General features: G+C 76.5%; 56 protein-coding genes and 2 tRNA genes (2 of these 58 cut by a window edge). 37 read left to right on the top strand and 21 right to left on the bottom strand.

The genetic code is table 11. The annotated features are described in order from the left end of the window. The 5 genes from moeZ to RTG05_RS17150 all read left to right on the top strand — a co-directional run. Window positions 1-681 carry the 3' portion of an adenylyltransferase/sulfurtransferase MoeZ gene (gene moeZ, locus RTG05_RS17170; RefSeq protein WP_166526129.1) on the top strand. It extends 480 nt beyond the left edge of the window, so 681 of the gene's 1,161 nt are visible here — the last part of the coding sequence; its start codon lies off the left edge, out of view; its stop codon occupies window positions 679-681. 67 nt (window positions 682-748) lie between these two features. After that, window positions 749-1,333 carry a TIGR03086 family metal-binding protein gene (locus RTG05_RS17165; RefSeq protein ID WP_166526128.1) on the top strand — a complete coding sequence of 195 codons (585 nt, stop codon included), beginning with the start codon at window positions 749-751 and terminating at the stop codon, window positions 1,331-1,333. A gap of 1 nt (window position 1,334) precedes the next feature. Further along, window positions 1,335-1,622, top strand: coding sequence for an MGMT family protein (locus tag RTG05_RS17160; RefSeq protein WP_166526127.1), 288 nt, complete (start codon window positions 1,335-1,337; stop codon window positions 1,620-1,622). A gap of 49 nt (window positions 1,623-1,671) precedes the next feature. Continuing rightward, window positions 1,672-4,857 carry an ATP-dependent helicase gene (locus RTG05_RS17155; protein WP_208104627.1) on the top strand — a complete coding sequence of 1,062 codons (3,186 nt, stop codon included), beginning with the start codon at window positions 1,672-1,674 and terminating at the stop codon, window positions 4,855-4,857. A 36-nt stretch (window positions 4,858-4,893) separates the two neighbouring features. Further along, on the top strand, window positions 4,894-8,277 hold the full coding sequence (locus RTG05_RS17150; RefSeq protein WP_166526126.1) for an ATP-dependent helicase: 3,384 nt from the start codon (window positions 4,894-4,896) through the stop codon (window positions 8,275-8,277). Here the strand turns inward: RTG05_RS17150 and RTG05_RS17145 are convergent. Next, entirely contained in the window at window positions 8,274-9,110 is an 837-nt protein-coding gene (locus RTG05_RS17145; protein ID WP_208104626.1) for an alpha/beta fold hydrolase, read from the bottom strand. The two genes, RTG05_RS17150 and RTG05_RS17145, sit on opposite strands and share 4 nt — an antisense overlap. Window positions 9,111-9,135: 25 nt before the next feature. Between RTG05_RS17145 and RTG05_RS17140 the strand changes: the two genes are divergently transcribed. The 6 genes from RTG05_RS17140 (at window position 9,136) to nudC (ending at window position 16,899) form a co-directional block, all read left to right on the top strand. Next, on the top strand, window positions 9,136-10,554 hold the full coding sequence (locus tag RTG05_RS17140; RefSeq protein WP_166526125.1) for a M20/M25/M40 family metallo-hydrolase: 1,419 nt from the start codon (window positions 9,136-9,138) through the stop codon (window positions 10,552-10,554). Beyond that, window positions 10,551-12,167 carry a serine/threonine-protein kinase gene (locus tag RTG05_RS17135; RefSeq protein ID WP_315911986.1) on the top strand — a complete coding sequence of 539 codons (1,617 nt, stop codon included), beginning with the start codon at window positions 10,551-10,553 and terminating at the stop codon, window positions 12,165-12,167. The genes RTG05_RS17140 and RTG05_RS17135 overlap by 4 nt, the downstream gene beginning before the upstream one ends. 9 nt (window positions 12,168-12,176) lie before the next feature. Next, window positions 12,177-13,028, top strand: coding sequence for a DUF2510 domain-containing protein (locus RTG05_RS17130; RefSeq protein WP_166526123.1), 852 nt, complete (start codon window positions 12,177-12,179; stop codon window positions 13,026-13,028). 178 nt (window positions 13,029-13,206) lie between these two features. Then, window positions 13,207-14,517 (top strand): M16 family metallopeptidase, encoded by a 1,311-nt coding sequence (locus RTG05_RS17125; protein WP_166526122.1) that lies wholly within the window; start codon window positions 13,207-13,209, stop codon window positions 14,515-14,517. Beyond that, window positions 14,514-15,857 carry a M16 family metallopeptidase gene (locus tag RTG05_RS17120; protein WP_166526121.1) on the top strand — a complete coding sequence of 448 codons (1,344 nt, stop codon included), beginning with the start codon at window positions 14,514-14,516 and terminating at the stop codon, window positions 15,855-15,857. The genes RTG05_RS17125 and RTG05_RS17120 overlap by 4 nt, the downstream gene beginning before the upstream one ends. 73 nt (window positions 15,858-15,930) lie before the next feature. Further along, a complete protein-coding gene (gene nudC, locus RTG05_RS17115; protein WP_166526120.1) occupies window positions 15,931-16,899 on the top strand; it encodes an NAD(+) diphosphatase in 969 nt (322 codons plus the stop codon). Window positions 16,900-16,932: 33 nt separating this feature from the next. Here nudC and RTG05_RS17110 read toward each other — a convergent pair whose 3' ends face one another. From RTG05_RS17110 to RTG05_RS17100, 3 genes are all read right to left on the bottom strand, one after another. Next, entirely contained in the window at window positions 16,933-17,661 is a 729-nt protein-coding gene (locus RTG05_RS17110; protein ID WP_315911985.1) for a nucleoside/nucleotide kinase family protein, read from the bottom strand. Further along, window positions 17,580-18,116, bottom strand: coding sequence for an ANTAR domain-containing protein (locus RTG05_RS17105; RefSeq protein ID WP_315911984.1), 537 nt, complete (start codon window positions 18,114-18,116; stop codon window positions 17,580-17,582). Before RTG05_RS17105 ends, RTG05_RS17110 begins: the two co-directional genes overlap by 82 nt. 222 nt (window positions 18,117-18,338) lie before the next feature. Continuing rightward, window positions 18,339-18,602, bottom strand: coding sequence for a mycoredoxin (locus RTG05_RS17100; protein ID WP_166526118.1), 264 nt, complete (start codon window positions 18,600-18,602; stop codon window positions 18,339-18,341). A gap of 159 nt (window positions 18,603-18,761) precedes the next feature. Here RTG05_RS17100 and RTG05_RS17095 point away from each other — a divergent pair, with 159 nt between their 5' ends. The 4 genes from RTG05_RS17095 (at window position 18,762) to RTG05_RS17080 (ending at window position 22,021) form a co-directional block, all read left to right on the top strand. Continuing rightward, window positions 18,762-20,786, top strand: coding sequence for an ATP-dependent helicase (locus RTG05_RS17095; RefSeq protein WP_166526117.1), 2,025 nt, complete (start codon window positions 18,762-18,764; stop codon window positions 20,784-20,786). Window positions 20,787-20,966: 180 nt separating this feature from the next. After that, the gene (locus RTG05_RS17090; RefSeq protein WP_166526116.1) at window positions 20,967-21,275 is read left to right on the top strand and encodes a hypothetical protein; all 309 of its coding nucleotides are present in this window, start codon (window positions 20,967-20,969) and stop codon (window positions 21,273-21,275) included. Between the two features lie 225 nt (window positions 21,276-21,500). Then, complete coding sequence (locus tag RTG05_RS17085) at window positions 21,501-21,761, top strand: WhiB family transcriptional regulator (RefSeq protein WP_166526115.1); 261 nt, start codon at window positions 21,501-21,503, stop codon at window positions 21,759-21,761. A gap of 95 nt (window positions 21,762-21,856) precedes the next feature. Continuing rightward, the gene (locus RTG05_RS17080) at window positions 21,857-22,021 is read left to right on the top strand and encodes a hypothetical protein (RefSeq protein ID WP_166526114.1); all 165 of its coding nucleotides are present in this window, start codon (window positions 21,857-21,859) and stop codon (window positions 22,019-22,021) included. A gap of 163 nt (window positions 22,022-22,184) precedes the next feature. Here the strand turns inward: RTG05_RS17080 and RTG05_RS17075 are convergent, their stop codons facing one another. From RTG05_RS17075 to RTG05_RS17065, 3 genes are all read right to left on the bottom strand, one after another. Next, complete coding sequence (locus tag RTG05_RS17075) at window positions 22,185-23,501, bottom strand: ABC1 kinase family protein (RefSeq protein WP_315911983.1); 1,317 nt, start codon at window positions 23,499-23,501, stop codon at window positions 22,185-22,187. Between the two features lie 138 nt (window positions 23,502-23,639). Next, complete coding sequence (locus RTG05_RS17070; RefSeq protein ID WP_166526113.1) at window positions 23,640-24,755, bottom strand: ThiF family adenylyltransferase; 1,116 nt, start codon at window positions 24,753-24,755, stop codon at window positions 23,640-23,642. Between the two features lie 131 nt (window positions 24,756-24,886). After that, on the bottom strand, window positions 24,887-25,039 hold the full coding sequence (locus tag RTG05_RS17065; RefSeq protein ID WP_166526112.1) for a DUF5679 domain-containing protein: 153 nt from the start codon (window positions 25,037-25,039) through the stop codon (window positions 24,887-24,889). Between the two features lie 445 nt (window positions 25,040-25,484). Between RTG05_RS17065 and RTG05_RS17060 the strand changes: the two genes are divergently transcribed. Continuing rightward, entirely contained in the window at window positions 25,485-26,057 is a 573-nt protein-coding gene (locus tag RTG05_RS17060; protein WP_166526111.1) for a M48 metallopeptidase family protein, read from the top strand. Between the two features lie 10 nt (window positions 26,058-26,067). Here RTG05_RS17060 and RTG05_RS17055 read toward each other — a convergent pair whose 3' ends face one another. Continuing rightward, the gene (locus RTG05_RS17055; RefSeq protein WP_166526110.1) at window positions 26,068-27,438 is read right to left on the bottom strand and encodes a zinc-dependent metalloprotease; all 1,371 of its coding nucleotides are present in this window, start codon (window positions 27,436-27,438) and stop codon (window positions 26,068-26,070) included. Between the two features lie 92 nt (window positions 27,439-27,530). Here RTG05_RS17055 and RTG05_RS17050 point away from each other — a divergent pair, with 92 nt between their 5' ends. The 6 genes from RTG05_RS17050 to RTG05_RS17025 all read left to right on the top strand — a co-directional run bounded on the left by RTG05_RS17050 (window position 27,531) and on the right by RTG05_RS17025 (window position 33,412). After that, window positions 27,531-28,586, top strand: coding sequence for a YlbL family protein (locus RTG05_RS17050; protein WP_315911982.1), 1,056 nt, complete (start codon window positions 27,531-27,533; stop codon window positions 28,584-28,586). Window positions 28,587-28,828: 242 nt separating this feature from the next. Beyond that, a complete protein-coding gene (locus RTG05_RS17045) occupies window positions 28,829-31,804 on the top strand; it encodes a UPF0182 family membrane protein (protein WP_315912584.1) in 2,976 nt (991 codons plus the stop codon). Between the two features lie 88 nt (window positions 31,805-31,892). Next, window positions 31,893-31,969: transfer RNA gene (locus tag RTG05_RS17040), tRNA-Met, on the top strand. Window positions 31,970-32,103: 134 nt separating this feature from the next. Beyond that, a tRNA-Met gene (locus RTG05_RS17035) sits at window positions 32,104-32,180 on the top strand. A 76-nt stretch (window positions 32,181-32,256) separates the two neighbouring features. Continuing rightward, window positions 32,257-33,072 (top strand): bacteriorhodopsin, encoded by an 816-nt coding sequence (locus RTG05_RS17030; RefSeq protein ID WP_166526108.1) that lies wholly within the window; start codon window positions 32,257-32,259, stop codon window positions 33,070-33,072. Between the two features lie 67 nt (window positions 33,073-33,139). Then, window positions 33,140-33,412 (top strand): GNAT family N-acetyltransferase, encoded by a 273-nt coding sequence (locus RTG05_RS17025; protein ID WP_315911981.1) that lies wholly within the window; start codon window positions 33,140-33,142, stop codon window positions 33,410-33,412. Window positions 33,413-33,424: 12 nt separating this feature from the next. Here RTG05_RS17025 and RTG05_RS17020 read toward each other — a convergent pair whose 3' ends face one another. Continuing rightward, entirely contained in the window at window positions 33,425-33,934 is a 510-nt protein-coding gene (locus tag RTG05_RS17020) for a VOC family protein (protein ID WP_166526107.1), read from the bottom strand. A 104-nt stretch (window positions 33,935-34,038) separates the two neighbouring features. On the opposite strand from RTG05_RS17020, the gene RTG05_RS17015 reads away from it, so the two are divergent. After that, a complete protein-coding gene (locus RTG05_RS17015; RefSeq protein ID WP_166526106.1) occupies window positions 34,039-34,908 on the top strand; it encodes a polysaccharide pyruvyl transferase family protein in 870 nt (289 codons plus the stop codon). Here the strand turns inward: RTG05_RS17015 and RTG05_RS17010 are convergent. Both RTG05_RS17010 and RTG05_RS17005 read right to left on the bottom strand, forming a co-directional pair. Then, window positions 34,905-36,041, bottom strand: coding sequence for a cystathionine gamma-synthase (locus RTG05_RS17010; RefSeq protein WP_166526105.1), 1,137 nt, complete (start codon window positions 36,039-36,041; stop codon window positions 34,905-34,907). The two genes, RTG05_RS17015 and RTG05_RS17010, sit on opposite strands and share 4 nt — an antisense overlap. Further along, window positions 36,038-37,447, bottom strand: a complete 1,410-nt coding sequence (locus RTG05_RS17005; RefSeq protein WP_166526104.1) for a cystathionine beta-synthase — start codon at window positions 37,445-37,447, stop codon at window positions 36,038-36,040. Before RTG05_RS17005 ends, RTG05_RS17010 begins: the two co-directional genes overlap by 4 nt. Window positions 37,448-37,558: 111 nt before the next feature. Here RTG05_RS17005 and RTG05_RS17000 point away from each other — a divergent pair, with 111 nt between their 5' ends. The 6 genes from RTG05_RS17000 (at window position 37,559) to RTG05_RS16975 (ending at window position 42,381) form a co-directional block, all read left to right on the top strand. After that, complete coding sequence (locus RTG05_RS17000; protein ID WP_166526103.1) at window positions 37,559-38,338, top strand: aldo/keto reductase; 780 nt, start codon at window positions 37,559-37,561, stop codon at window positions 38,336-38,338. A gap of 22 nt (window positions 38,339-38,360) precedes the next feature. Continuing rightward, window positions 38,361-39,398, top strand: a complete 1,038-nt coding sequence (locus tag RTG05_RS16995; RefSeq protein ID WP_315911980.1) for an aldo/keto reductase — start codon at window positions 38,361-38,363, stop codon at window positions 39,396-39,398. Beyond that, window positions 39,395-40,183: an alpha/beta fold hydrolase gene (locus RTG05_RS16990; RefSeq protein WP_166526101.1), complete on the top strand. Its 789-nt coding sequence runs from the start codon at window positions 39,395-39,397 to the stop codon at window positions 40,181-40,183. The genes RTG05_RS16995 and RTG05_RS16990 overlap by 4 nt, the downstream gene beginning before the upstream one ends. Window positions 40,184-40,256: 73 nt before the next feature. After that, window positions 40,257-40,760 carry an XdhC family protein gene (locus RTG05_RS16985; protein WP_166526100.1) on the top strand — a complete coding sequence of 168 codons (504 nt, stop codon included), beginning with the start codon at window positions 40,257-40,259 and terminating at the stop codon, window positions 40,758-40,760. Next, a complete protein-coding gene (locus RTG05_RS16980) occupies window positions 40,757-42,196 on the top strand; it encodes an FGGY family carbohydrate kinase (RefSeq protein ID WP_166526099.1) in 1,440 nt (479 codons plus the stop codon). The genes RTG05_RS16985 and RTG05_RS16980 overlap by 4 nt, the downstream gene beginning before the upstream one ends. Before the next feature lie 11 nt (window positions 42,197-42,207). Further along, entirely contained in the window at window positions 42,208-42,381 is a 174-nt protein-coding gene (locus tag RTG05_RS16975; protein WP_166526098.1) for a hypothetical protein, read from the top strand. A 62-nt stretch (window positions 42,382-42,443) separates the two neighbouring features. Here the strand turns inward: RTG05_RS16975 and RTG05_RS16970 are convergent, their stop codons facing one another. Next, on the bottom strand, window positions 42,444-43,250 hold the full coding sequence (locus tag RTG05_RS16970) for an inositol monophosphatase family protein (RefSeq protein WP_166526097.1): 807 nt from the start codon (window positions 43,248-43,250) through the stop codon (window positions 42,444-42,446). 22 nt (window positions 43,251-43,272) lie between these two features. Then, complete coding sequence (locus tag RTG05_RS16965; protein ID WP_166526096.1) at window positions 43,273-43,449, bottom strand: DUF2795 domain-containing protein; 177 nt, start codon at window positions 43,447-43,449, stop codon at window positions 43,273-43,275. Between the two features lie 52 nt (window positions 43,450-43,501). Here RTG05_RS16965 and RTG05_RS16960 point away from each other — a divergent pair, with 52 nt between their 5' ends. After that, window positions 43,502-44,038: a DUF2087 domain-containing protein gene (locus RTG05_RS16960; RefSeq protein ID WP_166526095.1), complete on the top strand. Its 537-nt coding sequence runs from the start codon at window positions 43,502-43,504 to the stop codon at window positions 44,036-44,038. A 39-nt stretch (window positions 44,039-44,077) separates the two neighbouring features. Here the strand turns inward: RTG05_RS16960 and RTG05_RS16955 are convergent, their stop codons facing one another. From RTG05_RS16955 to RTG05_RS16940, 4 genes are read right to left on the bottom strand one after another with little or no spacing between them, the layout of a single operon-like run. Beyond that, window positions 44,078-44,977, bottom strand: coding sequence for an alpha/beta hydrolase fold domain-containing protein (locus RTG05_RS16955; protein WP_166526094.1), 900 nt, complete (start codon window positions 44,975-44,977; stop codon window positions 44,078-44,080). A 59-nt stretch (window positions 44,978-45,036) separates the two neighbouring features. Beyond that, complete coding sequence (rsgA, locus tag RTG05_RS16950) at window positions 45,037-46,083, bottom strand: ribosome small subunit-dependent GTPase A (RefSeq protein ID WP_166526093.1); 1,047 nt, start codon at window positions 46,081-46,083, stop codon at window positions 45,037-45,039. After that, window positions 46,053-47,321, bottom strand: a complete 1,269-nt coding sequence (gene aroA / locus RTG05_RS16945) for a 3-phosphoshikimate 1-carboxyvinyltransferase (RefSeq protein ID WP_166526092.1) — start codon at window positions 47,319-47,321, stop codon at window positions 46,053-46,055. Before aroA ends, rsgA begins: the two co-directional genes overlap by 31 nt. 48 nt (window positions 47,322-47,369) lie before the next feature. Continuing rightward, a complete protein-coding gene (locus RTG05_RS16940) occupies window positions 47,370-48,830 on the bottom strand; it encodes an NAD-dependent succinate-semialdehyde dehydrogenase (RefSeq protein WP_166526091.1) in 1,461 nt (486 codons plus the stop codon). Window positions 48,831-48,963: 133 nt separating this feature from the next. On the opposite strand from RTG05_RS16940, the gene RTG05_RS16935 reads away from it, so the two are divergent. Further along, entirely contained in the window at window positions 48,964-49,710 is a 747-nt protein-coding gene (locus RTG05_RS16935; RefSeq protein WP_166526090.1) for an SOS response-associated peptidase, read from the top strand. Between the two features lies 1 nt (window position 49,711). Then, entirely contained in the window at window positions 49,712-51,262 is a 1,551-nt protein-coding gene (locus RTG05_RS16930; RefSeq protein ID WP_315911979.1) for a fused MFS/spermidine synthase, read from the top strand. A 97-nt stretch (window positions 51,263-51,359) separates the two neighbouring features. On the opposite strand, the gene ybaK is transcribed toward RTG05_RS16930, so the two are convergent. Then, on the bottom strand, window positions 51,360-51,833 hold the full coding sequence (gene ybaK / locus RTG05_RS16925; RefSeq protein ID WP_166526089.1) for a Cys-tRNA(Pro) deacylase: 474 nt from the start codon (window positions 51,831-51,833) through the stop codon (window positions 51,360-51,362). A 190-nt stretch (window positions 51,834-52,023) separates the two neighbouring features. Between ybaK and RTG05_RS16920 the strand changes: the two genes are divergently transcribed. Together RTG05_RS16920 and rsrA are read left to right on the top strand one after the other, a co-directional pair. After that, window positions 52,024-52,734, top strand: coding sequence for a sigma-70 family RNA polymerase sigma factor (locus RTG05_RS16920; protein ID WP_315911978.1), 711 nt, complete (start codon window positions 52,024-52,026; stop codon window positions 52,732-52,734). Beyond that, a complete protein-coding gene (gene rsrA / locus RTG05_RS16915; RefSeq protein WP_166526088.1) occupies window positions 52,731-53,075 on the top strand; it encodes a mycothiol system anti-sigma-R factor in 345 nt (114 codons plus the stop codon). Before RTG05_RS16920 ends, rsrA begins: the two co-directional genes overlap by 4 nt. An 81-nt stretch (window positions 53,076-53,156) precedes the next feature. Here the strand turns inward: rsrA and RTG05_RS22400 are convergent, their stop codons facing one another. Next, entirely contained in the window at window positions 53,157-53,231 is a 75-nt protein-coding gene (locus RTG05_RS22400) for a 50S ribosomal protein bL37 (RefSeq protein ID WP_014377707.1), read from the bottom strand. A 222-nt stretch (window positions 53,232-53,453) separates the two neighbouring features. Between RTG05_RS22400 and RTG05_RS16910 the strand changes: the two genes are divergently transcribed. Further along, window positions 53,454-54,494, top strand: a complete 1,041-nt coding sequence (locus RTG05_RS16910; RefSeq protein ID WP_166526087.1) for a biotin carboxylase N-terminal domain-containing protein — start codon at window positions 53,454-53,456, stop codon at window positions 54,492-54,494. Window positions 54,495-54,547: 53 nt separating this feature from the next. Further along, complete coding sequence (locus RTG05_RS16905; RefSeq protein WP_166526086.1) at window positions 54,548-54,769, top strand: biotin/lipoyl-binding carrier protein; 222 nt, start codon at window positions 54,548-54,550, stop codon at window positions 54,767-54,769. A gap of 11 nt (window positions 54,770-54,780) precedes the next feature. Here the strand turns inward: RTG05_RS16905 and RTG05_RS16900 are convergent, their stop codons facing one another. Beyond that, a complete protein-coding gene (locus RTG05_RS16900) occupies window positions 54,781-55,311 on the bottom strand; it encodes a GNAT family N-acetyltransferase (RefSeq protein WP_166526085.1) in 531 nt (176 codons plus the stop codon). A 128-nt stretch (window positions 55,312-55,439) separates the two neighbouring features. Between RTG05_RS16900 and RTG05_RS16895 the strand changes: the two genes are divergently transcribed. Beyond that, window positions 55,440-56,933, top strand: a complete 1,494-nt coding sequence (locus tag RTG05_RS16895) for a sensor histidine kinase (RefSeq protein ID WP_166526084.1) — start codon at window positions 55,440-55,442, stop codon at window positions 56,931-56,933. A 105-nt stretch (window positions 56,934-57,038) separates the two neighbouring features. Here the strand turns inward: RTG05_RS16895 and RTG05_RS16890 are convergent, their stop codons facing one another. Then, window positions 57,039-57,102 carry the 3' end of a WhiB family transcriptional regulator gene (locus RTG05_RS16890; RefSeq protein WP_166526083.1) on the bottom strand. It continues 188 nt past the right edge of the window, so the window shows 64 of its 252 coding nt (coding positions 189-252); its start codon lies beyond the right edge, outside the window; the stop codon is at window positions 57,039-57,041.

The raw sequence follows: 57,102 nt of genomic DNA, 5'->3' as shown, positions 1-57,102 counted from the left end.
GGCTCGATCTACCGCTTCGACGGCCAGGTGTCGGTCTTCTGGGACGAGCACGGGCCCAACTACCGCGACCTCTACCCGGTGCCGCCGCCGCCCGGCATGGTCCCCTCGTGCGCCGAGGGCGGCGTGCTCGGCGTGCTGTGCGCCACCGTCGGCGCCATCCAGGCCACCGAGGCGGTCAAGCTGATCACCGGCATCGGCGAGACGCTGCTCGGCCGGCTGATGGTCTACGACGCCCTGGAGATGACCTTCCGCACCATCCGGGTGCGCAAGGACCCGGAGGCCGAGCCGATCACCGGGCTCATCGACTACGAGACCTTCTGCGGGGTCGTGTCCACCGAGGCCCAGGAGGCCGCCGCCGGCGCGACGATCACCGTCGACGAGCTCAAGGACATGATGGACGCCGGCAAGGACTTCGAGCTCATCGACGTCCGGGAGCCCAACGAGTACGAGATCGTCTCCATCCCCGGCGCGAGGCTGCTGCCCAAGGACGAGATCCTCTCCGGCCGGGCACTGGCGCAGCTGCCGCAGGACAAGCCGATCGTGCTGCACTGCAAGACCGGCGTCCGCTCCGCGGAGGCACTGGCCGCGGTCAAGAACGCCGGCTTCCGGGACGCCGTGCACGTACAGGGTGGCGTGACCGCCTGGGCCACCCGCATCGACAAGACCCTCCCGACGTACTGAGGGCCGCGAGGGCCCGGTCCGCTCCCGAACGGGACGGACCGGGCCCTCGCGCTGTGTACTGGGTGCCATGGCCGACGTCGCCCCCTCCGAGCTGCTCGAGCTGTTCCAGCGCGCCCAGGCCGCCTTCACCGACCGGGTGGACGCCGTCGAACCGGGCCAGTGGGAGCTCCCGGCGCTGCCCGGCTGGACCGTCGCCGACCTCGTCGCCCACCTCGTCGGCGAGGCGCACTGGGCGCCGGGCCTGCTGGCCGGTGACCCGCTGGACGTCGTCGCCGCGCAGGTGCCCGAGGGCACCGACGCGCTGCTGGCCCCCGACCCGCTGACCTCCTGGGAGGGCGCGGCCGACGAGGCGCTGGCCGCCGTGGCCGCCGCCGACCTCGCCTCCGGGACGGTGCACCTGTCCCGCGGCCCGACGCCGGCGGCTGAGTACGTCGAGGAGATGACCGCCGACCTCACGGTGCACTCCTGGGACCTCGCCCGCGCCACCGGCGGCGACGAGGTGCTCGACCCGGCGCTGGTCCGCGCCGCCGGGGGCCTGGCCGCGCGGCTGCCCGACGGGGGCGTCCCCGGCCTGTTCGGGCCGCCGGTCCCGGTGCCCGACGGCGCCTCGCCGCAGGACCGGCTGCTCGCCCGCTTCGGCCGCCGCCCCTGAGGTGACCGACCCCGCCGACGTCGACGAGGCGGTGTTCGACGCGGTCGAGCGCATCCCGGCCGGCCGGGTGAGCACCTACGGCGCGATCGGCCGGCTGGTGGGCGTCGGCCCGCGGCGGGTGGCCCGCGCCCTGTCGCAGGGCGGGGCGGCGGTGCCCTGGTACCGGGTGGTGCGCGCCGACGGCAGCTGCGCGGAGCCGGTGCGGGTCGAGCAGCTGGGCCGGCTGGCGGCCGAGGGCGTGCCGGTGCGCGGCGGGCGGGTCGACCTCGCCGCCGTCGGCTGGCCGTGACCGGCCCCGCCGTCCCGGCGGTGTCGGTACCCCGTGGTGTCATCGGGACGTGGCAGCGCGGGGGGAGGAGACGCCGGTCCACCGGCTCGTGCAGCCGGTGGTCGCGCCGGTGCGGCGGCCCACGCTGGACCCGACCCAGCAGGCCGTGGTCGACCACCCCGGCGGGCCGCTGCTGGTCCTCGCCGGGCCGGGCACGGGCAAGACCACGACGATCGTGGAGGCGGTCGCCGCGCGCATCGACCGCGGCGTGGACCCCGAGCAGGTCCTCGTCCTGACCTTCAGCCGCCGGGCCGCCGCCGAGCTGCGCGACCGGGTCACCGCCCGGGTGGCGCGCACCATCCGCGAGCCGCTGGCGCGCACCTTCCACTCCTACGCCTACGGGGTGCTGCGCCGGGCGGCGCTGCTGCGCGGCGAGGCGCCGCCGCGGCTGCTCACCGCCGCCGAGCAGGACGCCGTGGTCGCCGAGCTGCTGCGCGGCGACCTGGCCGGGGAGGGCGGGGTGCGCTGGCCGCAGTCGCTGCTGCCGGCGCTGTCCACCGCCGGGTTCCGCGGCGAGCTGCGCGAGCTGCTGCTGCGGGCCACCGAGCGCGGCGTCGACCCCGGCACGCTGGCCCGGTGGGGCCGGGAGACCGGCACCGAGGCGTGGCTGCACGCGTCGGCCTTCCAGGAGCAGTACGAGGCGGTGACCGCCTTCGCCACCGCCGGCGGCGGCGACGCGTCGGGCTACGACCCCGCCGAGCTGGTCCGCGCCGCGATCGCCGAGCTGCAGGACGACCCGGCGCTGCTGCGCGCCGAGCGCGAGCGGGCCCGCTGGCTGTTCGTCGACGAGTACCAGGACACCGACCCCGCGCAGGTCGAGCTGCTGCAACTGCTCGCCGGCGGCGGTGGCGACCTGGTCGTCGTCGGTGACCCCGACCAGGCCATCTACGCCTTCCGCGGCGCGGAACCGCGCGGCATCGTCGAGTTCCCCGACGCGTTCCGCACCGCGCAGGGCCGCCCCGCGCCGCGGCTGTCGCTGGGGGTGTGCCGCCGTTCGGGCCCGGCGCTGCTCGCCGTCAGCCGCCGCGTCGCCGAGGCGCTGCCCGGGCCGTGGGAGCACCGCCGGCTGGCCGCCGTCGAGGGCGCCGAGGCGGGCGCGGCGGAGGTGCACGTCTTCGGGTCGGCCGCCGTGGAGGCCGCCCACGTCGCCGACACCCTGCGCCGGGCGCACCTGCTCGACGGCGTCCCCTGGTCGGGGATGGCCGTCGTGGTGCGCACCGCACTGGCCATCGGGCCGCTGCGCCGGGCGCTCACCTCGGCCGGGGTGCCGGTGGAGGTCAGCGCCGACGACCTCCCCCTGGCCGCCCAGCCCGCCGTCGCGCCGTTGCTCGCCGCGCTCACCGCGCTGCTCCCGCGGCCGGGTGCCGAGCCCGGCACGCTCACCCTCGACGAGCCGGGCGCCGAGGCGCTGCTGGGTTCCCCGCTGGGCGGGGCCACCGTGCTCGACCTGCGCCGGCTGCGCCGGGCGGTGCGCGTCGCGCAGGCCCGGCGCGGCGTCGACGCCGACGAGCGGGGCGCGCCGCTGGCCACCGCGCTGGAGGACGAGGCGCTGCTCGAGGAGCTGCCGGAGGCCGTCGCCCGCTCCGCGCGGAAGGTGGCCGGGGTGCTGGCCGCCGGGCGGGTGGCGCTGGCCCGCGACGGCTCGGCCGAGGACGTGCTGTGGGCGATGTGGCAGCGCAGCGGCCTGGCCGGCCGGTGGGCCCGGGCCAGCGCCGCGGGCGGTGCGGCCGGCGCGGTCGCCGACCGCGACCTCGACGCCGTCGTCGCGCTGTTCGACGCCGCGGCCGGCTTCGTCGACCGGCTGCCCTCGGCCACCGTCGGCGCCTTCGTCGAGCACCTCTCGGTCCAGGAGCTGCCCGGTGTCACCGGCGCCGGCCGGCAGTCGACGGCCGACGCCGTCCGGCTGCTCACCGCGCACGCGGCCAAGGGCCTGGAGTGGGACGTCGTCTGCGTGGCCGGCGTCCAGGAGGGGGTCTGGCCCGACCTGCGCGACCGCGGCACCCTGCTGGGCACCGAGCTGCTCGTCGAGCGGGTCGCCGGCATCGACGGCGCGGTGGTCGACCGGCGCACGCAGGTGCTGGCCGAGGAGCGGCGGCTGTTCTACGTCGCCTGCACCCGGGCCCGCAGCCGGCTGGTGGTCACCGCCGTGCAGGGCGCCCTCGACGGCCCGGACGCCGGCGCCACCGCCTCGCGGTTCCTGGACCTGGTCGTGGCCCCACCCGACGACGGCCGCCCGCTCACCCCGCTGCCGCGCTCCCTGACCCTGCCCGCGCTGGTCGCCGACCTGCGGCGGGCGGTCAGCGACCCGCAGACCGAGCCGCGCCGCCGCTCGGCCGCCGCCGCCGTGCTGCGCCGGCTGGCCGACGAGGGCGTGCCCGGCGCCTCCCCGGCCGACTGGTGGGGGCTGGCCCCGCTGTCCGACGACGCACCGCTGGTGCCCGACGGCGAGCCGGTGCGGGTGCGCCCGTCGGCGATCGAGACCTTCCAGCGCTGCCCGCTGCGCTGGGTGCTCGGCGCGGTCGGCGCCGAGGCCTCCCCGGACGCCACCCGCACGGTCGGCTCGGCGGTGCACGCCGTCGCCCAGCAGGTCGCCGACGGGCTGCCCGCCGCCGACGCGCCGGCGGCGCTGGCCGTGGAGCTGGACTCGCTCGACCTGGGCCCCGGCTGGGCCGACCAGCGGCAGCGCGCCGCCGCCCGCGACATGCTCGACCGGTTCCTGCGCTGGCACGCCGGCAACGGCCGGGAACTCCTCGCCGCCGAGGCCGACTTCGACGTCACCGTGGGCCGGGCGCGCATCCGCGGCCAGGTCGACCGGCTCGAACGCGACGGCGAGGGCCGGCTGGTCGTCGTCGACCTCAAGACCGGGCGCACGCAGGCCCAGGGCATCGACACCCACGGGCAGCTCGCCGCCTACCAGGTGGCCGTCGCCGCCGGCGCCTTCGCCGAGCACGGCGACACGCCGGGCGGGGCGTCCCTGCTGCAGGTCGGCACCGGGGCCAGGGCCAAGGAGCAGGCGCAGGACCCGCTGCCCGCCGACGTCCCCGTCGACGGGACCTGGGCCGGCGAGCTGGTCGCGCAGGTGGGCGACGGCATGGGTGCCGGCACGTTCGAGGTGCGCACCGGCAGCCACTGCTCGCGGTGCCCGGCCCGGCGCACCTGCCCGATGCACGAGCGCGGCCGGCAGGTGACCTCGTGAACCGGCGGGGGGCACCGTGAGCCGGCGGGGGGCAGCATGAGCCGCCGGACGCCCGCGCCGGTCGAGCAGCAGCTCGCCCTCGACGACGCCCTCTTCGGGGCGGCACCCCCGCCGGTGCAGCCGCGGCGGCTGCTCACCCCGGCCGAGGTCGCCGAGCGCTGCGGGCTGGCGTACGCACCGTCGGCGGAGCAGGCGCGGGTGGTGTCGGCGCCGGCCGACCGGCCGCTGGTGGTCGTGGCCGGGGCCGGGTCGGGCAAGACCGAGACGATGGCCGCCCGCGTGTGCTGGCTGGTGGCCAACGGGCTGGTGGCGCCGGACGCCGTCCTCGGGCTGACCTTCACCCGCAAGGCGGCCAGCGAGCTCGGCGAGCGGATCCGGATCCGGCTGGGCGCGCTGTCCCGGCACCCGCAGACCGACCCGGCGCTCCGCGAGCGGCTGGCCGTCGCCCTGCCGACGGTGTCGACCTACCACGGCTACGCCGCGTCGCTGGTCGGCGAGCACGGGCTGCGCATCGGCGTCGAACCCGGTGCCGGCGTGCTCGGCCCGGCGATGTGCTGGGGGCAGGCGGCCGCGGTGGTCTCCCGCTGGACCGGCGACATGGACGACGTCCCGCTCACCCCGCTGACCACCGTCGAGGACGTGCTGGCGCTGGCCGGGGAGTTGGGCGAGCACGACGTGTCGGCCGACCGGCTGCGGGCGTGGACCGCGCAGCTGCAGCAGCGGATCGCCGGCTACCCCGACGCCCGGGGCAAGCGCGGGCCGTACGCGCCGGTGCTGGAGGTGCTCGCCCGCCAGCGGGCCCGCGTGGCGCTGCTGCCGCTGGTGGAGGCCTTCCAGGCGCGCAAGCGGGCCGCCGGTGCCATCGACCACTCCGACCAGGTGGCCCTGGCCGCGCGGGTCGCCGTGAGCGCTCCGGAGGTCGGCCGCCGGGAGCGCGCCCGCTGGCCGGTCGTGCTGCTCGACGAGTACCAGGACACCAGCGTCGGCCAGCTGCGGATGCTCGAGGCGCTGTTCGGGGGCGCCAGCGGCCACCCGGTCCTCGCCGTCGGCGACCCGCGGCAGTCCATCTACGGCTGGCGCGGTGCCTCCGCCGGCACCATCGAGCGCTTCGCCCGCACCTTCCCCGGCGTCCGCGGCCGGGCTGCGCAGCGGCTCACCCTGGCCACCAGCTGGCGCAACGACGGCGCGGTGCTCGACGTCGCCAACGCCGTCGCCGGGCTGCTGCCCGCACCCGACGTGCCGCTGCCCGACCTGGCGCCGGCACCCGCGGCCGGTCGTGGGCTGGTCAGCGCCGGGCTGTACGCGACCGTGGCCGAGGAGACCGAGGCGCTGGCCGACCGGCTGGCCGCCTGCTGGCGCGGCGCGGACCCGGCGGTGCCGCGGCGCGCCGACGGCCGCCCGCCCACCACCGCGGTGCTGGTGCGCACCCGCCGGCAGCTGCCCGGGATCGCCGCCGCGCTGCGCGCCCGCGGGCTGCCGGTCACCGTCGTCGGCCTGGGCGGGCTGCTGGAGGTGCCCGAGGTCTCCGACGTCGTCGCCACGCTCACCGTGCTGGTCGACCCGACCGCCGGCGACGCGCTGGGCCGGCTGCTCACCGGCGCCCGCTGGCGGATCGGCCCGCGCGACCTGGCCGCGCTGGAGGCCCGCGCCCGCGCGCTCGTGCACTCCCGCCGGCCGGCCCGCGCGGGTGACGGCGAGGGAGCCGACGACCCGCCCCGGCCGACCGAGCGCGGCAGCATCGTCGAGGCCCTCGACGACCTCGGTGACCCGTCGGCCTACTCGCCCGCCGCACACCGGCGGCTGCGCCGGCTGGGCGCCGAACTGGCGCACCTGCGCGGCCGGCTGGGCGAGTCGTTGCCCGACCTGGTCGACGCCGTCGCCCGCACCCTGGGCCTGGAGACGGAGCTGGCCAGCGCGCCCGGCGTGAGCCCCGGCGCCGCGCGGGCGCACCTCGACGCGCTGCACGCCGTGGCCGCGGAGTTCACCGAGCTGGCCGAGCTGCCCTCGCTGCCGGCCTTCCTCGGCTACCTCAAGGACGCCGAGGAGCGCGAGCGCGGCCTGGAGCCCGGCGAGGTCGCCGTCGACCCGGAGTCCGTCCAGCTGCTCACCGGTCACTCCGCCAAGGGCCTGGAGTGGGACGTGGTCGCGGTGCCGGGCATGACCGCCGACCAGTTCCCGGCCCGCACCGGCACCGCCGACTCCTGGATCAAGGACCCGGGCGCCGTCCCGGTCGACCTGCGCACCACCGACCGCGCGGAGCTGCCGCAGCTGCGCCTGCCGGTGCCCGGCTCCGGGGACCAGGCCGCGGTGCGCGCCGCGCTCGAGGACTACGTCGAGGAGTGGAAGGCCTTCGGCCAGGCCGAGGAGATCCGGCTGGGGTACGTGGCGGTCACCCGCGCCCGGCACCTGCTGGTCTGCTCGGGCAGCTGGTGGCGCGAGGGCGTCAGGCCCAACGGCCCCTCGGTGCTGCTCGACACCGTCCGCCGGGCCTGCACGTCCGGCGCCGGCGTCGTCGTCTCCTGGGCCGAGCGGCCCGAGGACGGCGCCCCCAACCCCGCGCTGGAGGAGTGGCCGGTCGGCGTCTGGCCGGCCGACCCGCTGTCCGCGCCGCGCCGCCGCGCGCTCACCGCCGCCGCCGAGCTGGTGGCCGGCGCCGCGCCGCACCCGCTCGACACCGGGACCGCGCTGGGCACCGGCGACCCGGAGGTGGCGCAGTGGGTGCGCGACGCGGACCTGCTGCTGCGCGAGCGGCGGCGCTCCGCCCGCCCGACGGTCGACGTGCCGCTGCCGTCGCACCTGTCGGTGTCCGAGCTGGTCACCCTGCGCCGCGACCCCGCGGAACTGGCCCGGCGGCTGCGCCGGCCGATGCCCGCCGCGCCCGCGCCGCTGGCCCGCCGCGGCACCGCCTTCCACGCCTGGCTGGAGGAGCGGTTCGGCGCGTCCCGGCTGCTCGACCTCGACGAGCTGCCCGGCTCCGGCGACGCGTCGGCCGCCCCCGACGGCGCGCTGGCCGCGCTGCAGGAGGCCTTCCTCGCCGGCCCCTGGGCCGACCGGCAGCCGGTCGAGGTGGAGGTCCCCTTCGAGACGCCGCTGGGCCCGCTGACCCTGCGCGGGCGCATCGACGCGGTGTTCGGCGACGGGGACGGCGGGTTCGAGGTCGTCGACTGGAAGACCGGCCCACCCCCGTCGGGTGCCGAGCTCGCCGCCGCCGCGGTGCAGTTGGCCGCCTACCGGCTGGGCTGGTCGCGGCTGGCCGGCGTGCCGGTGCAGCGGGTCAGCGCCGGGTTCCACCACGTCGCCGCCGGCGTCACCGTGCGCCCCGTCGACCTGCTCGACGAGGCCGGCCTGCTCGCACTGGTCGGGCAGGCGGCCGACGACGACCTGCCGCCCGAGCCGGACGACGAGGAGCTGCTCCGCTAGGTCGAGGCGACCCGGTCCAGGACCGCCACGGCGAGTGCGTCCGGCGCCTCCTCGGGCACCCAGTGCGAGACCCCGGCCAGCTCGACGAACCGGTAGTCGCCGGCCACGTACTCCGCGCACCCCTCGGCCGCGATCCGCCCGATGGCCACGTCGCCGTCGCTCCAGACGTAGGTGGTCGGCACGGTCACGTCCTCGACCGGGGTGCCCGAGCTCATCGCCCGGTACCAGTTGAGCGCCGCGGTCAGCGCGCCCGGGGCCGACAGCAGCGCCACGTACTCGTCCACGGCCTCGGCCGGGACGGCGTCGGCGAACATCCGCCGCAGCCGCCGGGCGTCGTCGGCCAGCAGCACCTCCTCGGCCTTCCCGGCCTGCCAGAACAGCCGGATGTAGGCCGAGCGCTCCTGCTGCTCGGGGTCCGAGCGCCAGGCGGTGGTGAACGCCGTCGGGTGCGGGACGGAGACGGCGGTCAGCGAGCGCACCCGGTCCTCGTGCCAGGCGGCCAGCGCCCAGGCCACGTTGGCGCCCCAGTCGTGGCCGACGACGTCGGCGACCGGCGCGTCCAGGGCCGTCATGAGGTCCGCGGTGACCTGCGCCAGGTTGGCCAGCGCGTAGGCGTCGACGTCCAGCGGCCGGGCGCCGGGGGAGTAACCCAGCTGGTCGACGGCGTAGGTGCGCAGCCCCGCCTCGGCCAGCCGCGGGGTCACCGCCGCCCAGCACGCCGACGACTGCGGGAAGCCGTGCAGCAGCACCACCGGCCGGCCGTCCTCCGGCCCGTCGGCGCGCACGTCGAAGGTGAGGTCGCCGACGTCGACCCGCAGCAGCTCTCCGGACACGCCCGCGACGCTACCGTCGGCAGCCGTGAGCAGCCCGGAACGCGCCTTCGTCACCGCCCACCTCGACGACCTGCACGCCGACCTCGACGCCTGGTTGCGCATCCCGTCGATCTCCGCCGACCCCGCGCACGCGCCCGACGTCGCCGCCAGCGCGCAGTGGTTGGCCGACGCCCTGCGCCGCACCGGCTTCCCGGTCGTGGAGGTGTGGGAGACCGCCGGGGCGCCGGCGGTCTACGCCGAGTGGCCGTCGGCGGACGACGGCGCGCCGGTGGCGCTGGTCTACGGCCACCACGACGTCCAGCCGGTCGACCCGCTGGAGCTGTGGGAGCACCCGCCGTTCGAGCCGACCCGCGTCGAGGGCCCGGACGGGCCGGAGCTGCACGCCCGCGGCGCCATCGACGACAAGGGCAACGTCGCGATGCACCTGCTCGGCATGCGCGCGCACCTGGCCGCCACCGGCCGCGACACCCCCGCCGTCACCGTGAAGCTGCTGGTCGAGGGGGAGGAGGAGTCCGGCTCACCGCACTTCGCCGCGCTGCTGCGGGAGCGGGCCGACCGGCTGGCCTGCGACGTCGTGGTGGTCAGCGACACCGGGATGGCCGCCCCCGACGTGCCCAGCGCCGTGGTCGCCATGCGCGGGCTGGCCGACGCGGAGATCACCCTGCGCGGGCCCGCCGTCGACCTGCACTCCGGCTCCTTCGGCGGCGGCGTCCCCAACCCGCTGCACGCCATGGCCACCCTGCTCGCGGGCCTGCACGACGCCGACGGTCGGGTGACCCTGCCCGGCTTCTACGACCGGGTGCGCCCGCTCAGCGACCGCGAGCGGGAGCTGATGGCCCGGGTGCCCTTCGACGAGGCCGCCTGGCTGGCCGGCCCGGCCGCCTCCCGGGTGGCCACCGGCGAGGCCGGTTTCAGCACCCTGGAGCGGATCGGCGCCCGGCCCACCGCCGAGGTCAACGGCCTGTGGGGCGGCTACACCGGCCCGGGTCACAAGACGATCGTCCCGGCCGAGGCGCACGCCAAGATCACCTTCCGGCTGGTCGCCGACCAGCGGCCGGAGGACGTCGGGCCGATGGTGCGCGCCTGGGTCGAGGCGAACACGCCCGCGGGCATCGAGGCCGACGTGCACGTCCCGGCCGGCGGCGTCGCCCCGTGCGCCAGCGACCTGGACTCCCCGGCGATGGGCGCGCTGCTGGCCGCCATCGGGCTGGCCTTCGATCGCGACCCCGGCGACGTGCTGGCCACCCGCGAGGGCGGCAGCGGGCCGGAGGCCGACCTGGTCGACGTCCTCGGCGCGCCGCTGGTGTTCCTCGGCGCCGGGCTGCCCACCGACCGCATCCACTCGCCGAACGAGCGGGTGCTGCTGGCCATGCTGCACCGCGGGGCGGAGGCCGCCGCGCACCTGTGGCGGGAGCTGGCCACCGTCCCTCCGAGCCCGCGGTGACCGGGCAGCCCGGGGAGGCGCGCTTCGGCCCGTACCTGGTCCTCGGGGTGCTGGGCTCCGGCGGCATGGGCCAGGTGCTCCGGGCGCACGACGGCGACCACGAGCGGGACGTCGCGCTCAAGGTGCTGCACCCGCACTGGGCCCAGGACGAGGACTACCGCGACCGCTTCCGGCGCGAGGCCCGCATCGCCGCCCGGCTCACCGAACCGCACGTCATCCCGATCCACCGGTACGGGGAGATCGACGGCCAGCTGTTCCTGGACATGCGGCTGGTGGAGGGGGAGGGCCTGGACTCGCTGCTGCGGCGGGCCGGCCCGCTGGACCCCGCCCGCGCCGTCGACCTGGTCGGCCAGGTGGCCCGCGCGCTGGACGCCGCGCACGCCGACGGTCTGGTGCACCGGGACGTCAAGCCGTCCAACGTGCTGCTGGTGGCCCGCGCCGACCGGCGCGACCTCGCCGGCTCGGCCGCCGGCGAGGACTTCGCCTACCTGGCCGACTTCGGCATCGCCCGCGACGCCCGGGACGGACCCGGGCCGGCGCTGACCGCCGTCGGGACCGCGGTCGGCAGCACCGAGTACATGGCCCCCGAGCGCTTCGGGGCCACGCCGCCGGACGCCCGGGCCGACGTCTACTCGCTGGCCTGCCTGCTGTTCGAGCTGCTGACCGGACGGCGCCCGTTCGTCCCGGCCGACCCGGCGCGACTGATGGCCGCCCACCTGCACGACCGGCCGCCCACCCCGTCCTCCCTGCGCCCGGGGCTGCCGCCCGCCCTGGACGACGTCGTCCTGCGCGGGCTGGCCAAGGACCCCGACCTGCGGTGGCAACGCGCCGGTGACCTGGCCGCCGCCGCCCGGTCCGCGCTGACCGGCAGCGGGGTGCCGTTGCCGGCCACGGACGGCGCCACCGCCGTCGGACCGCTCGCCGCGGCCGGCGGCCGCTCGGCCACCCGGCAGGAGCCCGTGCCCGTCGCGACGCCCACCCTCGTCGGCCCGGCTGCCGGGGCCCCCGCCCCACCGCCCGGCCGGCGCGGGTGGCTGCCCTGGCTGGTGGCCGCGGCCGCGACGCTGGTGGCGGTGGTCCTCGCCGTCGTCCTCGTGACCACCGGCCGGGACGCCGGGGCGGACGCCGCGCCCGGGGCCGTGGACACCTCCCGGGTGGCCGAGCGGCTGCTCGTCGTGGGCCTGCCCGACGGGGTGGACCCGGCCGACTGCGAGGCCGCCGCGCCCGCCGGTGGCGAGCTGCACCGCCTGGCGTGCCCCCAGCAGGACCGGGCGACCGGCGGCCCCCCGGCCGCCACGTACTCCGTGTACGCCGGGGACGGTGCCGCCACCACCCTCGCCGGGTTCATCGAGAGCGAGGACCTGTCGCGCGTGGACCGGGAGTACGACTGCGGGTACGGCGAGGACCCGGAGGGCTGGGTGCAGCTCACCGACTCCGACCAGGGCCCGGTGGGCCGGCTGGTCTGCTCGGTCGACGCCGAGGGCGACGCGCAGCTGCGCTGGACGTGGGACGACCTGGGCACCCTCGCCGTCGCCGAGGTCCGCGGCGGAGGGGCGGACGCGCTGCCCGAGCTGGTCTCGTGGTGGGACCGGACCGCCGACCGGCGGACCTAGGGTGGCGCCGTGAGTGGGCAGTCGACCGCGCCGGCGGGCTGGTACCCCGACCCGGACGGGACGCCGGGGACGGCGCGCTGGTGGGACGGCGCCGGCTGGTCGGACGTGACCACCCCCGCCGGTCCCGGGGTCGCGGTGCAGGTGCCGGCCCAGGGTCCGCCCCCCGGGACGCCGCCGCCCGCCCCGGACCCCGCGCCGTCGGGGCGCACGTCCTGGGTGGTCGGCCTGTCGGTCCTCGGGCTGGTCCTGGTCGTGCTCATCGGCCTGCTCGTCGGCCGGCCGTCCACCGGCGGCGACGGGGCCGGTGCCGCGCCACCCGCCCCCGCCGGGCCGGCCTTCCCGCCCGGCACGGTGCGGATCGTCGACGAGGCCGCCGGGATCGCCTACCCCTACCTCGGCGAGGGCTGGTCGGAGTACGACCGCGAGCCTCCGGGGGAGACCACCTCGGTGGCCGGTCAGTACCTGGTCACCCAGGAGGTCACGCCCGACGGCGGGCCGTTCATCGCCCAGTGCACCTCCGGGCCGTTGGCCCCGCTGTTCGGCTGGTCCGGTCCGGACAGCCTCCGGTCCACCCTCGCGCAGGTCCTGCCCAGCGTGCGGCTGAACTACTACCCACTGCCCAACGACCTGGAGGTCCGGCGCGAGGAGGCCCGCACCGTGGACGGCGCCCCGGCCCACCTGGTGGAGGTCGACCTGTCCTGGGCGGTCGACGGCTTCGCGGCGACGGGTGAGCGGGCCGCGCTGCTGCTGATCGACGTCGGCCGGCCGGCACCGGCCCTGCTCTACGTCTCGGTGCCCAACACCCACGCCGAGCTGTACGGCGTGATCGACCAGGTGATCGACGGCGTCGACGTGCTCTGACACTGCGGTCCTCCGGACCGCACCGCGGCCAGGTGTCGGCCCCGGTGGCATTGAGCCGTTGCCTCGCACCCGGCGGGGACCCTCCGGGCCCGCCACCGGGCACGAGCCCCGCAGGGCGGCTGACGGTCACCGAGGTCCGTGCGGCGAGGGGTCCCCGGCCGCGGTTAGGGTCGGGTCCGTGACTGCAGCTGGGGCCGACCTCGCCCTCCGGCACCCGGTGGAGCGCTTCCGACTCGACAACGGGCTGCGCGTCGTGCTGGCGCCGGACCGCAGCGTCCCGGTGGTGGCCGTGACCGTCTCCTACGACGTCGGGATGCGCAACGAGCCCGAGGGCCGCACCGGTTTCGCCCACCTCTTCGAGCACCTCATGTTCCAGGGCTCGGCGCACGTCCCGAAGATGGAGCACGCCCGACTGGTCCAGGCCGCCGGCGGCACCTTCAACGGCTCGACCCACCAGGACTACACGAACTACTACGAGGCCCTGCCCGCCGAGGCCCTCGAGCGGGCCCTGTTCCTCGAGGCCGACCGGATGGCCGCGCCGGCCATCACCGAGGAGAACCTCCGCAACCAGATCGACGTGGTGAAGGAGGAGATCCGGGTCAACGTGCTCAACCGGCCCTACGGGGCCTTCCCCTGGCTGCAGCTGCCGCAGATCGCCTTCGACAGCTTCGCCAACACCCACGACGGCTACGGCTCCTTCGTCGACCTGGAGTCCTCGACCGTCGACGACGCCGCGGACTTCTTCCACCGCTACTACGCGCCGGGCAACGCCGTCCTGTGCCTGGGCGGCGACCTGGACGTCGCCGACGCCGAGCAGCTGGTGCGCCGCTGGTTCGACCCCGTCCCCGCCCGCGAGGTGCCGCCGACGCCGCCCACTGGGGAGCCCTCGCCGAAGTCCGTGCGCTCCGGGGTGGTCGAGGACCGGCTGGCCCCCGCACCGGCCGTGGCCCTCGGCTGGCGGGTGCCCGACCCGGTCGGCGACCTGGACACCTACCTGGGCACGGTGCTGCTCGCCGAGCTGCTCAGCGAGGGCGACGCCTCCCGGCTGGAGCGCCGGCTGGTCCACGACGACCAGCTCGCCGTCGCGCAGAGCAGCTACGTCGGCCTGTTCGGCGACCCCTTCGACGTCCGCGACGCCACGCTGCTCACCACCCAGGTGCACCACCCGTCGTCGGTCCCGGTCGAGGGGGTGGTCGCCGCGGTGCACGAGGAGATCGGCCGGATCGCCGCCGACGGCGTCGGCCCCGACGAGCTGGCCCGCGTGCAGGCCCGCACCGAGGCCCAGCTGCTGCGCCAGGCCGACTCGGTGCTCGGCCGCACGCTGGCCTTCGCCACCGCCGAGCTGGTGCACGGCCGCGCCGAGCTGGCCGGCGAGCTCGCCGCCCGGCTGGCCGCCGTGGGTCCCGAGCAGGTGCAGGTCGCCGCCCGGGGCCTGGACCCCGGCACCGTCGCGGTGCTGGAGCTGCGCGCCACGGGGGGACGGCGGTGAGCGCCCCGGTGCTCGTCCCGCCGCTGAGCGAGCCCCGGCCCCAGCCGGAGCTGGCCGTCACCGAGCAGACCCTGCCCAGCGGGCTGCGCCTCGTCGTCGTCCCGCGCCCGGGCGTGCCGCTGGTGGAGCTGCGGCTGCGGGTGCCCTTCGCCGCGCCCACCGCGCGCGCCGCCGCCCAGCACACCGCCCGCGCCGCGGTGCTCTCCGGCGCCGTCCTGCTGGGCACCGGCCGGCGCGACGCCACCGGCATCGCCGAGGCCCTGCAGGCCCACGGCGGTGAGCTGTCGGTCTCCACCGACCCCGACCGGCTGCTGTTCGCCACCACGCTGCTCGCCGACGGCCTGGCCCCCGTCCTCGGTGTCCTGGCCGAGGTGCTCACCGACGCCACCTACCCGGCCGGCCAGGTGGAGGCCGAGCGGGCCCGCGTCGCCGAGCGGATCGCCATCGCCCGCTCCCAGCCCGGCATCATCGCCCGCACCGCGTTGGCCGCCCGCCGCTACGGCGCGCACCCCTACGCCGAGCAGCTGCCGGCGGTCGACACGGTCGCCGCGGTGCGCGGCAAGCCGCTGCGCACGCTGCACCGCGAGCGGGTGCTGCCCGCCGGCAGCACCCTGGTCCTGGTCGGCGACCTGGACCCGGCCGCCGCCGTGGACGCCGTCGGCACCGCGCTGGCCGGGTGGACCGGCGAGGGCGCCGCGGTCGCCGCGCCGCCGGTGCCGCCCACGGCGCCGGGCGCGCTGCAGGTCGTCGACCGGCCCGGTGCGGTGCAGTCCAACCTGCGCCTCGGCGGGCCCGCCCCCACCCGCACCGACCCCGACCTGCCCGCCGTCCGGCTGGCCAACATGGTCTACGGCGGTTACTTCTCCTCCCGGCTGGTGGAGAACATCCGCGAGCGGCGCGGCTACAGCTACAGCCCCCGCAGTGCGGTGGACCACCTGGCCGCCGCGTCGTCCTTCCTCGTGGAGGCCGACGTCGCCACCGAGGTCACCGGGCCGGCGTTCCTGGAGACCTGGTACGAGCTGGGCCGCATGGCCCTCGCCCCGGTGACCGCCGAGGAGCTGGACGGCGCCCGGCGCTACGTGCTGGGCAGCATGGCGCTGTCCACCGCCACCCACGCCGGGCTGGCCAGCACGCTGTCCGCGCTCGCCGGCTCCGGGTTGCCCCCGCAGTGGCTGGCCGAGCACCAGCAGGCGCTGGCCCGGGTCACCGTCGAGGAGGTCCAGGAGGCGGCCCGCCGGTTCCTGCAGCCGGCCGGGCTCACCGCGGTCGTGGTGGGCGACGCGGACCGGGTCGCCGACGACCTGCGCGCGTTCGGGCCGGTCGAGGTCGTCGCGACGTGAGCGAGCTCGCGAGCTCACGCACGGGTGGGGCACCGCCGGGCACGCGGTCGCCGAGCGCCAGCGAGGAGAGCGCGTGACCGTCCCGGACGGGGGCAGCACGCCGGCGGACAACCCGCCGCCGTCCGGCGACGGCGTCACCTGGCCGGTGAGCAGCCCCTCACCGACGGGGGCGGTGCCGGTGCTGTCCCGGTCCGCGCACGACCGCAGTCACCTGGCCCGCACCCGGCCCGACCCGACCGGCGGGCGCCCGGTGCGGGTGCTCACCGTCGACCCGCGGCGCACCGTGCCGGTGGAGGAGACCGGGGCCGGGCCGCGGCTGGTGTGGGAGCAGCGCGACGGCCTGCCCGAGGGCGCGGTCTACCTCGGTGAGGCCGACGGCGTGCCCTACGCCGCCGTCCGCGGCGACCGGCGCACGACCGTCGGCGGCCGCCCGGTGGACACCTGGGCCGGCCTGCGCGACCTGGGCGCCGACCTCGGGGACCTCGACGCCGGCCTGCTCGCCGAGGCGATCGCCATGGCCGAGTGGCACGAGCGCAACCGGTTCAGCCCGCTGTCCGGCGCGCGGACGACGATCGAGCGGGCGGGGTGGGTGCAGCGGGACCCGGAGACCGGGGCCGAGCTGTTCCCGCGGACCGACCCGGCCGTGATCATGCTGGTCCACGACGGCGGTGACCGGTGCGTGCTGGGCCGCCAGGCGGTGTGGCCCCCGGGGCGCTTCTCCATCCTCGCCGGCTTCGTCGAGCCGGGGGAGTCCGCGGAGGGCGCGGTGGCCCGCGAGGTCGCCGAGGAGGTCGGGCTGCGGGTCACCGACATCCGCTACGCGGGCAGCCAGCCGTGGCCGTTCCCGCAGTCGCTGATGCTCGGCTACACCGCCCGCGTCGAGGGTGACCAGACGCTGCGCCTGGACCCCACCGAGATCGAGGAGGCGCACTGGTTCAGCCGGGACGAGCTGCGCTCCGGCGCGGGCCCGACCGCGCTGCCCCCGGCGGTGTCCATCGCCCGGCACATCATCGACCGCTGGCTCGCAGGCAGCCTCGACTGAGCCCCCGGGCGGCCTTCCGCGCGCGGAAGTCCCTCAGGCGAGGCGGCCCTGCAGGACGAGGGCGGGGTGGTCGGGGGAGTCGGCCAGCACCACCGCGTCGGCCAGCGAGGCGGGGTCAACCTCGGCGTCGTAGCGGTCGAAGGCCGGCAGCTCCCACGCCTGCGCGGCCGGGGTGCGCCGGCGACGGGCGGGCGGTGCGACCCGGAGGTGCACGACCAGGTCGAACGCCAGCCCCACGCCCTGCAGCAGCGGTCCGGGGACGAGCAGCACCCCGCCGGCCGGCACCGGCCGCGGCGGGACGCGGGCGGCCCGGTCCCGGGCGACGTCCCACAGCACCGGCAGGTAGGACCCTGAGCCGCCGGGTCCCACTGGGTCGAGGACCTCCCGGGCCAGGGCGCCGGCGTCGAGCCAGTCGGTGTACCGGGCGTCGGGGTCGGTCCGGCCGTGCTCGAGCCGCAGCGACGCCGCACGCAGGAACCCGGCGGCGGGGACGACCACGCAGGGGCGCCCCAGCGGGGGCAGCCGTTCGGCGACGGCGGTGGCGAGGTCCTCGGGGCGGGCGACGTCGGGGCCGTCCACGGCCACCCGCAGTGCGTGCGCCCCGGGCTCGGGGTCGACGCCGGCCAGCAGCACGGCCAGCCGGTCGGCCAGCGCGCCTGGCGTCAGGGGCTGCGGCCGGGTCAGGACCGGCCCTCGGCCGGCCCCCGCCCGGTGCGGGACCGCGTACGGGGTGCGCGGCTGCTCTCCCGGGCCGGGGTGCACGGTGCGGTCCGCCCGCCGGGGAGCTCCGCCGCGGCCGTGGCGGCCCGGGCGGCCTGCCCGTCGAGCACCTCGCGGGCCAGCTCCGGGACCGGTCGCCCCTGCGAGCGGGCCTCGCGGCGCAGCTGGTCGAAGGCGGCCTGCGGCGTCGTGGCCTGGTGCTCGGCGAGGACGCCGATGGCCCGTTCGGTGGAGACCCGGGCGGCCAGGGCGTGCTCGAGCTGGGCGACGATGCGCTCCAGAGCGGCGACCCGGGAGTCGCGGGGGTCGGCGTCCGGGTCCGCCTCGGCGGCCGGGCCCCGGGCCGCGCGGCGGGCGTCCCGATCGGGTTCGACCAGCGCCCCGAGCTCCTCGCTGACCAGGTCGGCCAGGGTCATGCCCTCCACCAGGTCGCCGACGTCCTCGGCGCGGCCGGGGGCGAACACCGACCAGCCGCGGCCGGTGCGGGCGACCACCACGGTGGGCTGCTCGGGGCCGACCGCCCGTCCGAGCGCCGGGTCCCTGGCCGCGGACGGCGCGGACCCGTCCCGTGCGGGGACCGGTGGACGGTCCGCTGGGGTGGTGCACTCGCTCACTGGGCGGCCTCCGCGACGGCTCGGTCCGGCGGACAGCCGGGACGGGGGCCCACCGTACGACCCGTGCGCGACCGCCCGGCACCGCTCACCCGGCGGAGGGAGCCCTCAGGCGCCGGTCGCCTGGGCGAGCTGCGTCTTGACCTGGTCGATGCTCGGGTTGGTCAGGGCGCTGCCGTCGGGGAAGAGCAGCGTCGGGACGGTGCGGTTGCCCCCGTTGGCCTGCATCACCAGGTCCGCGGCGGCCGGGTCGTGCTCGATGTCGACCTCGGCGAACTCGATGCCCTCGCGCTGCATGAGCTTCTTCAGCCGCACGCAGTACCCGCACCAGACGGTGGTGTACATGGTCACGGCAGCGGGGGCAGCGGTCATCGAGGCGTTCCTCCTGGCATCGGGGGCCCGGCACGGCGTGCCAGCGGTCACCGGGCTCCAACGCCGCGCCCCTGGGGATGCTTCCCCCGCCGGTCCGCGCCGGCTGGGAGGATGGGCCGGGCCACCGACGCGGGCCATCGACAAGGGACGGGGAGGCCGATGTCGCAGACCACCGGTGCACCCGGGGGCGTCCGGGTCGCGGGCGCCGAGGCGGTGCTCGCCCAGCTGGACGACGAGCAGCGCACCGCCGCCTCGTCGGTGTCCGGGCCGGTCTGCATCCTCGCCGGTGCCGGCACCGGGAAGACCCGCACCATCACCCACCGCATCGCCTACGGCGTGCACACCGGCGCCTTCGTGCCCGAGCAGGTCCTGGCCGTCACCTTCACCGCCCGGGCCGCCGGGGAGCTGCGGTCCCGGCTGGCCGCGCTCGGCGTCGGTGGCGTCCAGGCCCGCACCTTCCACGCCGCCGCCATGCGCCAGCTGCGCTACTTCGCCCCCCGCGTGCTCGGCGGCCCGATGCCGCCACTGGTGGAGAACAAGCTCCGGCTGGTCGCCGCGGCCGCCTCCCGCGCCCGGCTGTCCACCGACCGCACCAGCCTGCGCGACCTGGCCAGCGAGATCGAGTGGGCCAAGACCACCCTCGCCACCCCCGACGACTACCCCGCGCGGGCCAGTTCCGCCGGCCGCGAGCCGCCGTTCGAGCCCGCGGCGGTGGCCCGCGTCTACGCCGGATACGAGTCGGCCAAGCAGCGGGACGGCGCGCTGGACTTCGAGGACCTGCTGCTGGTCACCGCCTTCGCCATCGAGGAGCACCCCGACGTCGCCCGGCAGGTGCGCGGGCAGTACCGGCACTTCGTCGTCGACGAGTACCAGGACGTCAACCCGCTGCAGCAGCGGCTGCTCGACGCCTGGCTCGGCGGGCGGGCCGACGTCTGCGTGGTCGGTGACCCCAACCAGACCATCTACTCCTTCACCGGCGCCGACCCCGACCACCTGCTCGGCTTCGCCGACCGCTACCCGGACGCCGAGGTGGTCAAGCTCGAGCGGGACTACCGCTCCACCCCGCAGGTCGTGGGGCTGGCCAACAGGCTCATCGGGCAGGCGCCGCCGCGCCGGGGCCTGCCCGGCCTGCGGTTGCTGGGCCAGCGCGCCGAGGGGCCGGTGCCGCGCTTCTCCGAGCACCCCGACGAGCCGGCCGAGGCCGCCGCGGTCGCCCAGGCGTGCCGGACGCTCGTGGACGCCGGGACGCCGGCCGCGGAGATCGCCGTCCTGTTCCGGATCAACGCCCAGTCCGAGGTCTACGAGAACGCGCTGGCCGCCGTCGGGGTGCCCTACGTGCTGCGCGGCGGCGAGCGGTTCTTCGAACGGCCCGAGGTGCGCGAGGCGGTCCTGCTGCTGCGCGGCGCCGCGGCCGGCGGCAGCGACCCGGGGGCACTGGTGCCCACCGTGCGCGACGTGCTGGCCTCCACCGGCTGGGTGGAGCACCGCCCGCCGCCCGGGGGTGCCGCCCGGGACCGCTGGCAGTCGCTGGCCGCGCTGGTCGACCTCGCCGTCGACCTGGTCGCCGAGGACCCGACGATGGACCTCGCCGGCTTCGTGGCCCACCTGGCCGCCCGCGCCGACGCCCAGCACGCCCCGACCGTGCAGGGCGTCACGCTGGCCTCCATGCACGCGGCCAAGGGCCTGGAGTGGGACGCCGTGTTCGTCGTCGGCCTGGTCGACGGCGTCCTGCCGATCGCCCAGTCGCTGTCCCGCCCGGAGGCGGTCGAGGAGGAGCGCCGGCTGCTGTACGTGGCCGTCACGCGGGCCCGCGAGCAGCTGGCCCTGTCCTGGTCGCTGGCGCGCAACCCCGGCGGACGGCGGGCCCGGCCGCGCAGCCGCTTCCTGGAGGGGCTGGTCCCCGGGTCCACGCCGAGTGCCGCGCCGGTGCAGCGCAAGCAGAAGCGCGCCAAGGTCGTCCTCGAGGGCGAGGCGGGGGAGCTGTTCGAGCGGCTGCGGGCCTGGCGCAGCGAGACGGCCGCCTCGGCGTCGGTGCCGGCCTACGTCGTCTTCAGCGACGCGACGCTGCAGGCCATCGCGGAGAGCCGGCCGGCGTCCCTGCGCGAGCTGGCCGGCCTGCCCGGCATCGGCGCCCGCAAGCTGGAGCTCTACGGCGAGGACGTGCTCGCCACCGTCGGGGACTGACCCCCCACTCCGCGTCACGGAGGTCCGGGGTCGGCGGACGCCGACACCCCGGTCGTTAATTGCGTTGACCGCCTCCACGGCGGCCCCCTACTGTCCTGATCGCGCCCGGGGAACCCGGGCGCGCCAGACCCCGAGACCGGCCCGACGGCCGGGATCCGACCCCCGGAGGAGGTGGGCGACGTGATCAGCAGCACCTGGACCCTCGCCCCCGCCGGGGCTCTCCGCCCGGCGGGCTCCGCCGTGCGTACGGCCGTCCACCTCGTCGGCTCGCCGGTCGGCGCGCGCCTGCGCGCCCTCCCGGTCACCGCCCCGCGGTCGGCTGCCGGCGTCCCCGGCTCCGGCGTCCCCGCGATGCCGGTGATCGACGCCTTCGGCAGCGCCGGCTGCGCGCAGCAGTCCGGCGTGCGCACCACCACCGAGTACGGCACCACCACCGAGCACAACGGCACCACCCTCGGGCTCCACTCCTCGAGGAGACCGTCGAGCTAGCACTCGACAGGACCTCCTCGAGGCCGCGGAACCCGACACCGGGATCCGCGGCCTCTGTCATCTCCTCCGCGGCACCCGACCCCGACCCTCGGTCGGCGGGCCCCCGCCGGTCGACGACGACGAGTACGAGGAGGAGCGGCAGTGCAGTCGACGGCCGACCGTCCGACGTCCCACCGCCGGGCCGGTGCACCCCGGACCGGCGGTGCTCCCCTTCCCCGACGGCCGGTGGCCCCCGCGGCGCCGGCGCCGGTGCGGCGTCCCCTGCCGTGCCGGGCCGACCCCGACCTCTGGTTCGCCGAGACCCCGGCCGGACTGGAGGAGGCCAAGGTGCGCTGCGCGGAGTGTCCCGTCCGCGACGCCTGCCTGGCCGGTGCGCTGGACCGCGGCGAGCCCTGGGGCGTCTGGGGCGGGGAGATCTTCGAGCGCGGGACGGTCATCGCGCGCAAGCGCCCCCGCGGACGCCCGCCCAAGCAGGCGGTCGCCTGAGGGACGACCCCTCGCCACCCATGACCCCGTCCCGGTCCCACCCCGAGCTGCGCGAGGGGTGGGGAGGACGGTTCCTTCCCGAGTGAGGACCTGACGTGAGCACCTTCGAGTACGACATGGCCATCGACCGGCTGCGCACCCTGCGTGCCGAGGCCGACGCCGACGGGCGCGCCCGCCGGCTGCGGGCCGCCCGGCGCTGGGCGCGCCGGGCGGAGTACGCCGCGCGGCGGGCGGCACGGGCCAGCGCCGCCGTCCGCTGAGGAAGGACCCCGCTGCCCCCCGCCGCTCGCACGCTCGCGACGGGCCCCTGCAGCGGGGCCGCCCCTTGCCCTCCGTCGCTCGCACGCTCGCGGCGGGACCCTGCACGGGGGCCGCCCGCTGCCCCCGTCGCCGTCGGACCGGCGGCGGGGGCGGCGGGGTCGCTCAGAAGCCGGGCAGCCACTCCTCGACCACGCCGCGGTAGTCGTCGGCGGCGTCGAGCTGGCAGAGCACCCCGATCGACCCCATCGTCACCCGGTGGATGAGCAGGTAGGCCGGTGGCAGGTTGAGCATCCGGCCCAGCCGGTTGGCCTCGGAGCGCGGGTCGGCGATGCGGGCGGCCTGCTCCTGCATCCACGCCCGGGTGAAGTGGAAGCGGCGCTGCCGGATCGGTTCCAGCAGCGGCAGCAGGTACTCCAGCACCGCCTGGGCGTCGACCTGCACGCCGGGCCGGATGAAGCCCTCGGCGCGCAGGTCGGCCAGCACGTCCTCGGCCCGCCCCTCCAGCGCCCACCGCACCAGCCGGCCGATCGGCTCCGGGTGCCCGTCCGGCAGCCGGGCGGTCGCGCCGAAGTCGATGACCCCGAAGCGGCCGTCGGGGGTCAGCCGGAAGTTGCCCGGGTGCGGGTCGGCGTGCAGCAGCCCGGCCCGCTGCGGACCGGAGAAGTGCAGCACCGTCAGCATGTGCCCGGCCCGGTCGCGTTCCTCCCGCGTGCCCGAGGCGATCACCTTCGACAGCGGCGTCCCCTCGAGCCACTCCGAGACGATCACCTTCGGCGCGCTGGCCACCACCCGGGGGACGACGATCTCCGGGTCGTCGGCGTAGGCGGCGGCGAAGGCCCGCTGCGAGTCGGCCTCCATGCCGTAGTCCAGCTCCTCGACCACGCGCGCCTTGAGCTCGGTGATCAGTGGCTTGACGTCCATGCCGGGGAAGAGCACGGCGAACATCCGGGCGAAGCGGGCCAGCTGGTTGAGGTCGGACATCAGGGCGGTGGCCGCGCCGGGGTACTGGATCTTCACGGCCACGTCCCGGCCGTCCCGCCAGGTCGCCCGGTGGACCTGCCCGATGCTGGCCGCGGCCGCCGGCGTGTCGTCGAAGTGCCGGAACCGCTCCCGCCACCGGCCCCCGAGCTGCTGGGCCAGGACGGCGTGCACCGTGCGCACCGGCATCGGCGGCGCCTCGGCCTGGAGCTTCACCAGGGCCTCGCGGTAGGGCGCGGCCACCTCCTCGGGCACGGCGGCCTCGAAGACCGACAGCGTCTGCCCGAGCTTCATCGCCCCGCCCTTGAGCTGGCCCAGCACGGCGAACAGCTGCTCGGCGGTGCGCTGCTGCAGCTCCGCGTTGACCGCGTCGGCGTCGCGTCCGGACAGCCGCTTGCCGATGCCCAGGGTGGCCCGCCCGGCCGCACCCAGCGGCAGCGACGCCAGCCGCGCGGTCCGGGACACCGACCCCCGCGGCATCTCCCGATCGGGATCGCTCACGCGCTCGCCCCCGCCGGCCCCGAACCCACCGCTGCCGTGCTCCTGCGTGAGCTCGCGAGCTCGCTCACCTGTCCTCCTCGCTGGTGCACGTCGGCCCCGGTCGCGGCGGCACCGGCCCCGTCCGGGCCCGGAGGCGCACTAGGCCCCCATTGTCCCCTGATCCGCCGGTCGGCCGCTGGCAGGCGGGGGACCGGCGTCCTCGACCCCGGCGACGCAGCCGCAGTCGGGGTGCGCCGGCCACCGGCGGGTGCGGGGGAGCAGGTCCGGCGGGCGGAGCTCCACCGTCGTCCCCACGGTGACCGGGGCCCCGCGGCCGTCGACCAGCGCCAGGACCTGCACGGCCGCCGTCACCGCGGTGGCCAGGCACGTCACCGTGGCGCCGCCGGGGGACAGGTCACCGGTGCCGAGCTGGGCGGCCAGCGCCGGCCACCGGGGGTCGGCGTCGCGGCGGTGCAGGTCCGCGCAGCGCAGGCAGCCCGTCGCGCCGGGCACCACCAGCGGCCCCACGACGCCGGTCTCCCCGCGGACGGTCGCGACCAGGTGCCGCACCCCGCGGCGCTGCAGGTCCGCGGCGAGGGGGTCGCAGGCGGCCCACGGCCGGGTGAGGACGACCAGGTCGGCCGGCCGGCCGGCGGCGAGCGGGCGCAGGTCGGTCAGGGGGCTGGCGCGGCGGACGGCGTCGGCGGCGGCCAGGCTGCGCGGGCGGCCCTCGTCCCCGGCGCCCAGCCCACCGACGACGGCGTCCCCGGCCGCGGTGACCCCGTCGTCGCGCACGCTCACCCGGCCCACGCCGCTCGCGGCCAGGACCGCGGCCAGCGGCACACCGACGCGGGTGGCGCCGTCGACGACGACCGTCGCCGTCCGCCGCGCCCGCCAGCGCGCGCCCGCGGCCGGGTCCGTGGCGGTGGGCAGCTCGGTGCGGGTCCGGGCCTCGGCGGCCGGCCCGGTGTCGGCCGCCAGCAGGTCGGCGGGGTCCAGGTCGACCAGCAGGCCGGTGCCGCGCAGGCCGTCGAGCAGGTCGCTCACCGCCGCGGGGTCGTGTCCGGCGCCGGCGGCCTCGGCGAGGACGGCCCGCTGCGTGCGCCGGCCGTCCAGTCCGCGCAGCAGGCCGGTCAGCCCGGCCGCGCCGGGGGAGACCACCAGCCCGTCGCGGGAGTCCGTGCCACCGACCTGGACGTCCTCGGCGCCACCGGCCCGGGGCACGCGCAGCAGCGGCACGCCGGGAGGCAGCAGGGGGTGCGCGGTGTCGGCCACCCGCGCAGGGTGCCAGCGTCCCGCACCGGCCCGCTGCCTCCGTCCACAGGCCCCGGGACGTGCTGGAACCGGCCGGCCTCGTCCAGAGGCTCACCCTGAGCACGCGAAGGGTGAGGGGGACGAGGTGTTCTTCAGGCCTTGCCGAGGATCCGGTTCACCTTGGTGCCGCAGACCGGGCAGGTGCCCTGCGCCATGCGGCGACCGGACTCGCTGACCTTGACCTCGCCGTCGAAGTCCCGCTTCTCCTTGCACTTCACGCAGTAGCCGTTGTAGCTCTCCGCCACGGTCTCTCCTCGTCTCCGGTCCGCCGGGCGTCCCCCGGGGCGCCGTCGCGGGAACGCTACCCGGGCGCCCGCCCGCCCCGGTGCAGCCGTGGCCGGTCCGCGCCCTGCCGCCCACAGCCTGTGGACGGACCTGTGGACGACGTGGGGAGCCGGCGGCGTGTCGCTGTGCGTGGCCAGGGGACGACGCTGTGGCGTGCGCGTTCCGGCGTCCCGCGATGTGCGGTCCGACCTGCGGGAACGGGCGCGGTCCGGGTTGTGGACGGCGCCCGTCCCCGGACCGGGCGGGCTCGTGTCCACCGTCCGTGCGACATCTCGTGCGGGTCACGTGGCCGCCGGAGCGCGCCGCCGGGTGGGCAACTACGGTGCCTGCGTGCCTGGAACGCCTCCCGACACCCCGCGCCGTCCTCCCGCCCCGCCCCGAGAGGACCCGCGGTGCTCCCGTGCCGTGCCCGCCGACCGGGCCGGGGCGACGCTGTCGGGGGAGGACGTCGAGGTCCGGCGGAGCAACCGGCGGCGCCGGACGGTGACCGCCTACCGGGAGTCCGGGCGCACGGTGGTGCTCATCCCGGCCGCCTTCAGCCCCGCCGAGGAGCGGCGCTGGGTGGCCCAGATGGTGGCCAAGCTGCAGACCCGCGAGGAGCGGCGCCGCCGGTCCCTGGGTGGGGACGACGAGCTGATGGCCCGGGCCCGGGCGCTGTCCGCCGCCCACCTCGACGGGGTGCCCGAGCCGGTCAGCGTGCGGTGGGTGGACAACCAGAACCGGCGCTGGGGGTCGTGCACACCGGCCGACCGCACCATCCGGCTGTCCAGCCGGCTGCGGGCGATGCCGGAGTACGTCGTCGACTACGTGCTCGTGCACGAGCTGGTGCACCTGGTCGAGCCCGACCACGACGCCCGCTTCTGGTCACTGGTGGCGCGCTACCCGCGGGCGGAGCGGGCGCGGGGCTTCCTCGAGGGCGTCGACTCCGGCGCCTCGCACGGCACCCCGCCCGCCCGGGACGACGACCTCGTCGACTGAGGCGGGGCGCTCAGCTCCTCGTGTCGCCCTCGTCGCCGGGCTGCTCGTCGCCCTCGGGCCGCTGCGCGTCGTCGGCGGTGAGGGCGCGCAGCTCCTCGTCGGCCCCCTGTCGAGCGACGAAGTCCAGCGGCTCGTCGAGGTCCTCCGACGTCGGCAGCAGGTCCGGGTGCGACCACAGCCGGTCGCGCTCGGCGCTGCCGTGCTGCTGGGCCATCGCGCCCCACACGGTGGCCGCGTCGCGCAGCCGCCGGGGCCGCAGCTCCAGGCCGACCAGGGTGGCGAAGGTCTGCTCGGCCGGGCCGCCGGAGGCCCGGCGGCGGCGCATGGTCTCGGCCAGCGCCTGGTGCCCCGGCAGCCGGTCACCGGCGGCCGCGGCCACGACGCTGTCCACCCAGCCCTCGACGAGCGCGAGCAGCGTCTCCAGCCGGCGGAGCGCCGCCCGCTGCTCCGGGGTCTCCTCGGGCTCGAGCAGGCCGCTGCCCAGCAGCGCCTGGATGCCCTCCGGGTTGGTCGGGTCGATGCCCCCCATCGAGCCCATCGCCTCGGTGATGCCCCGCTCGATGGCCTCCCGGTCGACGTGGATGCCCCGGGCATAGGCGTGCACGGCGTCGTGCAGCTGCTGGCGCAGCCACGGCACGTGGGCGAACAGCCGCTGGGTGGCGGCCTCGCGCAGCGCGAGGAACAGCCGCACCTCGTCGGCCGGGCGGTCCAGGCCCGCGGCGAACTCGGCGACGTTCTGCGGCACGAGCACGCCGGCGCCGGCCGGTGCCAGCGGGATGCCGATCTCCCCGCTGGTGAGCACCTCACCGGAGAGCCGGCCGAGGGCCTGGCCGACCTGGGCGCCGAACATCAGCCCGCCCATCCGGCCCATGATCCCGGCCAGCGGGCCGGCCATCGCGGCCGCCTCGGCGGGCAGCGCGCTGGTCATCGCGCCGACCACCCGCTCGGCCAGCGGGTCGATCAGGCTGCTCCAGGCCGGCAGCGTCTGCTCCACCCACTCCACCCGCGACCAGGCCAGCGGCCGGTCCACGCCCGAGGGCAGCTCGGTGACCGGGTCCAGCCACAGGTCGGCCAGGCGCAGGGCGTCGGCGACGGCGGCCCGCTCGGCGTCCGAGGTCGGCTGGGAACCGGCGGCCAGCGAGCTGATCGCACCCTGGCGCGCGAGGTCCCAGTTGACCGGCCCGCCGGACCAGGTCATCAGCTTCTGCAGCTCGGCGAACAGCGGCATCTTGGCCAGCAGGTCCTCCGGCGTCCCCGCGCCGGCGCCGCCGCCGAAGAGGGCGCCGAGGCCGAAGGGGTCGTTCCCGGCCCCGGACCCGGACCGGTCCCGGCGCTCGGGGTCGCGGTCGGGGATGCCGAAGCCGAACGGGACGTCGCTCATGCCCCCACGGTAGCCGCGGGGCACCCGGCCGCACGGTCGGTCCGCCCGCAGCGGAACGCCCCCGCCGCGCCGGGACCATAAGCTGGCCGGTCGTGACCCGTCGGATGGCCGTCCTCAGCGTCGGTGTCGTGCTGCTGGTGGTCTTCGGCGTGCTGGGTGCGGCGGTGCCGGTGCCCTACGTGGCCCAGGTGCCGGGGCCGACCTTCAACACCCTCGGGGAGATCGACGGGGAGCCGATCATCACCGTCGAGGGCCTCGAGCGCACCGAGGCCGAGGGGGAACTGACACTGACCACCGTCGGTGTCAGCCGGGCCGGGCTCAGCCTGGTCGAGGCGGTGCAGGGCTGGTTCGACGACGAGGTCAGCGTCGTCCCCGAGGAGACCGTGTACCCGGCGGGCCGGTCGGAGGAGGAGACCCGGGAGGCCAACCGGCAGGCCTTCCTCACCTCCGAGGAGGCGGCCGAGGCCGCCGCGCTGGCCGAGCTCGGCCACCCGGTCAAGGTCGTCGTCCGGGGCCTGTCGGAGGACTCGCCCGCCGAGGGGCAGCTGCAGGAGGGGGACGCGATCGAGGCCGTCGACGGGCGGCCGACCCCCGACCTCGGGACGCTGGACACCGTCCTGCGCGCCATCCCCGGGGGCTCCGAGGTGACCGTGGCCTACACCCGGCTGGGCGAGGCCGGGAGCGCGACGGTCACCACCCGCTCGGCCGCCGACGCCGACGGCGACCTCCCCGCCGACGCCGAGCCCCGCGAGGGCTCGCTGCTGGGCGTGCTCGTCCGCGAGCAGCCGGCCGCGCCCTTCGACGTCGACATCGCCGTGGAGGACGTCGGCGGCCCCTCGGCGGGCCTGATGCTGACCCTGGGCATCCTCGACATGGTCGGGGGGACCGACCTGACCGGCGGTGCCACGGTGGCCGGCACCGGCACGATCGACGCCGAGGGCCGGGTCGGCCCGATCGGCGGGATCCAGCTGAAGATGATCGCGGCTGCCGAGATCGGTGCCGAGCTGTTCCTCGTCCCGGCCGACAACTGCGCCGAGGCCCTCGCCGGCCCCGAGCCGCAGCTGCCCACCGCGCGGGTGGCGACCCTGGACGACGCCCTCACCGCGCTGGAGGACCTGCGGGCCGGACGGACGCCCGCGCCCTGCTGACACCGGCCGCCTGACACCGCCTCCGGACGCCGCCTCGAGACGCCGCCCCGCCGACACGGGACGGCCCCGGTGGGGGAAGCTGGCGGGCGGCGGCGAGGCGGGGAACCCCGCGCGCCCCCGAGCGTTGGTCCGGGGGACCGGATCGGCGCCCGCGGGGACCGAACCGCGCCGGCCGGCCACCCGTGGCCGGCACCGTCCGTGGCGATCAGCCACGACCGTGATCGAAGGAGAACCTCGTGGCCATGCGGCCCCCCGTGTCCGTGCCGGCACTGTCGCGGCGCGCGAAGGTGGTCATCGGGGCCATCGGCGTCCTGCTGGTGCTCTTCACCGCCATCGGGACGCTCACCAACGTCTACGTCGACTACCTGTGGTTCGACGAGACCGGTTTCACCGATGTCTTCTGGACCGAGCTGCAGACCCGGGCCCTGCTCTTCGCCGTCGCCGGCGTGGCCACCGGCGGGGCCACTGCGCTGGCCATCCACCTGGCCTACCGCTTCCGCCCGACGTTCCGGCCGATGTCGCTGGAGCAGCAGAACCTGGAGCGCTACCGCCAGTCGCTGGAGCCGCGCCGCGCCCTGGTGACCACCGCGGTCGCCGTCGTGCTCGGCCTGTTCGCCGGGTTCACCGCGCAGGGCAGCTGGGAGACCTGGCTGCAGTTCCGCAACAGCACCCCGTTCGGCCGGGTGGACCCGCAGTTCGGGCTGGACATCTCGTTCTTCGTCTTCGACTACCCCTTCTACCGGCTGCTGCTCGGCTTCGGGTTCGCCATCGTGATCCTGGCGCTGATCGGCTCACTGCTGACGCACTACGTGTTCGGCGGCCTGCGGCTGCAGACCCCGGGGCAGAAGCTGACCACCGCGGCGATGATCCAGCTGTCGGTGCTGCTGGGCCTGTTCGTCGCGCTCAAGGCCGTCGCCTACTGGCTGGACCGCTACGCGCTGGTCTTCTCCGACCGCGGCGACCTGTTCACCGGCGCCAGCTACACCGACGTCAACGCGCTGCTGCCGGCCAAGACCATCCTGGTGTTCGCGGCGATCGTCTGCGCCGTGGCGTTCTTCGCCAACGTCGTGGTCCGCAACTTCCAGCTCCCAGCCGCGGCGCTGGTGCTGCTGCTGGTCTCCAGCCTGGCGATCGGGGTGGCCTGGCCGGCGATCGTGCAGCAGTTCGTCGTCCGGCCCAGCGTCAACGAGCGCGAGGCCGACTTCATCGCCCGCGCCATCGCCTCCACGCGGGACGCCTACGGCCTCGACGAGGTCGACTACGTCAACTACGCCCAGCAGGAGACCGGCGAGGAGGTCGACGCGACCGCGGCGCTGGCCGAGCTGCGCAACGACACCGAGACCATCCCCAACGCCCGGCTGCTGGACCCCAACGTGCTGGCCGACACCTTCACCGCCCGCCAGCAGATCCGCAACGTCTACGGCTTCCCCGAGAAGCTGGACATCGACCGGTACACGATCGACGGTGACACCCAGGACTACGTGGTGGCCGTCCGGGAGCTCAACAGCCAGGGGCTGAGCGAGAACCAGGACACCTGGATCAACCGGCACACCGTCTACACCCACGGCAACGGCTTCGTGGCCGCCCCGGCCAACCAGGTGGTCGGCGGACAGGAGGGCGGCGAGCCAGACTTCACCACCCGCGACCTGCCCACCCGGGGTGACATCGAGGTCGAGCAGCCGCGCATCTACTACGGCGAGCTCATGCAGGACTACTCCGTCGTGGGGGCGCCGGAGGGTGCCGAGCCGCGCGAGTTCGACCTGCCGGAGGGCAGCGACGGCGAGGGTCAGATCAACAACACCTACGACGGCCAGGGCGGCGTCGAGATGGGCAGCTTCTTCCGGCAGCTGACCTTCGCGATCTTCTACCGGGAGCGGAACTTCCTGCTCTCCAGCGCCGTCAACGAGGCCTCCAAGGTGCTCTACGTCCGCGACCCGATGGACCGCGTGGAGAAGGCCGCGCCGTTCCTCACCGTGGACGGCGACCCCTACCCCGCGGTCATCGGCGGCCGGGTGGTGTGGATGCTCGACGGCTACACCACCTCGGACTCCTTCCCCTACTCCGAGCAGATGGAGCTGGGCGAGGCCGCCACGGACGCGATCACCGGGCAGGGCACCACGCCCCTGCCGGACGAGACGTTCAACTACATCCGCAACTCGGTGAAGGCCACCGTCGACGCCTACGACGGCTCGGTCACGCTGTACGAGTGGGACCGCGAGGACCCGGTCCTGCAGACCTACATGAAGGCCTTCCCGGGCCTGGTGCAGGCGCGCGACTCCATGCCGGCGGAGCTGGTCAGCCACATCCGCTACCCCGAGGACCTGTTCAAGGTGCAGCGGGACATCTTGACCCGGTACCACGTCAGCGACCCCGGTGACTTCTACAGCGGCAACGACCGCTGGGCCGTCCCGTCCGACCCGACCGTGGACACCCAGGAACCCCAGCCGCCGTACTACATCCTCGCCGCCCGCCCGGGTGAGGACGGTGCGACCTTCCAGCTCACCAGCGCGCTGAACGCCTTCCGCCGGGACAACCTGTCGGCCTTCGTGTCGGCGTCCAGCGCCCCGGAGACCTACGGGCAGATCCAGGTGCTGACCCTGCCGGGCAACACGCCGTTCCGGGGTCCGGCGCAGGTGCAGCAGTCGTTCAACACCAACGACGAGGTCGCCCGTGACCTCACGCTGTTCAACAGCCAGGACTCCCAGGCCGTCTTCGGCAACCTGCTCACCCTTCCGATCGGCGACGACGGACTGCTCTACGTGCAGCCCCTCTACGTCGAGGGCACCGGGCAGAACTCCTTCCCGCTGCTGCGCAAGGTCCTGGTCAACTACGGCGACCGGGTCGGCTACGCCGACACCCTCGCCCAGGCCCTGGACCAGGTGTTCGGCGCCGGCGCCGGGGAGGCGGCCACCGACAGCGGCGACACCCCGGACACCGGTGGGGACGCCGCCGGGCCGGGCGACCAGCCGGCCGCGCCCACCACCCCCGCGCCGACTCCGCCGGCCGACGGCACCACCCCGCCGCCGGACCAGCAGTCGGCGGTGGACGCGATCAACGCGGCGCTGGCCGCCCTGGAGACCGCCCAGCGCAACGGCGACTTCGCCGCGCAGGGCCAGGCGCTGGAGGACCTGCAGGCCGCCGTGGCGGCCTACCAGGCCGCGCAGGCGCAGGAAGCCCAGGCCCCTGCCGCCCCGGCGGCGGTCAGCCCGGGCGGGTGACCGGGGACCGGCGTGGGCCCGTGTGGTGGGGCCCACGCCGGGGCCGGCTGCGGGCCGCGCCGCCGGTCGGGTAGGATCGTCTCTGCGACGCGGGGTGGAGCAGCTCGGTAGCTCGCTGGGCTCATAACCCAGAGGTCGCAGGTTCGAATCCTGCCCCCGCTACCACCCCACGAGACCCCGGTCCCTCCTGCAGGGACCGGGGTCTCGTGCCGTCCCGCCCCGGTCGCGGCCGGGCCGGCACGTGGTGACCGGGCCCTCGGCCGCCGTCCGTCCGGCGGTGTGTATGGTGGTCTCACCGACGCGGGGTGGAGCAGCTCGGTAGCTCGCTGGGCTCATAACCCAGAGGTCACAGGTTCGAATCCTGTCCCCGCTACCACTCGGATGTCAGGGCCGGTCTCGTGAGGGGCCGGCCCTGACTGCTGTCCGGGCCCGCACGCCACTCGAGGAGCTCCGTGGAGAACGACCTCGTCTTCAGCCCGACGCAGCACGCGATCGTCGCCCACGCCTTCGCCGTGGCGCTCGGCGCGCACATCGTCGGCTTCCTGTACTTCCTGTCCCGCAAGGACCAGATCGCGCCGCGGTACCGCACCGCCACCTGGCTGTCGCTGGCGGTCATGGCGGCCAGCGGCTTCCTGTTCCTCCGGCTCGGGCAGTCCTGGGACCTCGCCTTCGCCCAGGCCGGCGCCGACATGGTCCGCACGCCGAACCGCTTCGACGGGGGGCTGCGCTACGTCAACTGGTTCGTCACGGTGCCCGTGCTCCTGGTGCAGGTGCTGTACGCCCTGGACCTCACCCGGTCGGTCGCGCAGCGACTCAGGGTGGTCCTGGTCAGCAGCGGCGTGCTCATGGTCTTCTGCGGCTGGGTCGGGCAGTTCTCCGCCGGCCGCGACGACGGCACGCTGCTGCTGTGGGGGCTGCTCGGCACGCCGCCGTTCGTCGTGCTGCTCGCCGCCCTCGTGCCCCGACTGCTCGGTGCCCGCGCGTACCTGGCGCCGGAGGCCGCGACCACCGCGCGCAACCTCGTCTTCGTCGTCGTCTTCTTCTGGGGCCTGTACCCGATCGCCTACCTGCTGCCGGCCTTCTCGACGTCGGCGTCGACCGCCGTGGCGGTGCAGCTGCTGTTCACCGCCGCGGACGTCGGCTCGAAGGTGCTCTACGGCGTCATGCTGGCCAAGCTGTGCCGGCTGCGCAGCGCCGCGGACGGCCACCCCCCGGCTCTGGAGGTGGCGACCGGCCCCGGGCCGCACCCGGAGCACGAGCGCGCCTGAGGTCCCCGCGCTGCCGCGGCGGAACAGCGGTGACGCGGCGGTGGTTGGCGCCCTCGTGGAGGCCAGCGTGCGCGACGTACCGGAGCAGTCCCGCTACGAGGTCAGCGACGGGGACCGGGTGCTGGGCCTGGCCGCCTACCGGCGCCAGGGCGACCGGGTCGTGTTCACCCACACCGAGGTGGACCCGGCCGCCGGCGGCCGTGGGGTGGGCAGCAGCCTGGTCCGCGGCGCGCTCGACGACGTCCGGACCCGTGGCCTGCGGGCGGTCCCGCTGTGCCCGTTCGTCCGCGCCTGGCTGGACCGCCACCCCGACTACGCCGACCTCGTCGACGCGGGCTGACGGCCCCGCCCCTCACAGCACCTGGTGGCCGTACATCTCGCCGAGCGGGTCCGCGATCAGCTCGAGGCGGGCGCCGTCGGGGTCGCGGAAGTAGACCGACACACCGCTGTGCACCTCGTGCGGGACGCCGGCGTCGGTGAGCCGCGCGACCAGCTCCTGCCAGCGGTCGGGGTCGACGCTGATCGCCACGTGGTGCAGGCCGCCGAGCACCTCGGCGTACGGGCCCACGTCCAGCCCGGGGAAGTCGAAGAAGGCCAGCAGGTTGCCGTGGCCGATGTCGAAGAAGAAGTGCGAGGAGCCGGGGTAGTCCCGGTTCTCGATCAGCTCGGTCAGCGGGAACCCCAGCACGTCCTGGTAGAAGCGGACGGTCCGCTCCACGTCGCTGCTGATCAGCGCGGTGTGGTGCAGCCCGCGGGCGGTGGAGGCCGGCCGCTCGCCGGCGGGCCGGAGGTTGGCGGCCCGGATGCGGGCGCGCTCCTGCTCGAGGGCGGCGGGGTCGAGGGCGCTGTCGGTGCTGCTCACGGGACGTCCTCCTCGGGGGGCGGTGGTGCTCGCGTCAACCGCTGCGACGCAGATCTCGTTCCCCGGACGTGTCCCCGTCACCTGCCGGTGCGACCGTGGCGTGCATGCGCGTCCTGCTCGCCGGGTGGTTCAGCTTCGACGAGGTGATCGCCACCGTGGGCGACGAGCTCGGCGCCGACGTGGTGGCCGGCTGGCTCACCGACGCCGGCGTCGACCACGACGTCGCCTGGGCGCCCTACCTGCAGCGCGGGGTGGACTGGCGCGACGTCGACCCGGCCGGCTACACGCACCTGGTCTTCGTGAGCGGCCCACTGGCCGACCGGCCGCTGCTGCGCGAGCTCACCGCCGCCTTCGCCGGCGCGCGGCGCTGGGCGGTCAACGTCTCGGTGGTGCAGGAGTCCGCGCGCGGCCTGTTCCACCGGGTCTGGGAGCGCGACGCGGCCGGCCTGGCCCGCCCCGACCTCGCCGTCGAGGGCCCGGACCCGGACGCCCCGGTGCTCGCCGTGGCGTTCACGCCGGCGCAGGGCGAGTACGGGGAGCGCAGCCAGGCCGAGCGGGTCCGCGGGGCGATCGAGGAGTGGCTGGCCGACCGCGCGCTGCCCTGGTTCGAGCTGGACATGGACCTCTACGAGAAGCCGCACGCCCGCCGCCCGGCCCAGGTCGAGGCGCTGGTCCGGCGGGCCGACGTCCTGGTGAGCATGCGGCTGCACGCCCTCGTCCTCGGCCTCAAGCACGGCCGGCCGGTGGTGGCCTGCGACCCGATCGCCGGCGGTGCGAAGGTGACCGCCCAGGCGGCGGCGCTGGACTGGCCCCTGGTGCTGCCCGCCGAGGAGGTCACCGCCGAGGCGTTGGACGCCGCCCTGCAGCGGGCCCTGTCCGGGGCGCTGGACGGCCGGGTGCGCGCGGCGGCCGGGCGCGGCCGGGAGGGCAACGCCCGCGCCCGGGCCTGGTTCGCCGAGCAGCTGGCCGGCTAGGCGAGGGCCTGGTCCAGGTCGGCGAGGAGGTCCTCGGCGTCCTCGATGCCCACCGACAGCCGCACCAGGTCACCGGGCACCTCCAGCGGCGAGCCGGCGGCGCTGGCGTGGGTCATCCGCGCCGGGTGCTCGATCAGCGACTCCACCCCGCCCAGGGACTCCGCGAGGGTGAACAGCCGGGCCCGCTCGCAGACCCGCAGCGCGGCGTCCTCCCCGCCGGCCACGCGGAACGACAGCATCCCGCCGAACCCGGACATCTGCTTCGCGGCGATCTCGTGCCCCGGGTGGTCCGGGAGGCCGGGGTAGCGCACGGAGGCGACCGCCGGGTGGCCGAGCAGGAACTCCGCGACGCGGGCGGCGTTGGCCTGGTGGCGGTCCATCCGGACGCCGAGGGTCTTGATCCCGCGCAGCACCAGCCAGTCCGACAGCGGCCCGGACACCGCGCCCATCGCGTTCTGGTGGTAGGCCAGCCGCTCGGCCAGCTCGTCGTCGTCGACCACGAGCGCGCCGCCGACGACGTCGGAGTGCCCGCCGAGGTACTTCGTCGTGGAGTGCACGACGACGTCGGCGCCCAGCGTGAGCGGCTGCTGCAGGTAGGGCGAGGCGAAGGTGTTGTCGACGACGAGCAGCGCCCCCGCCTCGTGCGCCACCGACGCGGTCAGCGCGATGTCGGCGACGTTGAGCAGCGGGTTGGTCGGCGTCTCGCACCACACGACACGGGTGCTCGGCCGGATCGCGGCCCGCAGCGCCTCGGGGTCGTTGAGGTCGGCCGGCGTGTGCTCGACCCCCCACCGGGCGGCCACCCGCGCGATGAGGCGGTAGGTGCCGCCGTAGGCGTCGCCGCCGAGGACGACGTGGCTGCCCGGCTCGCAGACCGCCCGCAGCAGGGTGTCCTCCGCGGCCAGGCCGGAGGCGAACGCCAGCGCGGTGCGGCCCTGCTCCAGCGCGGCGAGCGCCTCCTGCAGCGCGGTCCGGGTGGGGTTGGCGCTGCGGGCGTACTCGTAGCCGCCGCGCAACCCGCCGACGCCGTCCTGCTTGAAGGTGGTGGCCAGGTGCAGCGGGACGACGACGTCGCCGGTGGCGGGGGTCGGGTCCTGCCCGGCGTGGATGGCGCGGGTGTTGAATCCGGTCATGCCTCGACCGTAGGAGCCGGGCCGGCAGTCGACGTGGAGGCCAGGTGGCCGAGCACGTCCTGGCGGGTGACCACGCCGGCCGGCTTGCCCTCCTCGTGCACCAGCAGTGCGTCCGCGGTGCCGAGCGCGGCGACCGCGGCGCTGACCGGCTCGCCGCCACCGATGATCGGCAGCGGCGGTGACATGTGCCGCTCGACGCGGTCGGACAGGCTGGCCCGCCCGGCGAACAGCGCGTCCAGCAGCGTCTTCTCCTCGACCGACCCGACCACCTCGCCGGCGGTCACCGGGGGCTCGGCGCGGACGACCGGCAGCTGGCTGACGCCGTACTCGCGCAGGATGTCGATGGCCTCGCGCACCGTCTCGTTGGGGTGGGTGTGCACCAGCTCGGGGGTGGCCCCGCCCTTCTCGGCGAGCAGCTCCCCGACGGTCCCCTGGGTGGCCTGCTCCAGGAAGCCGTAGTCGGCCATCCACTCGTCGTTGTAGATCTTGCCGAGGTAGCCGCGGCCGCCGTCGGGCAGCAGCACCACCAGGACGTCGTCCTTCGTCAGCCGTTCCGCGGCGCGCAGCGCCCCGGCGACCGCCATGCCGCACGAGCCGCCGACCAGCAGGCCCTCCTCGCGGGCCAGCCGCCGGGTCATCGTGAAGGAGTCGCCGTCGCTGACCGCGACGATCTCGTCGGCAATGGTCCGGTCGTAGGCCTCGGGCCAGAAGTCCTCGCCCACGCCCTCCACCAGGTAGGGGCGGCCGGTGCCCCCGGAGTACACCGAGCCCTCCGGGTCCACGCCGACCACGCGCACGCGCCCGCCGGAGGCCTCCCTGAGGTAGCGGCCGGTGCCGCTGATCGTGCCGCCGGTGCCCACGCCGGTGACGAAGCAGGTCACCCGCCCCTCGGTCTGCGCCCAGATCTCCGGCCCGGTGGACTCGTAGTGCGAGCGCGGGTTGGCCGGGTTGGCGTACTGGTCGGGCTTCCACCCGCCGGGGGTCTCCCGGGCCAGCCGGTCGGACACCGAGTAGTAGGACCGCGGGTCCATCGGGTCCACGGCGGTCGGGCAGACGTGCACCTCGGCGCCGTAGGCCTTGAGGACGTCGATCTTCTCCTTGCCCACCTTGTCGGGGCAGACGAACACGCAGCGGTAGCCGCGCTGCTGGGCGACCAGCGCCAGGCCGATGCCGGTGTTGCCGCTGGTGGGCTCCACGATCGTCCCGCCCGGGCGCAGGGCGCCGCTGGCCTCGGCGGCGTCCACCATCCGCACGGCGATGCGGTCCTTCACCGACCCGCCGGGGTTGAGGTACTCGACCTTGGCGAGGACCAGGGGCGCGTCCGGCCCCAGGTCGCGGGTCACCGACGTCAGCCGGACCAGCGGGGTGTTGCCCACCAGCTCGATGACGTTCTCGACGTACTGCACGGCCACGCCCTCCTCGGTGGGCCGGCCGGTCGCCGCCCTCCTCCCGACCATCCTCCCCGACGGGGCGCCGTGTCGGGTGTCGGCCGGCCGGGTGGCGGGCACCGGACCGGCATGACCCCGACCGTCCCCACCGTGCCGCTCCGCGACGGCGGCACCATGCCGCTGTTGGGCTTCGGCACCTGGCAGATGACCGGCACCGAGTGCCTCGACGCCGTCCGCACCGCCCTGGACGCCGGCTACCGGCACCTGGACACCGCGACCATGTACCGCAACGAGGCCGAGGTGGGCCGGGCCCTGCGCGAGTCCGGCGTGGACCGCGACGAGGTGTTCCTCACCACCAAGCTGCACCCCCGGCAGGCCGACCGTCCCGACGAGACGCTCAGCGAGTCGCTGGACGCCCTCGGCGTGGACGCCGTCGACCTGTGGCTGGTGCACGCGCCGCCCGGCGGGCCCGGCGAGGACCTGTGGGAGCGCTTCGTGGCCGCCCGGGACGCCGGCCGGGCCCGCGCCATCGGCGTCAGCAACTACACCCTCGACCAGGTCGACCGGCTCACCGAGGCGACCGGTGTGACCCCGCAGGTCAACCAGGTCAGCTGGGCGCCGGCGAAGCACGACCCGGCGGTGGCGGCCGGGCACCGGGAGCGCGGCGTCGTGCTGGAGGGGTACAGCCCGTTCAGGAACACCGACCTGGCCGACCCGGTCCTGCAGGAGGTGGCCGACGCCCACGGGGTCACCCCCGCGCAGGTGGTGCTGCGCTGGCACGTCGAGCACGAGATCGTGGTCATCCCGAAGTCCGCGACCCCGGAGCGGATCCGGGCCAACCTGGCTATCGGGGACCTCACCCTGTCCGCCGAGGAGGTCGCCCGCATCGACGGCCTGGCGCGCTCGTGACCGGGCCGGTGAGGATGCCGTGGTGACCTCTCCCGTCGGCACCCGCACCCTCGGCCGCGACGTCCCCGGAGGTGGCCTGACCGTCTCCACCCTCGGCCTGGGCTGCATGGGCATGAGCCAGTCCTACGGCGCCGCCGACCGCGACGAGTCCCTCGCCACGATCCACCGCGCCCTCGACCTCGGCGTCACCTTCCTCGACACCTCCGACGTCTACGGCGACGGGCACAACGAGGAGCTGGTCGGCCAGGCCGTCGCCGGCCGGCGCGACGAGGTGCAGCTGGCGACGAAGTTCTCGCTGTCGAGGGACGACCGCGGCGGCATGGTGGTCGACGGCCGCCCGGAGAACGTGCGGGCCTGCGCCGAGGCGAGCCTGCGCCGGCTGCGCGTCGACGTCATCGACCTGTACTACCAGCACCGGGTGGACCCCCGGGTGCCCATCGAGGACACCGTCGGTGCGATGGCCGAGCTGGTCGAGCGGGGCGAGGTCCGGCACCTGGGGCTGTCGGAGGCGTCGGCCGCGTCGGTCCGCCGCGCGGCCGCCGTCCACCCGATCACGGCGCTGCAGAGCGAGTGGTCGCTGTGGACCCGCGACCTGGAGAGCTCCGGCGCCGGGGACAGCGTGCTGGGCGTCGCCCGCGAGCACGGCATCGGGATCGTGCCGTTCAGTCCCCTGGGCCGCGGCTTCCTCACCGGCGCGATCCGCAGCCCCGAGGACTTCGCCGAGGACGACTGGCGCCGCGGCCACCCGCGGTTCACCGGCGAGGCGTTCGCGGCCAACCTGCGGCTGGTCGACGCCGTCCGCGACCTGGCCGGGCAGCTGGGCTGCACGTCCGGGCAGCTGGCCCTGGCCTGGGTGCTCGCCCAGGGGGACGACGTGGTCCCCATCCCCGGCACCAAGCGGCGCGGCTACCTGGAGGAGAACGTCGGCGCCGCCGACCTGGAGCTGTCCGACGACGACCTCGCCCGGCTGGCCCGGATCGCCCCGCCCGGGGTGGCGATCGGCGGCCGCTACGCGGACGCCGGGTACACCTACGGCGACAGCCCGGAGCAGGCCGCGTGACCGCCCCGGCGACGGTGCAGCGGGTGCCGGGAGCCGACGGCGTCGAGGTCGCCGTGCACCGGTGGGGCGTCCCCGGTGACCGGCCGCCGGTGTACCTGCAGCACGGCTTCGTCGCCGACACCCGGCTCAACTGGGTCGGCACCGGGACCGTGCGGGTCCTCCTGTCGGCGGGGCGGGAGGTCGTCGGCGTCGACGCCCGCGGGCACGGCCGGTCGGACAAGCCGCACGACCCCGCCGCCTACGGGGAGCTCCGGATGGCCGACGACCTGCGGCGGGTGGCCGACGCACTCGGCCACGACTGCCTCGACCTGGCCGGCTACTCGATGGGCGCGACCGTCGCGATGCTGACCGCGGCCACCGACCGCCGGGTGCGCCGGCTGGTGGTCGGCGGTGCCGGTGCCGCGTTCGTCGAGCCCGGCAGCGCGGAGCACCACCGCGTCCTGATGGCGGGGCTGGCCACCGCGCTGGAGACGGCCGACGTCACCGAGGTGCGCGACCCGGCCACCGTCGCGTTCCGCCGGATGGCCGACGCCCTCGGCGCCGACCGGTGGGCCCTGGCCGCGCACGCCCGTGCGGTGCACACCCGCGCGGTGGACCTGGCCGCGATCACCGCGCCCACGCTGGTCCTCACCGGCGACGCCGACCCGCTCGCGGGCCGCCCGGAGGCGCTCGCCGCGGCCATCCCCGGGGCCCGGGTGACCCTCGTCCCCGGTGACCACTCGACCGCGCTGCGGACCCCGGCCTTCGCCGCGGCGCTGACCGACTTCCTCGGGGAGGCGGCGTGACCGAGCTCGCGAGGTCACGAACAGGCACAGCACCGGCGGTCACGTGGCCGACGAGCGCCAGCGAGGAGGACCCGTGACCGACCCGGCCTGCGGGGTGGCGCACGGGGCGCCGTCCGCCGAGCGGCCGAGCCGGGTGCTGGTCGCCGTGTTCGCCTCGCCGGTGGCCGAGGTGCTGCTGCGCTGGGCGCCCGAGCTCGGCTACCGCACGGTGCTGCTCGACCCCGACCCCGCCCGGGGTGCGGGGGTGCTCACCCTGGCCGACCTCGTCGAGGACCTCGCCGACGCCGACGTGGTCGTCACCGACCACCACCGGCCCGAGCTCGGCGAGGTGCTCCGGGACGCGCTGGCCCGGCCGGTGCGCTGGGTGGGGGTGATGGGCAACCCGCGGCACGAGGGGCCGCACGTGGCGGCGCTGGCCGCACTCGGGGTGCCGCCGGCGGAGGTCGCCCGGGTGCACCGGCCGATCGGGCTGGACATCGGCTCGCGCACCCCGGCGGAGATCGCGCTCGCCACGCTGGCCGGGCTGCTGGCCGACCGCAACGGCCGCGACGGCGGCCCGGCGCACCGGCCGCGGTGAGCGCCGTCCTGCTCGGGGCGGACGTCGGCACGAGCGGGCTCAAGCTGGTCGCCCTGGACGGCTCCGGGGCGGTCGTCGCCGAGGCGGAGGCCGGCTACGACGTCGGCCGCCCGCACCCGGGCTGGGCGCAGACCGACCCGGCCGCGTGGCGGGCGGCGTTCGACGACGCGCTGGCCCGGCTGGCGCCGCTGCTGGCCGGCCGCCGGGTCGCCGGGCTGGGCCTGTCCGGGCAGATGCACGGCACCGTGCTGGTCGACGCCGCCGGCGTCCCGCTGGGTCCCGCGGTGCTGTGGCCGGACGGCCGGGCCGCCGCCGAGGTGGACCGCTGGCGCGCCCTGCCCGACGGCGCCCGCGCACGCCTGGCCAACCCGCTGGTGCCCGGGATGACCGGCCCGGTGCTGGCCTGGCTGGCCACCCACGAGCCGGCGCTGGTGGGCCGGGCGGCGGCCGTGCTCCTCCCCAAGGACGCCGTCCGCGCGACGCTCGTGCCGGACGCCGACCCCCTGGTGACCGACCGCAGCGACGCCTCGGCGACCCTGCTCTGGGACGTGGTCGCCGACGCCTGGTCGGTCCCGGCGGTGGAGGCCGCCGGCGTCGACCCGCGGCTGTTGCCCGCGGTGCGGCCGTCGGCCGAGCTCGTGGGCACCGCCGCGCTGCCGGTCGGCGAGGTGCCGGTGGTCGTGGGCGGCGCCGACACGCCGCTGGCGCTGCTCGCCGCCGGCACCCGGACCGGCCGGCAGGTCAACCTGGGCACCGGCGCGCAGGTGCTGCGGCCCGGGTGGACGCCGGCGCCGGCCGACGACCCCCCGGTGCACGGCTACGCCGACGTCGAGGACGGCTGGTACGCGATGGCCGCGCTGCAGAACGGCGGTCTGGCCTGGTCCTGGGTGTGCGGCGTGCTCGGCCTGACCGCCGCCGAGCTCTTCGACGCCGCTGCGGCCGTCCCGCCCGGCGCCGGGGGCGTGCTGTTCCGGCCGTTCCTCACCGGCGAGCGCGGCGGCGTCGCGGGGCCCGGTGACCGCGGCGCGTGGACGGGGCTGTCCGCCGGCACGACCCGCGCCGAGCTGGCCCGTGCCGCGGTGGAGGGCGTCGTCCTGGCGGTCGGGGCGGCGGCGGAGCTGCTCGGCGGGGAGGGGCCGGTCGTGCTCACCGGCGGGGGCGGGCGCCCGGCCGTCGTCCGGCAGCTGCTCGCCGACGTGCTCGCCGTCCCCGTGCGGTACCTGCCGCTGCGCAGCGCCTCGGCGGTGGGCGCCGCGCTGCTCGCCGCGCGCGGCACGGGGGTGCCGGTGGCGCGGCGGCAGGAGGCCGGCCGGCCGGTCGAGCCGCGGGCGGCGCCGGAGCTCGCCGCGGTCCGCGACCGCTGGATGGCGGAACGGGCGACGTCCGCGCCGCGTTGGACGGAGCGGGAGGGTGGAGCAGCCGCCCCGACGACGTGAGGAGCACCGGCGTGTCGCTGATCACCAAGCTGGTCCAGTTCGCCAACACCCCGAAGGGTCGCCAGGTCATCGACCAGGCCACGGCCAAGGCCCAGCAGCTGGCCAAGGACCCGAAGACCCGGGCGAAGATCGACGACGCCCGCCGCCGCTTCCAGGGTGGTCGCGGCCCCGGCACCGGCCGCTGAGCAAGGACCCCCCCCTGCCCCCCGCCGCTCGCAGGCTCGCGGCGGGACCCTGCAGGGGGGCCTCAGGCCGCCTCGGGTGCGGGGCGCAGCACGTCCAGTGCGGCGTCGTGCAGCAGTCCGTTGCTGGCCAGGGCGCTGCCGCCGGCGGGGCCCGGCGTCCCGGACAGGTCGGTGAACGCCCCGCCGGCCTCGCGCACGATGACGTCGAGGGCGGCGAGGTCCCAGACGGAGACCTCCGGCTCGCAGGCGAGGTCCACCGCCCCCTCGGCGAGCAGCACGTAGCTCCAGAAGTCGCCGTAGCCGCGGGTGCGCCACACCGCCCGGCTGAGGTCGAGGAAACCGCCGAGCAGGCCGCGCTCCTCCCAGCCGGACAGGCTGGAGTAGGACAGGCTCGCGTCGCCCAGCGCGCCCACCCCCGACACGGTGCACCGGGCGGCGGACTCCAGCCGGCGGCCGGTCCAGGCGCCGACGCCCTTGGCCGCCCACCAGCGGCGGTTGAGCGCCGGCGCCGAGACCAGCCCGACCACCGGCTCGTCACCGTCGAACAGCGCGATGAGCGTGGCCCACACCGGCACGCCGCGCACGAAGTTCTTGGTGCCGTCGATCGGGTCGAGCACCCAGCGCCGCGGCCCGTGGCCGGTCGCGCCCATCTCCTCGCCGAGCACCGCGTCCCGGGTGCGCGCCCGGGCCAGCGTGATCCGCAGCTGTTCCTCCACGGCCCGGTCGGCGTCGGTGACCGGCGTGAGGTCCGGCTTGGTGTCGACCCGGAGGTCCTGGGCACGGAAGCGGTCGAGGCTGATGGAGTCCGCCTGGTCGGCCAGCACGTGCGCCAGGTGCATGTCCCCGGTGTAGTCCCGGCCCGGTGTCATGGGCACCGAACCTAGCGGGCGCTCAGTCGAAGACCGCGGCGCTCACCCCGCTGGGCCCGTCGTACTCCCGGTCGTCGATCTTCTCCAGTGCGTCCACGACCTCCTTGTCGCTGCCCTTGGCGTGCTCGAGGATCTGCTGCTTGCTGGCCGGGTAGTCCATGCCCTTGAGGGCCTTCTGGATCTCGATGGGGCTCACCATGACCCCCGGCTACCCCTGACAGGAGCCGGCGATGCGCGGATACGGTCGGGGAGTGGACGCCGCGACGATCGCCGGGCTGCTGGCCGACCCGACCCGGCTCAAGGTCGTCGCCGCCCTCGCGCTGGGTGCCGGCACGCTCGAGCGGGTCGCCGAGGTCGCCGGCCTGCCGCTCAGGGACGTGGCGCTGGCCGCGCGCCGGCTGGGGCGGGCCGGCCTGGTCCGCCGCGACGGGCACGGGCTCGAGCTGCTCACCGCGCACTTCGGCGCGGCGGCCCGGGCCGCCGCCGAGGCCGCGCCGCCGCCGGAGCCGCTGTCGGCCGACCCGGCCGAGGACGCCGTGCTGTCCGCGTTCGTCCGCGAGGGACGGCTGGTCTCGATCCCGGCGCAGCACAGCAAGCGACGCGTCGTCCTGGAGCACCTCGTCCGGGTCTTCGACGCCGGCGTCCGCTACCCGGAGCGGGAGGTCAACGCGCTGCTCGCGGTCTGGCACCCCGACACCGCCGCCCTGCGCCGCTACCTGGTCGACGAGGGCCTGCTCACCCGCGAGGCCGGCCTCTACTGGCGCATCGGCGGCTGGGTCGACGTCTGAGAGCGCACCCCCGGCGCCGTGCTCCACCCGGCGGCGGGGTCAGCCGGCGAGGACGTCGGCCAGGAGCCGCCGCGCCCGCCGACCCTCGGACACCGGCAGGAGGGGGTGCACGTGGACCAGGCCCGGCTCCTCGTGGTGGTCGACCTGCACCCCGGCGGCACGGGCGCGGCCGACCAGCAGCCGGGTGTCCGGGCTGGTGATGTCCCGGGTGCCGCTGAAGACGGTCAGCGGGCCGAGGCCGGCCAGGTCGCCGAACAGGGGGCTGACCAGGGGGTCGGTGAGCGGCAGGTCGCCCCGCCACAGCTCGATCGCGGCGCGGGTGCCGGGCCGGGCGAGCCACGGGTCGTGCGGCTCGACGAGGTCGATCTCGGGGTTGGCCAGGGTCAGGTCCGTCGCGGGTGAGATGAGCACCGTCCGGTGCAGCGGTGGCACGCCCCGGTCACGCAGCAGCAGCGCCGCGGACAGCGCGATCTGCCCGCCCGCCGAGTCACCCAGGACGGCGACCCGCCCGGCGCCGTACCGGTCGACGAGGGCGGCGAGCAGGTCGGCGACGGGGGGCACGACCGTCGCCGCGGTCCCCACCGGCGCCAGCGGGTAGATCGGCACGGTGAACCCGGTGCCCGTGCGGGCGGCGAGCCCGGCGACGAGCCGCCAGTGCAGCGGGTGGATCTGGTTGACCCAGGCGCCCCCGTGCACGTAGACGGCGGACCGGACCGGCGTCCGGGACCGCGGCAGGACGCGGTACACCGGCCAGCCGGTGTCGTGCTGGACGTCGACCTCGATCCGGACCGAGCGCAGTCCCCGCGGTGGCCCGAACGGGATCGGCCGCACCTGGCGGTCCCGCACGCCGCGCAGCATGGCCGCCGGGTCCTCGAACTCCCGCCGGAAGCCGAACAGGCGGAACAGCGGGGGCAGCAGGCGGCTGGCGGGACTCGGCACGGGGGTCTCTCTACCCGAGCCGGTCCGTGCCGCCGGGGTCGGCCACCCGTCGCGGGAGCTCAGTACCCCGGGCCGAGCTGGCCGACGGCGTCCAGCAGCCGGCGCAGGCTCTCCAGCCGCTCCCGCCGGGCGGGCGGGCCGGCGTCGGCCCAGGCGTCCAGTGCGCAGTCGGGGTCCTCGGCGGTGTGCCCGCAGCCGGGCGGGCAGCCGACCGCGGCCTCGGCCACGTCGTCGAACGCGGCGACGACGTCCTCGGCGGTCACGTGCGCCAGGCCGAACGAGCGGATGCCCGGGGTGTCGATGACCGTCCCACCGCCGGGCAGGTCCAGCAGCACCGCCGAGGACGACGTGTGCCGGCCCTTGCCCACCTTGCTCACGTCGCCGGTGGCCCGGAAGGCGTCCGGCACCAGCCGGTTGACCAGCGTGGACTTGCCGACGCCGGACTGCCCGACCAGCACGCTCATCCGCCCGTCCAGCCGCTCCAGCAGCGCGTCCAGCGGCGCCTCCCGCGACATCGGGACGGCGTCGACGTCCAGGCCGGCGTAGCGGTCGAGCAGCGGCTGCGGGCTGGCCAGGTCGGTCTTGGTGAGGCAGAGCAGCGGCTCCAGCCCGCCGGCGTAGGCGGCCACCACGCAGCGGTCGAGGAAGCCCAGCGCCGGGTCGGGGTCGGTGACCGCGGTGACCACGACCAGCTGGTCGGCGTTGGCGACGACCACCCGCTCGGTCGGGTCGGTGTCGTCGGCCGTGCGGCGCAGCGAGGTGGTGCGGTCCTCGATGGCGACGATGCGAGCCAGGGAGTCGGTGCGCCCGCTGGTGTCGCCGACCAACCGCACCCGGTCGCCGACGACGACGCCGTGCTTGCCGAGCTCGCGGGCACGCATCGCGGTGACCTCCACCGGGGCGCCGTCCGGGCCGCCGACCCGCACCGTCATCCGGCCGCGGTCGACGGCGACCACCAGGCCCGGGACGGCGCCGGAGTGGGCCGGCCGGGTCCGGGTGCGCGGCCGCGAGCCGCGCCGGCCGGGCCGTACCCGGACGTCGTCCTCGTCCGACCGCTTGTCGTGCCGCCGGCCGCTCAGTGCCCGGCCCCCAGCATCGCGTCCCACCGGTCGACGAAGTCCGGCAGCGTCTTGCCGACCGCGCCCGGGTCGCGCACCTCGACGCCCTCGACGGCCAGCCCGAGGACGGCGGCGGCGTGCACCATCCGGTGGTCGGCGTAGGAGTCCAGCACCGCCGGCCGGCGCGGTCCCGGGGTGACCACCAGCCCGTCGGGCAGCTGCTCGACGGTCGCGCCGACCGCGGTGAGCACCTCGTCGAGGGCCTGCAGGCGGTCGGTCTCGTGGCCGCGCAGGTGGCCGATGCCGGTCAGCCGGGAGGGGCCGTCGGCCAGCGCGCACAGCGCCGCGAGCACCGGCGTCAGCTCACCCACCTCGCCGAGGTCGGCGACCAGCGGGCGGACCGTCGGGCCGCCGGTCACCCGCAGCTCCCCGTCGGTGCGCTGCACGGTCGCCCCCATCGCGCCCAGCAGCGCGTCCAGCCGCCCGCCGGGCTGGGTGGTGGACGCCGGCCAGTCGGGCACCGTCACCCGCCCGCCGGTCACCAGTGCCGCGGCGAGGAAGGGGGCGGCGTTGGACAGGTCCGGCTCGAGCACCTCCTCGCGCGCGGCGACCGGGCCGGGGGCCACCCGCCAGCCGCGGTCGGTGGGGGCCACGTCGACGCCGCGCTCGCGCAGCGCCGCCACGGTCATCTCCACGTGCGGCATCGAGGGCACCCCGCCGGTGAGGGCGAGGTCGAGCCCCTCGTCGAAGCGGGCGGCGGCCAGCAGCAGCCCGGAGACGATCTGCGAGGACTCGCTCGCGTCGACGGTCACCGGCCCGCCGCGCACCCGCCCGGTGCCGTGCACGGTGAACGGCGCCCGCCCGCGGCCGCCGTCCTCCACCCGCACCCCGAGGTCGCGCAGCGCCGCGAGCAGCCCGGCGTTGGGTCGCTCGTGCAGCCGCGGGTCGCCGTCCACCCGCACCGGGCCGTCGGCCAGGGCGGCCACCGACGGGAGGAACCGCAGCACGGTGCCGGCCAGGCCGGCGTCGACCTCGGCCGGCCCGCGGAGCGGCCCGGGGGTGACCACCCAGTCGGGACCGTCGTCGTCGACGCGCACGCCCAGGGCGCGCAGCCCGGCGGCCATCAGGTCGGTGTCGCGGGCCCGCAGCGGGCGGACCAGCCGGCCGGGCCCGTCGGCCAGCGCGGCCAGGACCAGTGCCCGGGCGGTCAGCGACTTCGACCCCGGCAGCGGCACGACGGCGTCCACCGGGGTGGCGCGGTGCGGCGTCGCCCAGACCTGGCTCACGGGTCCATCCTGCCCAGGTGGCCAGGCCGGGGCGACGGCCACCCGCGCTCAGCCCCCGGCCGGCTCGGCCTTCTTCACCGGCACCGTCCGCACCAGCCGCCGGTTGGCGAACTCGAACACCGCCAGCTCGGAGAGCTCGCGGCCGTAGCCGGAGCGCTTCACCCCGCCGAAGGGCAGCTCGGGGGAGGAGCCGGTGGGCTGGTTGATCCACACCATGCCGGCCTCGAGCCGGTCGGCCACGGACCGGGCGCGGTCCAGGTCGCCGCTCATGACGGTGGCGCCCAGGCCGAAGTCGCTGTCGTTGGCCAGCGCGACCGCCTCGTCGGCGTCCTTGACCCGGTAGACGACGGCCGCCGGACCGAAGAGCTCCTCGCGGTAGGCCCGCATCTCGGGGGTGACGTCGGTGAGGATGGTGGCCTCGACGAAGGCGCCCGGGTGCTCGGGGCGCCTGCCGCCGGCGACGACGGTCGCGCCCTTGTCGACCGCGTCCTGGATCTGGGCGTGCAGGTCCTGGGCCGCGCGCTCGCTGGACAGCGGGGCGAGCGAGGTCGACGGGTCGGCGGGGTCGCCGGGGGCGAAGGTGCCGAACGCCTGCTTGAGGCCCTCGACGAACGGCTCGAAGAGCTCCTCGGTGACGATCAGCCGCTTGGACGCCGTGCACGCCTGGCCGGTGTTCTGCATCCGGCCCATGGTGGCGGCCTTGACGGTGGCGCCCATGTCCTCGGCGTCGAGCACGATGAACGGGTCGCTGCCGCCGAGCTCGAGCACCGACTTCTTGAGGTGCTTGCCGGCCAGGGCCGCCACGGCGCTGCCGGCGCGCTCGCTGCCGGTCAGCGTGACGCCCTGGATCCGCGGGTCGGCGATGACCTGCTCGACGTCGGCGATCCGCAGGAAGGTGTTGGTGAACACGCCCGCGGGGGCACCGGCGTCGGTGAACAGCCGCTCGACCGCCATCGCACACTGCGGCACGTTCTCGGCGTGCTTGAGGATCACGGTGTTCCCGAGCACCAGGTTGGGGCCGGCGACCCGGACCACCTGGTAGAAGGGGTAGTTCCACGGCTCGATGGCCAGCAGGGCGCCGACCGGCCGGGTCTCGACGACCGCCTCGCCCTTCCCCATCATCGGCGTGATGGACGTCGGCTCGAGGAATGCGGGGCCGTTGTCGGCGTAGTACCGCAGGATCATCGAGCACAGCTTCAGCTCGCCGACGGCCTCCTCGGCGCGCTTGCCCATCTCGGTGGTGATGAGGGCGGCGAGGTCGGCCCGCCGCTCGTCCATCAGCTCCGCGGCGCGGCGGACGACGGCGGCGCGGTCCTCGACCGACCGCTCGCGCCACTCCTGGTAGGCGGTGTGCGCGCGCCCGACGATGCCGTCGATCTCGTCGGTGGGCGTGTAGTCGAACTCCTGCTCCGTCTCCCCGGTGAAGGGGTTGACCGTCGCGTAGCGGCGCTCGCCGGACTCGCTGGCGGTCTTCGGGTGCTCGGTCGGGGGGTGCTGGGTCGCGGTCACGAGGGTGATCCTCGTCGCTCGACGGCGGGACGTCGAACGCCGGCCGGCCGGTCTCCCGCAGCCGGGGACCGTCCCCGGTCCCGCATACAGTCGCAGGCGACCGCATCGTCCGGCCCGACCGGGAGGTACCACCGTGTGTGGCCGCTACGCCGCCAGCCGCCGCCCCGAGGACCTCGTCCTGGAGTTCGAGGCGGTCCCGGCCGAGGGGCAGGCCCCCCTGCCGGCGGACTACAACGTCGCCCCGACCAAGGACGTCTACGTCGTCCGGCACAAGCGGGAGCGGGACGCCGAGGGGGCACCCACCGGCGCGGGGCACCGCGAGCTGCGCGCCGTCCGCTGGGGGCTGGTGCCCTCGTGGGCCAAGGACGCCTCGGTCGGCAACCGGATGCTCAACGCCCGCGTCGAGTCGCTCACCGAGAAGCCGGCCTTCCGGCGCGCGGCCCGCTCCCGGCGCTGCCTGGTGCCGGCCGACGGCTGGTACGAGTGGGCCAAGAAGCTGGACGGCCCCGGCAAGCAGCCCTACTACACGACCCCGCGCGACGGCTCGGTGCTGGCCTTCGCCGGCCTGTGGGAGGTGTGGGGCGAGGGCGACGACCGCTTCTACACCTGCACGGTGGTCACCGCGCCCGCCGTCGGCGCGCTCGCGGAGATCCACGACCGGATGCCCCTGGTGCTACCCCGCGACCGCTGGGCGGCCTGGCTGGACCCGGCCCGCGAGGACGTCGCCGAGCTGGCCGCGCCCACGCCGCCGGAGCTGGTCGAGGGCCTGGAGCTGCGCCCGGTCGGCACCGCGGTGAACAGCGTGAAGAACAACGGCGCCGAGCTGATCGCCCGCGTCGAGGCGGTCGCCGCACCGGCCGACCAGCCCGCCCTCTTCTGAGGTGACCGGCACCGAGGAGGCCGTGACCGGCGCCGGGCCCCGGGCCGGCGCCGCCGCCCTGCCGGACTGGGTGGCCGCCGTCGTCACCTTCCTGTCCTCCGGCGCGGTGCTGGTGCTGGAGATCGCCGGGCTGCGGCTGATCGCGCCCTACGTCGGCATCACCCTGCAGACCAGCACGTCGGTCATCGGGTTCGCCCTGGCCGCGATCGCGGTGGGCGCCTGGATGGGTGGCGCGCTGGCCGACCGCACCGACCCGCGCCGGCTGATCGCGCCGCTGATGGTCGCCGGCGGCGCGCTGGTCGTCGCCGTCCTGCCGCTGGTGCGCTTCGCCGGGTCGGTGCTCACCGGCGCGGACGCCGGCAGCGTGCTGCTGCTGGCCGCGGTCGCCGTCGTCGTCCCGGCCGCGCTGCTGTCGGCCGTGCCGCCGATGGTCGTCAAGCTGCAGCTGGCCAGCCTCGCCGAGACCGGCTCGGTGGTCGGCCGGCTCTCGGGCATCGGCACCCTCGGCGGGATCGCCGCCACCTTCCTCACCGGATTCCTGCTCGTCGCGTTCTTCCCGACTAGCGGGATCATGGTCGGCACCGGGCTGGTCACCGTGGCCACCGGCCTGGCCGTCGGGGTGCTGCTGCGGCGGCGCACCGGTGGTGCGGCCGGGCGGGTGCCGGCGACCCTGCTGCTGCTCGCCCTGGCCGGCACGCTGCTCGCCGCGGTCGCGCCGAGCCGGTGTGCGGCCGAGACCGCCTACCACTGCGCCCGGGTGGTGGCCGACCCGGAGCGGGAGACCGGCCGGGTGCTGCTGCTGGACACGCTGCGGCACTCCTACGTCGACCTCGCCGACCCGACGCACCTGGAGTTCGACTACGTCCGGGCGATCGCCGCGGTGACCGACGTGACCGCACCGGCGGGCGACCCGGTGTCGGCGCTGCACCTCGGCGGCGGCGGGGCCACGCTGCCGCGCTACCTGGCCGCCGTCCGGCCGGGCACGGAGAGCCTGGTGGTCGAGGTCGACCCGGGGGTGGTGGAGCTGGACCGCGCGCAGCTCGGGCTGACCGAGACCGGCGGGCTGCGGGTCGAGGTGGCCGACGCCCGGGTGGCGCTGGCGCAGGAGCCGGCGGGGCAGCGCGACCTCGTCGTCGGCGACGCCTTCGGGGGGCTGTCGGTGCCCTGGCAGCTGACCACGGTCGAGGCGCTGGGCCTGGTCGACCGCGCGCTAGCCGACGACGGCGTCTACGCCGCCAACCTCATCGACCACCCGCCGCTGGACTTCGTCCGCGCCGAGCTGGCCACGCTGCGCGCGGTCTTCCCGCACGTCGCGCTGCTCGCGCGGGAGGCCGTCCTGGCCGGGGAGGCCGGCGGGAACGTCGTCGTCCTCGCCTCCCGGGAACCGCTGCCGCTGGACGCGGTCGGCGACGCGCTGGGCGACCGGGGCCTGGACTGGCAGGTCGCGTCCGGTGCGCGGCTGGCGGAGTTCGTCGGGGACGCCCGGGTGCTCACCGACGACCACGCGCCGGTCGACCAGCTGCTCACCCCGTACACGACTCCGGGCTCCTGACCCGCCGTTCCTCGGCGATCACGGCGTTCGGGAAGCGACACGCCGACCAGCGGCGGTGTGTCGCTTCCCGGGCTCCATGATCGCGGGGGCAAGCGGTTCACCGGGCGATGGCGGCGGTGCGGGCCCGGGTGAGTCGCACCAGGTCCGCGGGCGCCAGCTCCACCTGCAGCCCTCGGCGACCGGCGCTGACCAGCACGGTGGCGAAGCCCAGCGCCGACTCGTCCACGACGGTGGGCAGGGCCCGCCGCTGCCCGAGCGGGCTGATCCCGCCGACCACGTAGCCGGTCGCCCGCTCGGCGTCGGTCGGCTCGGCCATCGCCGCCCGCCGCCCGCCGGTGGCAGCAGCCAACGCCTTGAGGTCCAGGCTGCCGGCCACCGGGACGACGGCCACGGTGAGAGTGCCGTCCACCCGGGTGACCAGCGTCTTGAACACCTGCCGCGGGTCGGTGCCCAGCGCGGCCACCGCGGCCTCCCCGTGCCCCTGCCCGGCGGCGTGGTCCGGGTCGTAGGAGTGCAGGCCGTGGGCCACCCGAGCCCGCTCGAGGGCCCGCACCGCGGGGGTCGCCGCCACGCGACCGACCCTAGTTCGGCAGGGAATGGGGACCCCTGACCGCACGGTTGGACCCCCCGTGAGCAACACCCTCTCCACCAGCGCCCGCCAGCGCCCCGCGCTCCGGCGGCCCCCGGGCCGGCCCGGGGCCGCGCGGCTAGGATCGTCGGAGGCAGCCGCCCGCGCCCGGGCGCCGCAGAGAGGACGGTCGGTGCCCGAGGAGATCGCGGACCGCACGCCGGAGACCACGACCGAGGAGACCATCGGGCCCAGCGCGCCGGTCGAGGTGCCCGAGGCGCGCGAGGGCGGCAGCCGCACCGAGGTCGACGAGACCCGTGCCGAGCGCGACGCCCGTTTCGAGCGCGACGCGCTGCCCTACCTCGACCAGATCTACCCGGCCGCCCTGCGGATGACCCGCAACCCCGCCGACGCCGAGGACCTGGTCCAGGAGACGTTCGTGAAGGCCTACTCGGCCTTCCACCAGTTCGCCGAGGGGACCAACCTCAAGGCCTGGCTGTACCGGATCCTGACCAACACCTACATCAACAGCTACCGCAAGAAGCAGCGGCAGCCGCAGCAGTACCCGACCGACCAGGTGCAGGACTGGCAGCTCTACGCCGCCGAGGAGCACAGCTCCAGCGGCCTGCGCTCGGCGGAGATCGAGGCGCTGGACCACCTGCCGGACTCCGACATCAAGGAGGCCCTGCAGCAGCTGCCGGAGGACTTCCGGCTGGCGGTCTACCTCGCCGACGTCGAGGGGTTCGCCTACAAGGAGATCGCCGAGATCATGGGCACGCCCATCGGCACGGTGATGTCCCGCCTGCACCGCGGCCGTCGCGGCCTGCAGAAGCTGCTGGCCGACTACGCCCGCGAGCGGGGCTTCGTCCGGGCCGGTGCCGGGGAGGAGGCGAGTCGTCCGTGACCAGCGACCACCGTCCGGACGACGGTGACCCGATCGAGGTGCACTCCTGCGACGACGTGCTCTCCCACGTGTTCGAGTTCCTCGACCACGAGACCGAGCCGTCCCGCCGCCAGGTCATCGCCGAGCACCTCGAGGAGTGCTCGCCCTGCCTGCGCCAGTTCGGCATCGAGCAGGAGTTCAAGGCCCTGGTGCGCCGCCGGTGCGGGGGCGACAGCCCGCCGCCGGGCCTGCGGGACCGGATCAAGCTGCAGCTGACCACCGTCTCCTTCGAGGAGCACGGCACCCAGGTCAGCGTGGAGCGGATCAGCGTGGAGCGCACCCGCGAGCGCCCCACCGGCTGAGCCCGCCGCAGGACGCGAGAGGCCCGGGACCCGATCGGGTCCCGGGCCTCTCGCGCTCCCTGCCGGGGCAGGGCAACGCCCCTAGGCGTTGGGGCGCTTGCCGTGGTTGGCCTTGTTCCCCTTGCGGGAGCGCCGCTTGCGTCCACGCTTCGACATCGCTGCCCTCCTCTCCTCGCCGCTGCCGGGAGCCCGCTGCGGGCCCGGGACACCTCCGGGTGACCCCGGCCACGTCGTGGACGCGCACACCGGGTGGACCCGTCAGGCTGTGTTCCCAGCCTCTCACGGGCCCGGTTGGCACCGCCCCCCTGTGGCGGTCCGCCCGGGCGGCGGGCCAGGCTGGGGAGGACGACGCTGGGTCGCAGGAAGGCGGTTCGGGACGTGGCACCCGTCGGGATCGAGAGCGTGCTCGTGGCCGGAAGGGGACCGGCGGCGTGTGCGGTGGTGGCGGCCTGCTCCCGCCTGGACGTGAAGACGGTCGCCGTCCACTCCGAGGCCGACCGGGCCGCGCGGCACGTCCGGCTGGCCGACGACGCGATCCTGCTGGGCCCCGCGCCCGCCGCGGAGTCCTACCTCGCGGTGGACCGGATCGTGGAGGCGGCGCGCCGCAGCGGCGTGCAGGCGGTCCTCCCGGTCCCGCCGGCGCTGGCCGGCAACGCCCGGCTCGCGGGTGCGGTGGTCGCCGCCGGCCTCGGCTGGGTCGGCCCGTCCGCGGCGGTGCTGGAGCGCCTCGGTGGTGACGGCGTGGAGCCGGCCAGCGAGCGTGGCTTCCTCGCCCTGGTCACCGACGGGGGACTGCGCTGCACCACGCCGGTGTCCCGCGACCGCGCCGCGGGCATCGCGCGGGTCTCCTGGACCCCCGAGGAGCCCTTCGAGCTGCTGTCGGCGGCCGGACGGCTGCCCGAGGTGGGCTGGCGCGGCCTGGTCACCGTCGGCATCGCGCCGGACGGCGGGCTCGCCGAGGTGGCAGCCGGCTTCTCCCTCGACATGACGGTCCTGGAGCGGGCACACGGCGTGGACGCCGTCGAGCTGGCGCTGCGCAGCGCCTCGGGCACCCGGGCCGTCGACGCCGGGACGGGTGCCCCGCCGCGGCGGGCGGTGACCGTCCAGCTGCGCTCCTCGCTGCCGCCCGGGCAGGGTGGCCGGGTCACCGGTCGGCTGCCCCGGTCCGGCCGGCACACCACCGGGGCACCCGGCGCCGAGGTCGTGGCAGTCAGCGGCTACGACCCGGGCGACCGGCTGGACCGCTGGTACGACGCCCTGCTGGCGACGGTCAGCGCCGGGGCACCCGACACCGCCACGGCCGCCAGGGCCGCGAGCGAGGTGCTCGGCGCGGTGCCGGAGGTCGGCGTGCCGCACGACGGCCCGGAGGTGTGCGCGGTCCTCGACCGGCTGGCGTCGGGCAGCCCCGCAGCGGTCTGAGCAGCGGGCCGGCCGTGCCAGGATGGACGTCCGGACGCGCAGGGGAGGGGCCGGTGGCGGTCGAGGAGATCCACGCCGAGATGGTGTCGAGCGTGTGGAAGGTGCTGGTGCAGCCGGGCATCGAGGTGGACGCCGGCGACACCCTGGTGGTCCTCGAGTCGATGAAGATGGAGATCCCCGTCCTCACCGAGCGGGCCGGCACCGTCCGCGAGCTGCACGTCGTGGAGGGCGAGGTCTTGCAGGAGGGCGACCTCATCGCCACCGTCTCCTGGTGAGGGCCCGGCCCTCACCGACTCGGGGCGCGGCCGGCCGGGAGGTCGAGGGCGTAGACCAGCAGGTCGATGCCCGGCCGCGGTGACCAGTCGCGCTCCGGCAGCCGGGTGAAGCCCATCCGCTCGTAGAGCCGCTGCGCGGTCCGCATGCGCCGGTCGGTCGAGAGCACCACCCGCCGCTTGCCGGCCGCCCGGGCGCGCTGCAGGCAGGTCCCCACCAGCAGCGCGCCGAGCCCGCGGCCCTGCACGGCGGGGTCCACGACGAGCATCCGGAACGCCGCCTCCTCGTCGGACTCGGTGACCTCGCCGAAGTCGCCGGTCAGCACCAGCGCCACGCTGCCCACCACGCGCCCGCCGCCGTCCCGGGCCACGAGCAGCTCGGCGCGGTCGGCGCGCCCCGCCACGTCGCGCAGCTGCTCCCCGTACTCGGGGGAGGCCAGCCCGCCGCCCAGGTAGACGTCGGAGGTGAGCTGCGCGATCCGCGGGAAGTCGTCGGGACGGGCGGGTCCGACGGTCACGGCCGGCGCGACGGGCGACGAGGACACGACCGCGAGCCTAGATGGAGGACCACCCTGCCCCCCACGCCTCGCAAGCTCGCCGCGGGGCCCTGCAGGGCGGCCGTTCCAGCACCTCACCGGGCCCGGCGCGGGGCCCTGCATACCCTCAGGTCAAGATGAACAGCCTCTCCGAACGCCTCACCCGGGGGTCGGCCTCTGCCCCGGACCAGGTCGACCACGCCCGCCGGCTGGTGGCCGACTGGCAGCTGCTGGCCGACCTCTCGTTCGCCGACCTGACCCTGTGGGTGCCGCTGCGCACCGGCGCGTGGTGGTGCGTGGCCCAGGTGCGCCCGCTGACCGCGCCGACCAGCCAGCCCGACGACCTGGTCGGCTCGGAGGTGGAGGGGCCGGACGCCGAGCCCCTCGGGGTCGCGCACCGCGAGGGCCGTCCGGTGACGGAGGGCGAGCCGGACTGGTCGGGCAGCACCCCGCGGCGGCGGGAGGTGGTGCCGGTGCGGCACGACGGCGTCGTCGTCGCGGTCCTGGCGCGGGACACCAACCTGGCCGTCACCCGGTCGCCGTCCACCCTGGAGCTCACCTACCTCGACATCGCCGCCGACCTGTGCCTGATGGTCTCGGCCGGCACGTTCCCGCCGCGCAAGCCGCTGGACGGCGAGCTCAGCCCGCGGGTGGGCGACGGCCTGGTGCGGCTGGACGCCGCCGGGCGCGCGGTCTACGCCAGCCCCAACGCGCTGTCGGCCTACCGCCGGCTCGGCGTCACCGGCGACGTCGTCGGGGCGGACCTGGGCCTCCTCACCCGGGACGCCGCGGCCGACCGGGTGGCGGGGGAGGCCGTGGCGGCCGGCATCCGCGCCGCGGTGGACGGGCGGTTCCCCGACCCGATGGACGTCGAGTGCGTCGCGGCGACCCTGCTGCTGCGCGCGCTGCCGCTGCGGGCGCCCGGGGCCGAGACCGGCGCGCTGGTGCTGGTGCGCGACGTGACCGACGTCCGCCGGCGGGACCGCGCGCTGCTGACCAAGGACGCGACCATCCGGGAGATCCATCACCGGGTGAAGAACAACCTGCAGACCGTGGCCGCGCTGCTGCGGTTGCAGGCGCGGCGGATGACCGAGCCGGCGGCCCGCGAGGCGCTGGAGGAGTCGGTGCGCCGGGTCGCCTCGATCGCCGTCGTGCACGAGACCCTGGCCGGCAGCCGCGAGGACGTGGTCGACGTCGACGACGTGCTCGACCGGGTCCTGCCGATGCTGGGCGACCTCACCTCGGTCGGCCCGGCGGCGCGGACCCGGCGGACCGGCGGCTTCGGCGAGCTGCCGGCCGAGGTCGCGACCCCGCTGGTGCTGGCGGTCACCGAGCTGCTGCACAACGCCGCCGAGCACGCGTTCCCCGACGGCAGCCCGGGCTGCATCGACCTGGTGGCCGAGCGGGACGGCGAGGACCTCGTCGTCCGCGTCGTCGACGACGGGCGGGGCCTGCCCGCCGACTTCGACCCGTCGGCCAGCGAGGGGCTGGGACTGCAGATCGTGCGCACCCTCGTCACCACCGAGCTGGGCGGCAGCCTGACGATGACCAGCCCGCCGTCGGTGCCGGCCGACGCCGGGGGCACCGAGGTGGTGCTGTCCCTCCCCGGTGCCGGCCGGCTCCGGCGCTGACACCCCCCGACACGCCACGAGGCCGGCCCGGGGATCCCGGGCCGGCCTCGTCGGCGGTGCGATGCGGCGGCCGGGATCGAGCCCGGTGCCGGCGGTGCGGTGTGCTCAGGCGGTGCGGACCCGCGTGCGGGCCTGGCGGCGCTTGAGGGCGCGCCGCTCGTCCTCGGAC

The organism is Geodermatophilus sp. DSM 44513, from assembly GCF_032460525.1.
In the GTDB taxonomy this organism is placed as follows: domain Bacteria; phylum Actinomycetota; class Actinomycetes; order Mycobacteriales; family Geodermatophilaceae; genus Geodermatophilus.
Note: the sequence above shows the minus strand (reverse complement) of the source record. Positions and strands in the feature narration are given on the sequence as shown.

Excerpts from the sequence above, each read along its gene's own strand:
- RTG05_RS17165 (WP_166526128.1), top strand. The coding sequence starts at position 749 with ATGGCCGACGTCGCCCCCTCCGAGCTGCTCGAGCTGTTCCAGCGCGCC.
- RTG05_RS17150 (WP_166526126.1), top strand. The coding sequence starts at position 4,894 with ATGAGCCGCCGGACGCCCGCGCCGGTCGAGCAGCAGCTCGCCCTCGAC.
- RTG05_RS17100 (WP_166526118.1), bottom strand. The coding sequence starts at position 18,602 with ATGACCGCTGCCCCCGCTGCCGTGACCATGTACACCACCGTCTGGTGC.
- RTG05_RS17095 (WP_166526117.1), top strand. The coding sequence starts at position 18,762 with ATGTCGCAGACCACCGGTGCACCCGGGGGCGTCCGGGTCGCGGGCGCC.
- RTG05_RS17055 (WP_166526110.1), bottom strand. The coding sequence starts at position 27,438 with ATGAGCGACGTCCCGTTCGGCTTCGGCATCCCCGACCGCGACCCCGAG.
- RTG05_RS17045 (WP_315912584.1), top strand. The coding sequence starts at position 28,829 with ATGCGGCCCCCCGTGTCCGTGCCGGCACTGTCGCGGCGCGCGAAGGTG.
- RTG05_RS17015 (WP_166526106.1), top strand. The coding sequence starts at position 34,039 with ATGCGCGTCCTGCTCGCCGGGTGGTTCAGCTTCGACGAGGTGATCGCC.
- RTG05_RS17010 (WP_166526105.1), bottom strand. The coding sequence starts at position 36,041 with ATGACCGGATTCAACACCCGCGCCATCCACGCCGGGCAGGACCCGACC.
- RTG05_RS17000 (WP_166526103.1), top strand. The coding sequence starts at position 37,559 with ATGACCCCGACCGTCCCCACCGTGCCGCTCCGCGACGGCGGCACCATG.
- RTG05_RS16970 (WP_166526097.1), bottom strand. The coding sequence starts at position 43,250 with ATGACACCGGGCCGGGACTACACCGGGGACATGCACCTGGCGCACGTG.
- RTG05_RS16965 (WP_166526096.1), bottom strand. The coding sequence starts at position 43,449 with ATGGTGAGCCCCATCGAGATCCAGAAGGCCCTCAAGGGCATGGACTAC.
- RTG05_RS16895 (WP_166526084.1), top strand. The coding sequence starts at position 55,440 with ATGAACAGCCTCTCCGAACGCCTCACCCGGGGGTCGGCCTCTGCCCCG.